This is a genomic window from Luteitalea sp., from assembly GCF_022842525.1.
Taxonomy (GTDB): Bacteria; Acidobacteriota; Vicinamibacteria; order Vicinamibacterales; family Vicinamibacteraceae; genus Luteitalea.
In genome coordinates this window covers 1-44,430 of the sequence record NZ_JALHPM010000027.1, presented here as the reverse complement: position 1 = coordinate 44,430, position 44,430 = coordinate 1, and the positions used below count along the sequence as shown (strand labels likewise).

At 69.7% G+C, this 44,430-nt stretch carries 40 protein-coding genes and 1 pseudogene; 8 read left to right on the top strand and 33 right to left on the bottom strand.

What is annotated here, in order from left to right:
- The 5 genes and pseudogenes from Q0C41_RS08025 to Q0C41_RS08005 form a co-directional block, all read right to left on the bottom strand.
- Positions 1–470: pseudogene (locus Q0C41_RS08025) on the bottom strand (hypothetical protein); the annotation flags it as partial.
- Positions 470–916, bottom strand: a complete 447-nt coding sequence (locus Q0C41_RS08020) for a hypothetical protein (protein WP_291982619.1) — start codon at positions 914–916, stop codon at positions 470–472. The pseudogene Q0C41_RS08025 and the gene Q0C41_RS08020, both read right to left, overlap by 1 nt.
- An 81-nt stretch (positions 917–997) precedes the next feature.
- On the bottom strand, positions 998–1,429 hold the full coding sequence (locus Q0C41_RS08015) for a M67 family metallopeptidase (RefSeq protein ID WP_291982617.1): 432 nt from the start codon (positions 1,427–1,429) through the stop codon (positions 998–1,000).
- Positions 1,426–2,349, bottom strand: a complete 924-nt coding sequence (locus Q0C41_RS08010; protein ID WP_291982616.1) for a PLP-dependent cysteine synthase family protein — start codon at positions 2,347–2,349, stop codon at positions 1,426–1,428. The genes Q0C41_RS08015 and Q0C41_RS08010 overlap by 4 nt, the downstream gene beginning before the upstream one ends.
- On the bottom strand, positions 2,346–3,590 hold the full coding sequence (locus Q0C41_RS08005; protein WP_291982614.1) for a TlpA disulfide reductase family protein: 1,245 nt from the start codon (positions 3,588–3,590) through the stop codon (positions 2,346–2,348). Before Q0C41_RS08005 ends, Q0C41_RS08010 begins: the two co-directional genes overlap by 4 nt.
- A 523-nt stretch (positions 3,591–4,113) precedes the next feature.
- Between Q0C41_RS08005 and Q0C41_RS08000 the strand changes: the two genes are divergently transcribed.
- Positions 4,114–5,592 carry a Gfo/Idh/MocA family oxidoreductase gene (locus Q0C41_RS08000; RefSeq protein ID WP_291982612.1) on the top strand — a complete coding sequence of 493 codons (1,479 nt, stop codon included), beginning with the start codon at positions 4,114–4,116 and terminating at the stop codon, positions 5,590–5,592.
- Positions 5,593–5,672: 80 nt separating this feature from the next.
- Positions 5,673–6,767 carry an NUDIX domain-containing protein gene (locus Q0C41_RS07995; RefSeq protein WP_291982611.1) on the top strand — a complete coding sequence of 365 codons (1,095 nt, stop codon included), beginning with the start codon at positions 5,673–5,675 and terminating at the stop codon, positions 6,765–6,767.
- 644 nt (positions 6,768–7,411) lie between these two features.
- Here the strand turns inward: Q0C41_RS07995 and Q0C41_RS07990 are convergent.
- The 15 genes from Q0C41_RS07990 to Q0C41_RS07920 all read right to left on the bottom strand — a co-directional run bounded on the left by Q0C41_RS07990 (position 7,412) and on the right by Q0C41_RS07920 (position 23,019).
- Complete coding sequence (locus Q0C41_RS07990) at positions 7,412–7,819, bottom strand: DUF302 domain-containing protein (RefSeq protein WP_291982609.1); 408 nt, start codon at positions 7,817–7,819, stop codon at positions 7,412–7,414.
- Positions 7,820–7,982: 163 nt separating this feature from the next.
- On the bottom strand, positions 7,983–9,014 hold the full coding sequence (locus Q0C41_RS07985; protein WP_291982607.1) for a methyltransferase: 1,032 nt from the start codon (positions 9,012–9,014) through the stop codon (positions 7,983–7,985).
- A gap of 6 nt (positions 9,015–9,020) precedes the next feature.
- A complete protein-coding gene (locus tag Q0C41_RS07980; protein WP_291982605.1) occupies positions 9,021–10,460 on the bottom strand; it encodes an amidohydrolase family protein in 1,440 nt (479 codons plus the stop codon).
- A gap of 3 nt (positions 10,461–10,463) precedes the next feature.
- Positions 10,464–10,868, bottom strand: coding sequence for a PIN domain-containing protein (locus Q0C41_RS07975; protein WP_291982602.1), 405 nt, complete (start codon positions 10,866–10,868; stop codon positions 10,464–10,466).
- Positions 10,865–11,110: an AbrB/MazE/SpoVT family DNA-binding domain-containing protein gene (locus Q0C41_RS07970; protein WP_291982600.1), complete on the bottom strand. Its 246-nt coding sequence runs from the start codon at positions 11,108–11,110 to the stop codon at positions 10,865–10,867. Before Q0C41_RS07970 ends, Q0C41_RS07975 begins: the two co-directional genes overlap by 4 nt.
- Positions 11,111–11,145: 35 nt before the next feature.
- Positions 11,146–12,663 (bottom strand): DASS family sodium-coupled anion symporter, encoded by a 1,518-nt coding sequence (locus Q0C41_RS07965; RefSeq protein WP_291982598.1) that lies wholly within the window; start codon positions 12,661–12,663, stop codon positions 11,146–11,148.
- Positions 12,660–13,826, bottom strand: a complete 1,167-nt coding sequence (locus Q0C41_RS07960) for a mandelate racemase/muconate lactonizing enzyme family protein (RefSeq protein WP_291982597.1) — start codon at positions 13,824–13,826, stop codon at positions 12,660–12,662. The genes Q0C41_RS07965 and Q0C41_RS07960 overlap by 4 nt, the downstream gene beginning before the upstream one ends.
- 141 nt (positions 13,827–13,967) lie before the next feature.
- Positions 13,968–14,633, bottom strand: coding sequence for a Crp/Fnr family transcriptional regulator (locus tag Q0C41_RS07955; RefSeq protein WP_291982595.1), 666 nt, complete (start codon positions 14,631–14,633; stop codon positions 13,968–13,970).
- Positions 14,634–14,692: 59 nt separating this feature from the next.
- Positions 14,693–16,525 carry a fibronectin type III domain-containing protein gene (locus Q0C41_RS07950; RefSeq protein WP_291982593.1) on the bottom strand — a complete coding sequence of 611 codons (1,833 nt, stop codon included), beginning with the start codon at positions 16,523–16,525 and terminating at the stop codon, positions 14,693–14,695.
- Positions 16,526–16,773: 248 nt separating this feature from the next.
- Complete coding sequence (locus tag Q0C41_RS07945) at positions 16,774–17,433, bottom strand: nucleotidyl transferase AbiEii/AbiGii toxin family protein (protein ID WP_291982591.1); 660 nt, start codon at positions 17,431–17,433, stop codon at positions 16,774–16,776.
- Complete coding sequence (locus Q0C41_RS07940) at positions 17,409–17,720, bottom strand: hypothetical protein (protein ID WP_291982589.1); 312 nt, start codon at positions 17,718–17,720, stop codon at positions 17,409–17,411. Before Q0C41_RS07940 ends, Q0C41_RS07945 begins: the two co-directional genes overlap by 25 nt.
- Positions 17,721–17,755: 35 nt before the next feature.
- The gene (locus tag Q0C41_RS07935) at positions 17,756–19,189 is read right to left on the bottom strand and encodes a M20/M25/M40 family metallo-hydrolase (protein ID WP_291982587.1); all 1,434 of its coding nucleotides are present in this window, start codon (positions 19,187–19,189) and stop codon (positions 17,756–17,758) included.
- A 27-nt stretch (positions 19,190–19,216) separates the two neighbouring features.
- Positions 19,217–20,425, bottom strand: coding sequence for a heterodisulfide reductase-related iron-sulfur binding cluster (locus Q0C41_RS07930; RefSeq protein ID WP_291982584.1), 1,209 nt, complete (start codon positions 20,423–20,425; stop codon positions 19,217–19,219).
- Between the two features lie 51 nt (positions 20,426–20,476).
- Complete coding sequence (locus tag Q0C41_RS07925) at positions 20,477–21,577, bottom strand: FAD-binding protein (protein WP_291982582.1); 1,101 nt, start codon at positions 21,575–21,577, stop codon at positions 20,477–20,479.
- Positions 21,574–23,019 carry an FAD-linked oxidase C-terminal domain-containing protein gene (locus Q0C41_RS07920; protein ID WP_291982580.1) on the bottom strand — a complete coding sequence of 482 codons (1,446 nt, stop codon included), beginning with the start codon at positions 23,017–23,019 and terminating at the stop codon, positions 21,574–21,576. Before Q0C41_RS07920 ends, Q0C41_RS07925 begins: the two co-directional genes overlap by 4 nt.
- A gap of 23 nt (positions 23,020–23,042) precedes the next feature.
- Between Q0C41_RS07920 and Q0C41_RS07915 the strand changes: the two genes are divergently transcribed.
- Complete coding sequence (locus tag Q0C41_RS07915) at positions 23,043–24,677, top strand: L-lactate permease (protein WP_291982578.1); 1,635 nt, start codon at positions 23,043–23,045, stop codon at positions 24,675–24,677.
- Positions 24,678–24,851: 174 nt separating this feature from the next.
- Positions 24,852–25,943: an alanine--glyoxylate aminotransferase family protein gene (locus Q0C41_RS07910; protein ID WP_291982576.1), complete on the top strand. Its 1,092-nt coding sequence runs from the start codon at positions 24,852–24,854 to the stop codon at positions 25,941–25,943.
- Here Q0C41_RS07910 and Q0C41_RS07905 read toward each other — a convergent pair.
- Together Q0C41_RS07905 and Q0C41_RS07900 are read right to left on the bottom strand one after the other, a co-directional pair.
- The gene (locus tag Q0C41_RS07905) at positions 25,940–27,175 is read right to left on the bottom strand and encodes a hypothetical protein (protein ID WP_291982574.1); all 1,236 of its coding nucleotides are present in this window, start codon (positions 27,173–27,175) and stop codon (positions 25,940–25,942) included. The genes Q0C41_RS07910 and Q0C41_RS07905 overlap by 4 nt on opposite strands.
- Positions 27,172–28,305, bottom strand: a complete 1,134-nt coding sequence (locus Q0C41_RS07900; protein ID WP_291982573.1) for a hypothetical protein — start codon at positions 28,303–28,305, stop codon at positions 27,172–27,174. Before Q0C41_RS07900 ends, Q0C41_RS07905 begins: the two co-directional genes overlap by 4 nt.
- A 39-nt stretch (positions 28,306–28,344) precedes the next feature.
- Here Q0C41_RS07900 and Q0C41_RS07895 point away from each other — a divergent pair, with 39 nt between their 5' ends.
- The 3 genes from Q0C41_RS07895 (at position 28,345) to Q0C41_RS07885 (ending at position 31,968) form a co-directional block, all read left to right on the top strand.
- Complete coding sequence (locus tag Q0C41_RS07895) at positions 28,345–29,226, top strand: NAD(P)-dependent oxidoreductase (RefSeq protein ID WP_291982572.1); 882 nt, start codon at positions 28,345–28,347, stop codon at positions 29,224–29,226.
- Complete coding sequence (locus tag Q0C41_RS07890; RefSeq protein WP_291982571.1) at positions 29,223–30,308, top strand: sugar phosphate isomerase/epimerase; 1,086 nt, start codon at positions 29,223–29,225, stop codon at positions 30,306–30,308. Before Q0C41_RS07895 ends, Q0C41_RS07890 begins: the two co-directional genes overlap by 4 nt.
- A gap of 61 nt (positions 30,309–30,369) precedes the next feature.
- Entirely contained in the window at positions 30,370–31,968 is a 1,599-nt protein-coding gene (locus Q0C41_RS07885; protein WP_291982570.1) for a Gfo/Idh/MocA family oxidoreductase, read from the top strand.
- Positions 31,969–32,189: 221 nt separating this feature from the next.
- Here the strand turns inward: Q0C41_RS07885 and Q0C41_RS07880 are convergent, their stop codons facing one another.
- The 11 genes from Q0C41_RS07880 to Q0C41_RS07830 form a co-directional block, all read right to left on the bottom strand.
- Positions 32,190–32,876: a LamG domain-containing protein gene (locus Q0C41_RS07880; protein ID WP_291982568.1), complete on the bottom strand. Its 687-nt coding sequence runs from the start codon at positions 32,874–32,876 to the stop codon at positions 32,190–32,192.
- On the bottom strand, positions 32,857–33,879 hold the full coding sequence (locus Q0C41_RS07875) for a Gfo/Idh/MocA family oxidoreductase (RefSeq protein ID WP_291982566.1): 1,023 nt from the start codon (positions 33,877–33,879) through the stop codon (positions 32,857–32,859). Before Q0C41_RS07875 ends, Q0C41_RS07880 begins: the two co-directional genes overlap by 20 nt.
- A 158-nt stretch (positions 33,880–34,037) precedes the next feature.
- A complete protein-coding gene (cobA, locus tag Q0C41_RS07870; protein WP_291982564.1) occupies positions 34,038–34,868 on the bottom strand; it encodes a uroporphyrinogen-III C-methyltransferase in 831 nt (276 codons plus the stop codon).
- Positions 34,869–34,870: 2 nt separating this feature from the next.
- Entirely contained in the window at positions 34,871–35,581 is a 711-nt protein-coding gene (locus tag Q0C41_RS07865; protein WP_291982562.1) for a bifunctional precorrin-2 dehydrogenase/sirohydrochlorin ferrochelatase, read from the bottom strand.
- A gap of 1 nt (position 35,582) precedes the next feature.
- Positions 35,583–37,259 (bottom strand): NADPH-dependent assimilatory sulfite reductase hemoprotein subunit, encoded by a 1,677-nt coding sequence (locus Q0C41_RS07860; RefSeq protein WP_291982560.1) that lies wholly within the window; start codon positions 37,257–37,259, stop codon positions 35,583–35,585.
- A 9-nt stretch (positions 37,260–37,268) separates the two neighbouring features.
- The gene (locus tag Q0C41_RS07855; protein ID WP_291982558.1) at positions 37,269–38,555 is read right to left on the bottom strand and encodes a GTP-binding protein; all 1,287 of its coding nucleotides are present in this window, start codon (positions 38,553–38,555) and stop codon (positions 37,269–37,271) included.
- Positions 38,556–39,449 (bottom strand): sulfate adenylyltransferase subunit CysD, encoded by an 894-nt coding sequence (gene cysD / locus Q0C41_RS07850; RefSeq protein WP_291982556.1) that lies wholly within the window; start codon positions 39,447–39,449, stop codon positions 38,556–38,558. It abuts the gene before it with no gap.
- A complete protein-coding gene (locus tag Q0C41_RS07845) occupies positions 39,446–40,153 on the bottom strand; it encodes a phosphoadenylyl-sulfate reductase (protein ID WP_291982554.1) in 708 nt (235 codons plus the stop codon). Before Q0C41_RS07845 ends, cysD begins: the two co-directional genes overlap by 4 nt.
- 4 nt (positions 40,154–40,157) lie before the next feature.
- The gene (locus Q0C41_RS07840) at positions 40,158–41,012 is read right to left on the bottom strand and encodes an ABC transporter permease (protein ID WP_291982552.1); all 855 of its coding nucleotides are present in this window, start codon (positions 41,010–41,012) and stop codon (positions 40,158–40,160) included.
- A gap of 2 nt (positions 41,013–41,014) precedes the next feature.
- Entirely contained in the window at positions 41,015–41,806 is a 792-nt protein-coding gene (locus Q0C41_RS07835) for an ABC transporter ATP-binding protein (protein ID WP_291982551.1), read from the bottom strand.
- Positions 41,803–42,843 carry an ABC transporter substrate-binding protein gene (locus Q0C41_RS07830; protein ID WP_291982549.1) on the bottom strand — a complete coding sequence of 347 codons (1,041 nt, stop codon included), beginning with the start codon at positions 42,841–42,843 and terminating at the stop codon, positions 41,803–41,805. Before Q0C41_RS07830 ends, Q0C41_RS07835 begins: the two co-directional genes overlap by 4 nt.
- 437 nt (positions 42,844–43,280) lie before the next feature.
- On the opposite strand from Q0C41_RS07830, the gene Q0C41_RS07825 reads away from it, so the two are divergent.
- Positions 43,281–44,300: a D-cysteine desulfhydrase gene (locus tag Q0C41_RS07825; RefSeq protein WP_291982547.1), complete on the top strand. Its 1,020-nt coding sequence runs from the start codon at positions 43,281–43,283 to the stop codon at positions 44,298–44,300.
- The last annotated feature ends 130 nt before the right edge of the window (positions 44,301–44,430 follow it).

Here is a 44,430-nt window from a genome sequence, read left to right as displayed (position 1 = left end):
AGCGGGACCGCCTGCGTCAGTGACTCGACGCGATCGAGGGCGATCAGGCAGGCCGCCATCAGCGCGAACCCGATCAGCATCGCCGTCCGTCGACCGAACCTGACGCCGATCACGCCGGCGGGCAGCGCGCCGGCGACCCCGCCCAGGGCCCAGGCGACGAAGCCCAGGGTCACGTCCTCGGGACGGACGCCGAACCGCGCCGTGCCGTGCAGGGCGAACCACGTGGTGAACGTCTGGAACGTCAGCTGCAACAGCAGCGCGGCGACGAAGATGGCGCGCAGGCCGGGGATGCGGCCACGCAACCCCTCGCGCAGCGCGGCGGTGAACGACGCGCCGGATGCGCTCGCCGCTGGCGCGTCGGCGGCCGCCGGCGTACCCCGCAGCCCCAGCGCGAAGGCCACCGCGATCAGCACCACGGTCGCCGAGGCCACGAGGAATGCGCGCGACATCCCGAGCGTGCGCCCCAGCATCAGGAAGACGATCGCGCCGACGGCACCAGGTCGGCCATCAGCGCCTGGAACGGCGACCGTTGGACGTTGATGCCCGTGTAGAGCACCACCATCGCGGCGACCACGCCGCCGAGGCCCAGTGCCGCAGAAGACGGGAACACGGCCATACCGACCGCGGAGAGCACGAGCCCGCCGATCACGATCGGCAGCCGGCTGGCGCCGCGGGCGACGGCACGATCGGACGACGCGCCCGCCAGCGGCACGAGCAGCAGCAGGAGGACGTTGTCGAGGGCCATGACCAGGCCGATCAGCGTGCGGCGGTCTCCGAGCGCATCCTGGACGAGCACAGGGACGAACGTGCTGAGCAGGGGACCGGTGACGCCACTGAACAGGCCGCCGAGCCCGATGAGCAGGCAGGTGATGTACGGGACGCGCAAGGGTTGTGCCGAGATGGACTCCGTCTGCACGCCTGCACCACGGGCACGGCGATGACGGCGTGTGGCGAGATGATCGGCGAGCCGAAGGCGAGACTCAATACCTGAAAGGCACTAGGCCGAGGCTCGGCCGGTCGGTTCCTCGTCGAAGCCCGACCGGTCCTCCCGCAACACCCACGATCGCAGCTCGCCAGGCGTCGTCGCGGTCGACGTGACGATCACGTACGAATACACCGGCCACGCATGGTCGAGGTCGAACTGCGACGGCACCGCCGGCACATCCGGATGCGAGTGATAGATGCCGACGATGTCGAGGCCGCGCGTGCGGGCGTGGCGCTCGCCCCGCAGCATCTCGGTCGGCCCGATGAGGAAGCGGTTGCGCCGCGCATCGGGCTCGCGCTCGTTGGAGATGGGCAGCAACTCGCGGACGATCTTCCGTCCGGTGTCGTCGAGCACGCCCAGCATCAGGCCGCAACACTCGTTCGGATGCTCGGCTTGCGCATGGGTGGCGATGGCGGCGCGGTGCGCGGGAGCGAGGTCGATCATGCAGGGGTTCCGTTCCAGAACTCGTCCGTGAGGTAGCGGGCGCCGGCATCGCAGAGCACGGTGACCACCACCGATCCCGGCGGCAGCGTCCTTGCGAGACGGACGGCGGCGTGGACATTCGCGCCCGCGCTGACGCCCACGAAGAGACCTTCCTCGCGGGCAAGGCTCCGCGCCATGGCCTGCGCGTCTTCGGTGTCCACCGTCACTTCCGCATCGGCGATCGTGGGGTCGTAGATCCCGGGCACGACCGCCGTCGGCATGTGCTTCATGCCTTCGATGCCGTGCAGGGGCAAGTCCGGTTGCATCGAGATGCAGCGTACCTCGGGCGCATACGCCTTGAGGCGCCGGGCGGTGCCGACGAACGTGCCGGACGTGCCCAGGCCCGCCAGGAAGTGGGTGACCCGACCCGAGGTCTGGTCCCAGATTTCCACGCCCGTGTGCTCGTAGTGCGCGCGCCAGTTGGCGGCGTTGTTGTACTGGTCGACGTAGAAGTACCGCCCGGGATCCGTGGCCAGCAAACGCCGCGCCTCGTGCTGCGCCCCGTCGGTGCCCGCCAGCGGGTCGGTCTCGATGACCTCCGCGCCGTAGATGCGCAACATGCGCTTGCGCTCGGGGCTCGCGTTGGACGGCAGGCACACCGTCACGGGATGTCCCAGCGCCGCCCCGATCATCGCGTAGGCGATGCCCGTGTTGCCGCTCGTGGCATCGAGGATCGTCTTGCCGGGGACGAGGGCCCCTGCCTGCAGGCCCTCGATCAGCATCGCCAGGGCCGCGCGGTCCTTGACCGATCCGCTCGGGTTGAGGTGCTCGGCCTTGGCATGGACCTCGACTCCCTCGGGGACACCGGCCGCCGGTCCCGCGACCCGCCGCAGGCGCACGAGCGGCGTCCGGCCGATCTGGCCGACGATGCCGTGCCTCACTCCGTGGCTCCTTCGAGCAGCAGCCGCTCCACGGTCGCGGTCATCTGCTCGCGAGCGCGCACGTAGAACTCGCCACTGGCGGCACTCGGGAACCCGGTGTGCGTGGCCCGCACGCGGCCATCGCGGCCGAGGAACAGCGTGGTCGGGAACGCGTCCAGGTGCGCGACCTGGGGCAGCAGCGACGGCGCGTCGCTGGGCAGGCCCGCGAGCAGCACCGGGTACTCGATGCCGTACTGCGCCACGAAGGCGCGCAGGCGTGACGGATCGGCGAGCTGCTCGGCTTCCTCGAAGGAGAACGCCACGACCTCGAGCCCCTGCGCGTGGTAGGCCCGACGCAACTCGACGAGGAACGGCGCCTCGTCGTGGCAGTTCGGGCACCAGCTGCCCGTCAGGCTGATGACGACGACCCTGCCCCTGAGGCGCGGGTCCTGATCGGTGACGACCCGCCCGTCGAGGTCGGTGAAGCTGAAGCGCAGCGGTGTGGAACGGTCCGTGATGATGGTGTGCTGGGCCGAGTCGGTCGGCACGGGCAGCCCGGCGGTGCCGGCCTCGATGGCCGTGAGCGTCTTGCTGCGGTTCTGCACGAGCGTCAGCGTGCCGTCGGCGTTGGGGGACACGTCCAGCCGGAGTGGACGAGCGCCCGAGAAATGGCTGAGGACGAATCGCGTGCCGTCGAAGCGACCGGTGAGCGCCCCGGTGTCGCCGTCCACGCGCAGGATCGACGCCGTCACGTCAGCCCCCTGCTGTCGCACGATGAACCGCCAGGCGGTCTCTCCCTTCGGACTCTGCACCGGGATGACGTACAGCCCTGCGATCGACGGCACGGTCGCCGCATCGATCACTTTCGCGGCGGGCTCCGCCGTGCGTGTCGCGCGGAAGGGCAGCGGTGGCCGCGTGCCACGCGCGTACTGCCCCTCGAGACGGCCCTCGACCACGCGGGCGGTGAGCGTGGCGGCGTACGACGGATAGGTGAACACGACCGTCGTGCCGTCGCGCGTGCCTGGTGCCGACGGGATGCGTCGGTCGCCATCGAAGAACGAGGCGACGAGCGCGCCGTCGCGCTCGCCGATCTCGAAGCGGAACGGCACCTCGACCGTGTCGACGAGGACGATGCCGTGCCAGGCGCCGTCGAGGGGCGTGCGGTCGTGCACGCTCCAGCCGATGGCGGCTGCGGCGGGAAGGGCGATCAGGGCGAGCGCGGCCAGCGTGGTGCGGGCGCGGCGCGTCGGTATGGAAGGCATGGTGGTCGTACTCCCTCGAACTCTCGGGAGACCAGCCGCCGGACGGGATGGAGAAGCACCTGACGTTGCCGTCAACGACAAAGGCCACCATCCGCTCCGGATGATGGCCTCGCTGGTGGTGCCGTGTCGTGCCTACTGCTGCCAGGGTCTCATCCGCACACGAAGTCCGTCCTGCAACAGCAGGCCAGGCAACAGAGCGGACAGGTGCGGGACGGGGCAGTCATCGGCGATGGCAGTCGGAGACTGCTTCAGCAAGCCTGAGGCCATGCTGGCGTGTCGACAAGGCGCAGGTCTGTCATACGGTGGCAGCTCTAGGGCGCCTGGCGCTTGGCGGAGATCCATCCGCCCTGCTCCGTCCCGTTCCCGTCTGCGCTGAGTGCGACCGTCCACCCGCCGACAGTCTGCTGTTGCTGTCTGCCCGGATCCGCTACAGAATGCGCGCATCGGTTCCGGAAATGGTCGCCACGCTCCGTTTCCTCCACACGGGGCGCCCGGCCAGCCGATTCGGGTCAGGAGCAACGACGTGAAGAAGACGACGACGTGGTCCGGTGTGCGGCAGGTGACGCGCCGGGAGTTTGTCGGCGGTGCGATCGCCACCGGCGCGCTGTTTGCGCAGGCCCCGGCGCTGCTGCGCGGCCAGAACCTGAACAGCAAGCTGAACATCGCGGTGATCGGCGCCGGCGGGCGCGGTCGTGCCAGCATCAACGAGCTGACGCTCAACCCGGCCGAGCCGCCCAAGCGCACCGACGGCAGCGGTCCCCTCGAGAAGCATCCCGACGAGAACATCGTCGCGCTCTGCGACATCAACCAGGAGTCGCTCGATTCGGCCGGCGTACGCTTCCCGCAGGCGAAGAAGTTCACCGACCTGCGCAAGGTGTTCGACGACCCGAAGGCGTTCGACTCGGTCGTGGTGGCCACGGCCGAGCACACGCATGTCTTTGCCACGTACCTGGCGCTGACGCACGGCAAGCACGTCTACTGCGAGAAGCCGCTCGCCTACAACATCTGGGAGACGCGCCTCATCCGCGAGACGGCGCGCAAGAACCCCAGGTTGTCGACCCAGATGGGCAATCAGGGGCATGCCTCGCCGCAGCGCCGGATGATCAAGGAGATCCTCGACACCGGCGTCATCGGCAAGGTCAACGAAGTCCACGTGTGGGCCAGCCGGGCGTGGGGGCTGCAGGATGCCGCCTCGGCCGAGAAGTTCGACAAGCCGCACGGCTTCTACAACGGCATCCAGATCGTCGATCGGTTCCCGGAGGAGATGCCGGTACCGCCGAGCATCCACTTCGACCTGTGGATTGGCCCGGCGCCCGTGCGTCCCTTCCACGCGACGTACTTCCCGGGGCCGCGCTGGTACCGCTGGTGGGACTTCGGCAACGGGACGATGAGCGATCTCGGCAGCCACGACAACGACGTGCCGTACACGGTGCTCGATCTGTGGCGGCAGGATGCGACCGCAGGCCGCTACCTCGCGCCGCTGTCGGTGGAGGCCGTGTCGCCGATGGGCAAGGCGCACAAGGAACTCGCCCCAGCCACGCTCAAGGCGACCTACGAGTACGCGGCGGTCGGCAATCAGCCGGCGCTGAAGCTCGTGTGGCACCAGGGCGACAGCAAGCCACCCGGGTGGACCGAGGCCTGGGGCGCGCGCTCCTGCATCTTCCTGGGCGAGAAGGGCATGCTGCTCGGCAACGGCAAGCTGCTGCCCGAGGATCGGTTCGTCGACTTCACGATGCCGGCCGAGACCCTGCCGCGCTCGCCGGGGCACTGGGTGGAGTGGGTGGATCACATCAAGGGCAACGGGCCCGTCCCCGGCTCCAACTTCCAGTACGCCGCGTGGACGACCGAGGCCAATCATCTCGGCAACGTCGCCTACCGCACCGGCAAGAAGATCGAGTGGGACTGGAAGACGATGCGGGCGAAGAATGCGCCCGAGGGCGCGCCGTACATCCGGCGTCCCGAGTTCCGCAAGGGCTGGGACAGCATCCTGAAGGCCACGTAGAACGGCGAACGTAGAACGCCGACGCCAGCAGGCGGAATGCCGAACGGGGGCGTCCTCTCATCAGGGGACGCCCCTGTGTCGTGAAACGTGTCTGTGCCCGGTGGTCGCGCGATCGTGACAAGAACACCGCCCGGGAGGCGCCACTGATGCCGGAAGACACGCGAGTCGAGCAGGCCGGAGCCATCGTCTATCGCCGACACGAGGCCACGGTGCGCATCCTGGTCGTCGAGGCACGGCAATCACCAGGCCAGTGGGTGTTTCCCAAGGGCCACGTCGAGCCGGGCGAGACCGTCGAGGTCGCGGCCCTGCGCGAGGTGCGGGAGGAAGCCGGGGTGGAGGCCTCCGTGGTGATGCCGCTGGCGTCACTGGACTTCCGCTCGGGGAGCGAGGACGTCCGGGTGCAGTACGTCCTCGCCCGTCACGTGGCCGACACGCACGCCGCCGAGCCGCGCGCGGTGCACTGGTGGACTGTCGGGCACGCCCTCACCGCGCTGACTCACGACGATGCCCGGCACCTTCTGCGCGGGGCGCTCGCCTTCATCGCCGACGACACCGCCCGCCAGGACCTGCAGTCGTCTGCGTCACAGACCGGAGACGACCGCTTTGTCGACCTGCTGTTGGCCGAGTACGGTCACACGGCGGACTCACTGCTGAGCAATGAGCAGGACGGTGAGAAGCGCGCCAGCTTCTTCGTGGCGATTGCCGCGGGTGCCGGTGGCGTGCTGACCTTCGCCCTCGGCGGGCGCGCCCAGCTCGGCCCGGCAGACGTCAATCCGCTGGTCGTGCTGATGCTGTTGGTGGTGGTGGTGCTGGGCTTCTTCACGCTGGTGCGACTGGCGCACCGCAATCGGGTCACCGACGGCTACAAGCAGGGGTTGCATCGGGTCCGGCGATATCTCCTGACTGGTCCGGCCGATGCGCGCAGAGCCTTCCTCGCCTTCGACCCGTACCAGAGTCCGCGGCGCAGACGGCCGTCCTGGCGTGCCATCGGGCGGGGCGGCTGGCTCGAGACCGTTGCTGCCGTCGAGTCCCTCCTCGCCGGCGCGCTGGCAGCGATGCTCGTGCCCACCCGGTCCTGGTGGGCCGATGCAGGCATCGGCGCCGTGGCGGCCGTCCTGGTCTGGATCCTGCTGATGCGGCGCGCCCGTGCCGCCAGCGCCGATGAGGGCACGTAGAACCCGGAACAGCATCCAGCACGTCGGAGGCAGAAGCGCCGCTGAGGTAGTATCGGCGGCGTAGCCGAGACGGTCGTGTTCTCCTCGCGTCGGGTGCGGCGCGTGCAGCGCGTGCAGGGCGCGCGGCATCTGATCATCGGTCTGACGCTCGCCACGGCGGGCGCTCAGGGCATTGCCGCCGGCCACCATGTCAGCTGGATCGACTACGTGGCCGTGGTGTCTGGCGCGTTGCTGATGGTGGCATTCGTCCGGGACCTGCGGGCGGCGGGTCACGCGCCCGCAGCTCACGCACACCACGGCATCAACTGGGTCGACGTGTTCGCCGCCGTCGTGACGTTGGTCGAGGCGGCGCATCTGCAGCACCTCGGCAAGGTCCGCCTTCCCATCGCCTACGCGTTGCTGGCCGTCTTCCTGCTCGCCATCGGCCTCTTCCATGGTCGCCTGGCCCAGGTTCGACGGCTCATCGTGGACGAGGACGGGTTCGACATCCGGCTCCACCCCTGGCGGCGCGTCCGGCACGCCTGGCGCGACCTCGCGGCCGCCTCGGCTGACGGCTCCGTGCTGACGCTCACCGGCCTCGATGGGCGCGTGACCCGGCTCAACCTGGCCGACGCGCCGGAACGTGCCGCCGTCATCGATGCCTTTCAGCGACCGATGGCAACGAGCGCCCGCTGCAGGCGGGCGTCCGCGTCGGCGGCGACGTCGGTCAGGGCCTCGACCTGCACGAGGTCGAACATGACGGCCGGCTTCGCGATCGACACCACGGATCCGCCGTCCTCCTCCCACACAGCGACATTGCAGGGCAGCAGCAGACCCATGCCGATCTCGTGCGTGAGCGCCTGGTACGCCAGGTGCGGATTGCAGGCGCCCAGGATGACGTAGCGGCGGAAATCCTTGTCGAGCTTGGTCTTCAGCGTCGCCGTGACGTCGATCTCGGTCAGCACGCCGAAGCCCTCCCCCTTGAGTGCCTCGACGGTTCTGGCGCGGGCGTCGTCGAACGCCACGCCGGCCAGATGGGTCGTGTAGCCATACGCCGGGTCTGAGGTGGTCATGTGGTCAGGATGCCGATCGCGGCGCCAACGTGACACGCAGCGCGCGCCACCTGGGCTGTGGCGCAGGGCGCGGTGACGGCCCGCTCGGAGAGCGGGCCCTACCCGGTTCCCGGTTCCCGGTTCCCGGTTCCCGATTCCCGATTCCCGGTTTCCCGACTCCCGCCTACGGACGTCGCGCCGTCATGACGCCGCGGTCGGCGACGGTCTCCTGGAACACGGGGTCCGTGAAGCCGGCGTCGCGCAACATGCGGTCGTACTCGGTGGTGGCGTAGCACTTGCCCTGCGAGGCGTGCATCAGCAGCACCGAGTACTCCGCCACGGCGATGGGCCCCGTCTTGTCGGCATCGATGAACGCGTCGTGGATGACGACCAGTCCACCGGGGGCCAGGCTCGCGAAGGAGGCGGCGAGCAGGTGACGCACCTGTGGCTCATCCCAGTCGTGGAGCACGTTGGAGAACAGGTGCACGTCGTGATCGGGCGGCAGCGGGTGCGAGAAGAAGTCGACCGTCACGACGTCGATGCGGTCGGCGAAGCCGCGCTCGGCCACCAGCGCCGTCGAGACGTGCTGGACGGGGGCCTGATCGAGCACGGTCGCCCGCAGCGCGGGGTGTCGTGCCGCGAGCATGCACGCGTAGACGCCCGACCCGCCGCCGATGTCGAGCAGTCGTGAACGTCCCTCGAGGTCCAGCACGGCGGCCAGGGCTTCACCCAGGTAGAGTCCGCGGCAATCCATCGCCGCCGTGAAGCGCCGCGCGAAGGCCTCGTCGTGCATCGCCACGTGCCAATCTCGCCCGTCCCTCGCCCCGCCCCAGCTGGCCGGTTGCCCGGAGGTCAGGATGTGGACGAAATCCTGGACGAAGGGACGTTCCTTCAGCGCCGCGAAGTACGGCGCCAGATACCAGGGTGACCCGGCCACGAGGTGCTCGCGTCCGGTGGGGGTGACGTGGAAGACCTCACCGTCGCGGCGGACGTAGTCACGGGCGGTGAACAGCGTCAGCATCACGTCGGCCGGTCGCGCGGCGAAGCCGAAGTGCGCGCAGATGCCGACCAGGCTGGCCGGATGCGCCGCGAGCCAGGTGAAGAAGTCGAACTCCACCAGGGCCGCGGTGACCAGGTCGGCGGCGTAGAGGCCGTCGCGGTACCGGTAGAGCGAGAGCGGCGACGTCGTGGGGGCAGCGAGCAGGTCAGGGGACATGGTGGTCTATGGTCGCCCGGTTGGGGCCCGCACCGGGCGGCCGGGGCGAGCGCTGGTGATCTGGCCCTTGTCGACGACCACCACGCCATTCACGATCACGTACGGGATGCCGGCTGAGGGAATGGTGGCGTCCTCGTACGTGGCGCGATCGATCACGGTCGCGGCATCGAAGACGGTCAGGTCGGCATCGGCGCCGACGCGGATGCGGCCCTTGTTCGCCATCGCCGGCACCCGTGGCTCCAGCCGTCGGGCTGGCGCCAGCGTCATCCGTCGCACGGCGTCCATCAGATCGATCGCGCGCTCGTCCCGCACGTACCGTCCGAGCACTCTGGCGTAGGTTCCCGACGTGCGCGGGTGGCCGCGGCCCTTTTCGATGAAGCCATCGCTCGCAATCATGGCGAGCGGACTGACGATGGCGGCGCGCGTCTGTGCGTCGCTGCGGTTGTGGATGATGATGGTGCCGCCGGTCTGGCGCGCCTGCGCGAAGGTCGCGCGCGTCAGGCGTTCGCCCGTGGCGACGAGCTGGTGCTGGCCGAAGCGCTCGTCGGGCCACGAGGGCCAGTCGTCGAAGAGCGCCGACTGGATCTCGGTCATGCCGGCACCGTACGGGTAGGCCTCCGTGGTGACGTCCTGCCCGGCGTCGCGCGCGGCCTGGATGGCGCTGAGGAAGGTCGCGATGTCGTCGCCGGCCACCGAATTGACGTGGACGATCTGCAGGGGGGCGCCTGCGGCCTTCGCGGCGGCGATGGTCTCGTGCAGGCCAGGTACGCCGCCGCGCATGTGGATGTGCGCCGAGGCCCCGCCCCGGGCCGCCACGCGGAACATGCGCTCGATCTCGGCCATGGGCGCGCCCGGGGTGTACGCGCTCCCGAACCCGACGGCCACGGCACCCTCGGCGAGTCCCTTGCGCAGCAGGACCTCCATCTCGGCCATCTGCGCCTCGCTGGCGCTCCCGCTGCCACCGATGCCGGCAGGCAGCAGGCCGGTGCCGGGGTCACCGAGCACGCGCATGCGCACGGGAATGTGGCCGATCGAGACGCCATGATTGACGATCTGCCCGCCGTCGCGCGCCGCGTACCACGCCGCCACGTCGGCCGTGCCCACCTCCAGCTCGAAGGCCGACGTGACGCCGTCGCGCACCATCATCCGGTACGACTCGTCCTGTTGCCCGTGCTCGTGCAGGTCGATGAAGCCAGGCGTCACGACATGTCCGGCCGCGTCGATCGTGCGGGTGCCCGGGAGCGGCACCTCGGAGACAACCGCGATCGTGCCGTTGCGGACGCCGAGGTGCCGCACCGCATCGAGGCCGGACTCCGGATCGAGCACCCGCCCGTTGGCGATGACCAGATCGTGCGGCGGTTCGGGCGCGGGCGCGGGCGCGCAGGCCCAGACGCCGATGGCGGCCGCGTACGCGAGGACGACGAGGAGGTGATGGCGACTTGGCATCGATCAGTCCAGGAGCTCGTAGGGCACGCGCACGCAGTCGTAGACGCGTCGCGCTCGTTGATCCCGTGTCACCAGGGTGGCGCCCGCATGGAGCACGGTGGCGGCGATGAGCGCGTCGTACACGGCCCCGCCAGTCAGGCCCTCGCGGCTGGCCATCTCGATGAGACCCAGGTGGCTCCGCGCCGGCAGCACGAGGGGCGCCTCGCCGAGGCAATGGGCGAGGAACGCCTCCACGACGTCCGCCGGCGCTCGATGAGGGGGCGGCAGGCGCGTCAGGACCGAGAAGGTCTCGATGACCACGTGCGCGGGGATCCTCGGCCTTCCGGCCACAACCGCCGCCGCCGCCGTGTGCCCCTCGTGCCAACTGGCAAACGCCGCCACCATCACGCTCGTGTCCACGGCGATCACCGGCGTGTCCCCTCCAGTGTGGCGCGGACAATCTCGTCGGTCAGTGGCGGCAGGTCGCTGGCCGGAACCGCCACGAGGGCGCCGGCGCGTCGCCGCAGCGACATCGCGGCAGCCACGGGGGTGATCTCCAGCAGGCCGTCACGTTCACGGATCTCGACCACCTCGCCCGCCTCGAGACCGAGCCTGGTGCGGATGGCCTTCGGGATGACAATTCGGCCGGCACCGTCGATGGTAGTCTGCATGGCAGAATCCTACCATCCGGGTGCGTGCGGTGTCCCTACTTCACCCATGCCGGGATGACACCCATGTGGATGTCGAACACCCACGGGCCGAGGAGGACGAGCAGGCCCACCACGATGGGCACGAGCAGGACGTTCAGCAGGAACCCGGCCCTGACCATCGCCAAGAGTGGCAGCACGCCACCGCCATAGACGATGGCGTTGGGCGGCGTGCCGACAGGCAGCATGTACGAGCAGTTGGCCGCCAGAGCGGTAGGCACGAGAAACAGCATGGGGTTCTCGCCGAGGCTCAGCGCGAGCGCGCCGGCGATGGGCAGGAACGTCGCGGCGGTCGCCGTGTTGCTGGTGAGTTCGGTGAGCAGCAGGATGCCGAACGCGACGATGCTGAGCACGGCCATCGTGGGCAGGTGATTGAGCTCACGCGCCAGGCTGCCGAGCCAGGTGGCGAGTCCGTGGGCCTCGATGTTCCCGGCCAGGCTCAGGCCGCCGCCGAACAGCAGCAGCACGCCCCAGGGAAGGCCTTTCGTGGCGTCCCACGTCATGACGAACTCGCCGCGCTTCAGGTTGACCGGAATCATGAACAGCAGCAGGGCGCCGGCAATGGCGATGGTGGTGTCGGAGACCAGCGGCACCACCCGCGCGATCAGCGGCTGGGCCACCCAGCACCCGGCAGTCAAGAGGAAGACCGCACCCGAGGCGAACTCGCCCCAACTGACCGGTCCCAGGCGATCGCGCTGTTCCTCGATGAGGGCCTCGAGTCCCGGCAGCGGCGTCGTCCCCAGTGTGAACATGACTCGCGTGAGCACGAGGTACACCGCCGCGAGCGCGACCAGCGCTACCGGGACGCCGACCAGCATCCACTCCCCGAAGCCGATCGTGATCTGGTAGACCTCACTCATGTACGCCGCCAGCAGCGCATTCGGTGGCGTCCCGATGAGCGTGGCCATGCCGCCGCTGGTCGCGCCGTAGGCGATCGACAGCAGCAGCGCGGTGCGGAAGTCGCTGGATTCTCGGGAGAGGCGTCCCCCCGTCGTCGGCACCAGGTGGGCCACCGACATCGCGATGGGCAGCATCATCAGCGTCGTCGCCGTGTTGCTGACCCACATGCTCGTCAGCCCGGAGGACAGCAGGAACCCCGCGATGATCGCCTTCGGCCTGGTGCCGAGGCGGCGCACCAGGCCAATCGCGATGCGCCGGTGCAACTGCCAGCGCTCCATGGCGAGCGCGATGATGAAGCCGCCGAGGAAGAGGTAGATGATCGGGTTGGCATACGGCGCGGCCGTGGCGCGGATGTCGCCCAGGCCGAGGGCCGGAAAGAGCACGAGCGGCAACAGGGCCGTGACGGGGATCGGGATCGGCTCGGTGATCCAGAAGATCGCCATCAGCATCCCGGCGCCGGCGGTGCGCCAGCCTTCAGGGCTCAGTCCCTCGGGCGGCGCCAGCAGCACCGTGGCCGCCAGCGCCAGCACGCCGAGCAATCCGCCCAGCAGCTGGCGACGTCCGTGCCCGTGCGTGTGCTGGTCGTCGTGGTGGTCGACAGGCGTGGCGTGGGTCACGAGTGCAGGCTCCTGAGCACGGCATGGAGCCGCGGCTTGGCTTCGATGCCGATGCCCGGGACCTGCGGCAGGCCGACGAATCCGTCGACCACGGGCGTGTCGTCGGCGAAGCCGCCGAAGGGCTGGAAGACGTCGGGATACGACTCGTTGCCACCCAGCCCGAGTCCGGCCGCGATGTTGAGCGACATCTGGTGGCCGCCATGCGGGATGCAGCGGCGCGCCGACCAGCCATGCGCGCGCAGCATGTCGAGCGTCCGCAGGTACTCCACCAGGCCATACGACAGCGCGCAATCGAACTGCAGCCAGTCGCGGTCGGAGCGCATGCCACCGTGCCGGATCAGGTTGCGGGCATCCTGCATGGAGAACAGGTTCTCGCCCGTCGCCATCGGTCCGGCATAGTGCTCGGCCAACTCGGCCTGCAGCGCATAGTCGAGCGGGTCGCCTGCTTCCTCGTACCAGAACAGGCCGTAGGGCTCGAGCGCCTTGGCATAGGCGATGGCGGTGGGCAGGTCGAAGCGGCCGTTGGCATCCACCGCCAGCCGGTCCCCGGCGCCGACCACCGCCAGCACGGCCTCGATGCGCGCCAGATCCTCGTCCAGTGACGCGCCGCCGATCTTCATCTTCACCACGGTGTAGCCGCGGTCGAGATACGACCGCATCTCGTCCTGCAGCGCCGTCAGGTCCTTGCCCGGGTAGTAGTACCCACCGGCGGCATAGACGAACACGCGGTCGTCGACCTGCCCTGCGTGGTACCGGTCCGCCAGCAGGCGAGACAGCGGCTGCTCCGCGATCTTCGCCACCGCGTCCCACACCGCCATGTCGACGGTGCCGATGGCCACCGATCGCTCGCCGTGTCCACCGGGCTTCTCGTTGGCGAACATCGTCGCCCAGATGCGATGCGGATCGAGGTTGTCGCCGGCCTCGTTCACCAGCGACGCCGGATCGGCCTCCCGCAGGCGCGGCAGGAACCGCTCCGCCAGCAGGCCCTGCTGCGCGTATCGCCCGTTCGAGTTGAACCCGTAGCCGACGACAGGCGCGCCGTCGCGGATCTCGTCGGTGACCACTGCAACGACGCTGACGTTCATCTTCGAGAAGTCGATGTACGCGTTGCGGATCGGCGACGAGATCGGGACGACGGCGGAGTGGATGGCGGTGATGCGCATGGGCAGTGGGCGGGAACCGGGAACCGGCAACCGGGACGGACGCCCTACTCTAGACGGAACGCGCCCGGTTCGCGAGGCCGGCAGCTCGAGATGTGGAGCGCCGGCCGAGGCCATCGTGCTCGCCACGGGGAGCGAAGACTGCTACCGGTTGGCGAGCTCGGCCAGCACCGTCGGGTTGCTGACCTCGATGCGAGCGCGATGCAGGCGGACGTCCCCGTGGTCCTCGAAGCTCTCCAGCAGGCGGCTGACGACCTCGCGTGTGCTCACGAGTTCGTCGGCCAGCTGCTGGTGCGTGGCATGGAGCTGGGGGCCGCGGTCGATGAGGAGCGCCGCCAGGCGACGGTCGAGTCGCCGGCTCACCAGTGCCTCGAGCAGCGTCAGCAGACCGGCCAGCCGCCCCGCGAAGGCCCCGAACAGCGCTTCCCGAAACGCCGGGGCCTCGACGAGGACGTCCTGGACGACGGCGCCCGACAGAATGACGCCATGCATCTGCTGCTCGACGACGCCACGGACGGGGTACGTCGCGTGTCCGAGGAAGCACGCCGTGGACATGACGCACGGCTCGCCCGGCAGCAACCGGTAGAGCAGCACGTCGTGTCCATTGGCCAGAGGCTTCGAGACGCGAATCACGCCGTCGGACGTCAGGGCGAGGTCCCGGCAGGCATCGCCCACATCGAAGACGACGGTGCCCGGCTGGGCGCGCCATTCCTTCGCCGAGGCTGCGAGCCGGGCGTGGGAGGCCGGCGGCAGGTCGCGCAGCAGGGGCATGGCGTCGAACAGGCGGCTGACGTCCTGGGCTCGTGTCACGGCGACTCAGGCTAGCAGAGGCCGGTGACCCGTGCCACGGGGCGCACCGGCCCTGGGCGTCACGGCGTGTTGACCGTCACGACGTTCGAATACTCGGAGCTGGCTCCGCTGCCGCTGGCCTTCACGCGATACCGATACGCCGTGTTGCGCGCGAGCGCGGCGTCCTTGTAAGCGGCAGCATTGGCAGGCAGTGTCGCGACCGTCGAGAAATTCACGCAGGCGGCTCCGCTGCAGCGTTCGACGATGTACCCGGTCTCCGTCGTCGCGTTGTCCATCCAGGCCAGTTGGACCTCGGCCCGGGTTTTCACACGCCTGGCCCGCGCCGTCAGGCCGGTCGGAGCTGCAGGGGCCGCGGGCTCGCCCGGCGTGGTCAACGACAGGGTGTTGGTGTAGGGCGACGTGCCGAAGGCATTGAAGGCGCTCACTCGCCAGCTGTAGGCCGTCGCCGGGACGAGGCTGGTGTCGTTGAACGTAGAGACGCCGATGCCAGTGACGGCTCGTGTCGCCCAGGCTCCTGGAGTGCTGGCGCAGAACAGCGGCGATCCGGTGCAGCGCTCGAGCGTGAATCCGGTTTCGTTCGACGAGTTGTCGCTCCAGCCCAGGTAGGCGCTGGTGGACGTCAGGTCGAAGTACGACAGCACTGTCGGCTGCGTCGGAATCGTGGGCGCGCCCTGCCCCAGCCGCGCCGTCGTGCCGCCAACGACATAGACCCCGGTGTCGACGTTCGAGAGGGCAATGGCCTGGGCGTAGCCGAACGCGACCGTCTTGGTCCAGCCCGAGGTGCCGTCGCTGTTCACCTTGGATACGGCCATTTCGGACATGGTGCCGGCCGCGAGGTAGGCATTGTCGTTCGCGTCGAGCAGCATGTGCGCGTGCGCGAGGAGGGCCAGCGGACCGTCGGCATCGAGGTTCGACCAGACCAGGGCTCCGCTGGGGTCCACCTTGATGAACGCGGCCCCTGGACTGCCACTGTTCGGGAAGCCGCTGACGACCGGATGGCCGTCGGCGCCGACCTCGATCCGGAACCCGGCGAGCCCGTAGACCCGCCGCCAGACGACGACGCCCGACGGGTTCAGCTTCTCGACGACGGTGCCGCCGTTGGCTACGGACGCGCCGTGCACCAGGTACGCATTGCCCAATGCATCCCCGGCGCTGTCACCCGCCGTCAGGCTCGGCACGCCCGCGTACGCCCAGATCAGGTGGCCGTCCAGGTCAATCTTGGTGTAGCCGGCAAGACTCCCCGTGATCGACTTGCCGGTGATCAGGATGTTCCCGTCGGGCGTCAGCTTGAAATTAAGCGCCGCGCCGATGCCGGCCGCGTCGAAGAACGACCACACAGTCGTCCCGTTCGGCGCAAACTTCTTGACCTTGGTCACGCGGCCCGCCGGGCCGTTGCCCATCCCGAGCGCGTACACGTTGTCGTTGGCATCCACGAGGCACTTCTTCACGGAAGAGCCGTCGAAGCTGCTCTCGTACACCCGCCGCCAGAGCAACTGCCCGGTCGGGGCGAACTTCATCACGATGCTCGCCGCCTCGACCGGATTGGAGTAGCCCGACATCAACGTGCCGCAGACGATGGCGTTCCCGAGACTGTCGGTGGCCACCCAGCTCGCTCGTTCCCACGCCGTGGTGGACTGCTGGTCGAACATCGCCGTCCAGATCAGCAGACCCCGTGCGTCGCGCCTGGTGAGGACCATCTCGGCGCCAAGGGCCTGCTCGTAGTCCACCGTGTAGACGTTATCTGCGTCGTCCAGGGCAATCGAGACGCCGCGCGTCTGCTGGATCCAGTCGAGGGACACCTGGGCCGACGCGTGCGCCTGGCACAGCATGCCGAGTGCAATCGCCACGGCGGCGCTGCGCCGCGCCACCCCACTGATTCGTTGACCGTTCATGTCTCCGCCCTCCGGCTCGTACACCGTTGGCCCAGACAGTGGGTCGCCGATGCAGATCCAGTGTGGCCAGAGAGGTCCCAAACGTCAGTGACCCCGGTCACCAAGGGGGCGACACCAAGCCCACGACTCACTCGAGTTGAGCACGTCGTGGGCGAGCGGCTCAGGGCTCAGGACTCAGGTCCGCCGGAACGATCTCAGAGCCTTGAGCCATGAGCCATGAGCCTGAAGCCACACAAGTGAGCCAGAGGTTAGTCCTGGGCATCCGGTACCGCCAGTCGCCGCAGCCGTTCGGCCAGTGTGTCCCGAAACATCTCCAGCTCTCCGGACGGCAGCGGTTCGAGCATCTGCGGCAGCGGCTCGACAGGGAACTGGCCGAGCAGCCACGCCAGCACGCCGGGATCGATGCTGCCGTCCTTGCTCAGGGCCAGGGAGAGATCCGCCTCCGGCGGGTAGCCGGCGCGGTCCAGGAACAGCAGGTCCACCAGGTCCCGCGGCTCTGAACGGGACAGCACGCACGTCAGCTTGTTGGCGCGCAGATCGGCCAGCGACTCGACTTGCACGCCCTCGACGCAGTCCGGTCCGCCGACGTCGGCCACCGCGTCGAAGACCAGATCGATGTCCACCTCACCGTCGACGCCAGCCAGGACACCGCGCACGAAGGTGCCGGCATCGCGGACGACTCGGACCGTGGCGCCCGCCTCGGCGGCAGCCTCTGGCAGCAATGCCACGGCGTCGCGGTGCACCTGTCGATCGTGAAAGAAGAGATCGGCGTCGCGCGACAGACGATGGCGCAGGTGTACCCCGGCCAGCGCCGCGCCTCCAGCCAGATGAAATGGGGTGCGTACGTGGCAGGCCTGCAGGAAGCGCAGTGTCGAGGGCTGGACTATGCGACGGTCGAAGGTGGCCACGCCTGATCCTCAGGATCGATCCGAAGCAACCAGGCCCACATCGCACGCGTGCGGCCGAGGTGTCGAACCACGTGCGGCCAGTGGGCGCGGATGGTCGCAGGTGTGGTGTAGCGCCAGACATCCCGCGTGTTCGCCTCGCGCAGCAACGCGCCGAGCCAATAGGCGCGGACGGTGATGTCTGGATCGCTCAGGCGTTGCGAGAAGGCGGCCTCGGACAGATCCGTCCACCAGAGGAAGTACGGCCGACCTGTCGCCGGCGCATGCTCCACACGCTGTGACGTGACCATTGGACAATCTTAGCCCGACCAGGTGTCGGAACCTCTCACCGCGCGCCAGCCAGCTTCACCACGATGTCCCAATGGAACTTCACGAACGTGTGCAGGGACGACTCGAGGATGCGTTCCTGGTCGCTGTGGGCGCCGAAGCCCTTCGGGCCGTCTTCGCTGTCGGTGAGCGGGCCGACGCCATAGCACTGCATGCCTTTCGCGCGCAGGAAGGCCATGTCGGTCGCCCCCGTGCTCATCGTCGGCAGCGTGGTCACGTCAGCGCCGTAGTGGGCCTTCACGGCGGCTTCCACGGCGGTGAACGCCTCGGAGTCGATGCGCGAGGGCGGCGCGCCAGGACGCGTGTTACGGAGGTTGCGGGCGACCTCGACCGCCGGGTCGTCGACGACCGTGCGCAAGGCCTCGACCAACCGATCCATGTCTTCGTCGGGCAGCGCGCGGACGTCCAGGGTGGCCGTCGCTTCCGACGGGATGACGTTGACCTGATAGCCGCCCGCGACCATGTTGGGCGAGACCGACGTGCGCAGCATCGAGTTGTGTCGCGGCTCGTTGACGGCGAAGTGCTCCTGGATGGCCGCCGACTGCGCCGGGCTCGTCAGGTGGCGGTAACGCGCGGCCTCCTCGGGACCACTGATGGTCGCGAGGCGCTCGAAGTAGGTCTTCGTGGTCTCGTTCAGGCGCATCGGCGCCTGCCAGTCACCGATGCGGGCGATCGCCTTCGAGAGGTGGACCACGGCATTGGTCCGCAGCGGCACCGATCCGTGCCCCGCCGGTCCACGTGCGGTGAGCGTGACGCCGTAGGGAATCTTCTCGGAGGACTGCACGGAGGCAAAGCGCACCTGTCCGCCGGTGCGCGTCACGCCACCGCCCTCGGCAAAGCAGTACTCGGCGTCGATCTCGGGCCAGTGCTCGTCGACCATGAACTTGATGCCGACCTGGGTGCTCGCTTCCTCGCCGGCTTCGGCCAGGAAGATGACGTCACGATCGAGCGGCACGTTCAGCCGCTTCAACTGCAGCATCACCATCAGCGCCGCGACCACGTTGTCCTTGTCGTCGACGGTGCCCCGGCCGTAGACATAGCCGCCGTCGCGCGTGGCCGAGAACGGCGGGTGTGTCCACTTCGCCGGGTCCACCTTGACGACGTCGGTGTGGCCCATGATGAGCAGCGGCCGCTTCCTGCCGTTGCCTTTCAGGCGGGCCACCAGATTGGGCCGTGCCGGGTCGTTGGCGAAGCGCTTCGTCTCGATGCCCGCCTTCTTCAGCACGCCATCGAGATAGTCCACCACCAGGCCCTCCTTGCCAGGCGGGTTGCTGGTGTCCAGCCGAAGGATGGCCTGGAAGTGTTCCATCGCCTCGGCCTCGAGCCGTGACCAGTCTGGCTGGCCGCCCTGCGCCGCGACGGCAGTTGGCCGGAGTGCGGCGGTGACGAGGAGGGAGACAGCGAGGATGAGGTGTCGGAGGTCTGGGCGCATGTGTCGCATGTCGATGGGGACGCCTCGTCAGGGTGGGCCGTAGGCAGCGTCGAGCACCTGCATGGTATGGCGCACGGGCAGCGAGACACCAGCGCGGGCCAGGCCCGTGGCCATCTGCACGAGGCAGCCGATGTTACCGGCGGCGACGGCCTGCGCCCCGGTCGCGCGGATGGCCTCGGCCTTGCGTGCCCCGAGTGCGGCCGCGATGTCCGGATGCTCGACGTTGTACAGGCCCGCCGACCCGCAGCAGGTGTCTCCCCCCGGAATCTCCACGATCGTCAGGTTCGGGATCGCGCCCAGCAGCGCCCGCGGCGCCCGACGAATGCCCTGGGCATGCGCGAGGTGACAGGCGTCGTGGTAGGCGACGATGACCGGCGACGGCAGGGGCGGCGGCGTGATCAGCCCGAGGGCGTCCAGGTACTCCGAGACATCCTGCACGCGGGCCGAGAACGCGCCCAGCGCCGACGCCTGGGCGCGATCCTCGAACGCGTGGCCGTACTCCTTCATCGCCGAGCCGCAACCGGCGGCGTTGGTGACGATGGCATCGACGTCGACCGGGAAGGCGCGGCTGAGAGCGGTGGCGCGCGCATAGGCTCTGTCGGCCTCGCCACAGTGGAGCGCAAGGGCGCCGCAGCAACCCTGATCCGGTGGCACCACCACCTCGACGCCGTTGGCGGCGAGCACTCGCAGCGTCGCCAGCGAGATCTCCGGATCGAGGGCCTGCTGCACGCAGCCGGCCAGCAGCGCGACCCGACCACGCCGCGGCCCGCGCGCGGGCGTCAGTGCCGGCAGGGTGATCGGTGGCGGCAACTGGTCGGGCAGCAGGGCCACCATCGGCTTCACCCGCGCCGGCAGCATGCGCTCGACGCGTTTGGCCACCTGGCCGAGACGCGCCGCCGCGCGGAACAGGGTGGGCGACTCCAGCGTGTCCAGCAGGACCTGTCGCTGCAGACGATCGAGCAGCGGTTGCGCGCCAGTCTCGGGGCCGGATCGGAACGGCACGATCAGGTCACCGTACGGTACGCCGGAGGGACAGGCCGTGACGCAGCCAAGGCAGCCGAGACACCGGTCGATGTGCGGTTGGGCATCGGCGAGCGTCAGCGTCCCCTCGAGCACCTGCTTCATGAGGACGATGCGGCCCCGGGGTGAGTCCATCTCCTCGCCGAGGACCTGATAGGTCGGGCAGGCCGGGAGGCAGAAGCCGCAATGCACACAGGTTTCCACCGCGCGGGCCATGGCGTCGCGACGGGGAGGCGAAGGGACGGCGGGAATGGAATGCTGCACGGGTCAGGACCAGGAGTGGGCGAGCGCGGCATCGCCGGGAGCAAACCGTCCGCACGGGTCCATCACCGCACGCAGCCGCGATTCGAAAGGGTTGGCGGCTACGGCACCGAGAGCCGGCGCACGGACGGGGCCAGTCACCACGCGTCCTTCGAGCCCCTGACCTCGCAGGATCTCGGCCAGGTCGTCGAGGCTGCCGTCCCACGAGATCCAGGCGAGGTTGCCCGCCACCGTGTAGCGCCGCGCGCCGTCGTAGCCCGTCAGCACGTGATCTAGGGATCGCACCTGCGGCAGAGTCACGGGCACACGCACCAGCGGCACGTCGGGCCGCGCCCAGCTGAACTCGCGCGCCTCACGCCACACCGCCACGTCGTCGTCGCCGCGCAGCACGGTGGCGCGTCCGCCGACGGCGGTCACGAGCGCCGAGACTCGCGCATCGATCGCTTCGGCCGCACCGCCGATCCGCAGCACGAGGTGGCCTGGCGGCGTGATGTCGACGGCTTCGAGGTCGAAGCGTGCCCGCTGCACCCGTGTCATGAGCGTCAGGGCGGTGGCCAGATCACCGGCGGCCGCGCGCACGGTGGCGTGGACCTCAGGCGCCGGGAAGACCTTGAAGGTCACCTCCGCGATCACGCCGAGCGTGCCACCACTGCCGACCATCGCCTGGTGCAGCAGGAAGCCGGCCGCGTTCTTCACGACGGTGCCGCCGCTGTGGATCACGCGTCCCTCGCCGTCCGCGATCCGGGCGCCGATGATGAAGTCGCGGATGCCGCCGAAGCGGTAGCGGCACGACCCGTTGATCCCGGCCGCCACGGTGCCGCCGATCGTCGCGCCGGCCGCGACCAGCGGCGGATCGAACGGCAGGTACTGGCCGTGCGCGGCGAGCGTCTGCTCGAGCACGGCGAGGCGCGTGCCACCGAGCGCCGTGAACGTGCACTCCTCGGGGGTGTACGCGACGATGCCGGCGAGGCCGGAAAGGTCGAGGATCGGGCCATCCGGACGGGCCGCCAGCGCCGACTTGGTGCCGCCGCCGCGCACGACCCACCGTGGCTGCTGCGGGATCGCTGCCGCGAGGTCGTCGATGGAGGTGGGGCGCATCGTCGTCATGCGCGCGAGATCACGCCGGCGCGTTCGAGCGGGTGCAGGCCGTGCGAGGCCGGCGTCTCGAACGACGGATCGAGCTTCTTGCCGGGATTGGCCACGCGATGCGGATCCATCGCGTCGCGCAGGCGCCGCATGCACGCCAGGTCGGTTTCGCTGTACATCTCGCCGAGGAAGGCGCGCTTCTCGAGCCCGACGCCGTGTTCGCCGGTGATCGACCCTCCCAGGCGGATGCACAGCCGGAGAATCTCGGCGGCCAGCACTTCGGCGCGATCGTGGGCACCCGCCTCGCGTCCGTCGTAGAGGATGAGCGGGTGGAGGTTGCCGTCGCCGGCGTGGAAGACGTTGGCGACGCGGATGCCGTGGGCGCGCGACAGCGCCTCGATGGTGGCCAGCGCCTCGCCGAGGCGCGCGCGGGGCACCACCCCGTCCTGGACGATGAAGTCGGGACTCAGGCGACCGACCGCGGAGAAGGCGCTCTTGCGGCCCTTCCAGATTCGCGCGCGCTCGTCTTCATCGGCGGCCACGCGCGTGTGCGTGGCGCCAGACACCGTGATGATGCGCATGAGGCGGTCGAACTCGGCGGCCACCTGCGCCTCCTCGCCCTCGCACTCGACAATCAGCAGGGCCGCGGCGTCGGCCGGGTAGCCCGCGTGCACGGCCGCTTCGGCCGCGTCCATCGCGAGGCGATCCATGATCTCCATCGCGCCGGGCAGCAGCCCCGACTCGATGATCCGCGACACCGCGTCACCCGCGCGCTGCAGGCTGTCATAGGCGGCGAGCAGGGTGCGATACACCGCCGGCCGCGTCACCAGCCGGAGCGTGATCTCGAGGGCGACGCCGAACAGCCCCTCTGATCCGACGAACAGTCCCGTCAGGTCGGGGCCGCTCTGCTCGAGGCTGTCGCCCCCGAGCATGGCCACCGTGCCATCCCCCAGCACGACCTTCAGCCCAAGCACATGGTTGGCCGTCATGCCGTGACGGAAGCAGTGCGCCCCGCCGGAGTTGAAGGCGACGTTGCCGCCGATCGTGCACACCGACTGGCTCGACGGATCGGGCGCGTAGTAGAGCCCGTGCGGCGCCGCGAGGGCCGTGACCGCGAGGTTGACGACCCCGGGTTCGACGACGGCGAGCCTGGCGTCGGGATCGAACCGCAGGACGCGATTCATGCGGTTGAGGGCGATGACGACCCCATCCTCGATCGGCACCGCGCCGCCCGACAGGCTCGTGCCGCTGCCGCGCGCCATGAAGGGCACACGGGCCTGGTGACACAGACGGACGGTCGCGATGACCTCCTCGGCCGATTCGGCCAGGACCACGGCACAGGGCCGGGCCCGGTAGGCGGTGAGGCCATCGAACTCGTAGGGCGCCAGGGCGCCGGGTCGGGTCAGCAACCGGTCGGCAGGGATCAGGCGGCCGAGCGCCGGCAGCAGGTCCGCGCGGAGCATCCCTGCAGTCTATACTGCGCCCCGTGTGGAGCCAGACGTATGACCCGTTCGGACAGCCGTGGCTGTCGACCCTCTGCGCCGCGTTGCCCGTCGTGGCCCTGCTCGGGTCGCTGGCCTTCCTCAAACTGCAGGCGCACGTCGCGGCGCTGATCGGCCTGGTCACGTCCCTGGTGGTCGCCATCCTGCTGTTCGGCATGCCGACGTCGATGGCCCTGGCGAGCGCGGGCTACGGCCTGGCGTATGGCGTGCTGCCGATCGGCTGGATCGTCCTCAACGTCATCTTTCTCTATCGCCTCACCGAGCAGCGCGGCCTCTTCGGCACGCTGCGACAGAGCATCACGCACGTCACCACCGATGCGCGGCTGCAACTGCTGCTGGTGGCGTTCGCGTTCGGGGCCTTCTTCGAGGGCGCGGCCGGGTTCGGCACGCCGGTGGCCGTGACCGGTGCCCTGCTGATGGGGCTGGGGTTCGCGCCGCTGGCGGCCTCCGGCCTGTCGCTCATCGCCAACACGGCGCCCGTGGCATTCGGGGCGCTCGGCACGCCGATCATCGCGCTCAGCGCGGTGAGCGGACTCGACCTGCTCGCCCTGAGCGGCATGGTCGGCCGTCAGTTGCCGCTGTTCTCGGTCATCGTCCCGTTCTGGTTGATCGCCGCCTTCGCGGGCTGGCGCGGCATGGTCGGCATCTGGCCGGCCATCCTCGCGGCCGGCCTGCCGTTCGCCATCCTTCAGGGACTGGTGTCCAATCTGCACGGGCCGTGGCTCGTCGACGTCGTGGCATCGATCGCCTCGATGGGGACGCTGGTGCTGTTCCTCCGCGTGTGGCATCCCTCCGACGGCTGGACACCCGGCGATCGGCTCGGGGCTCGCAAGGACGAGGGCGTGGCCATGCCGGCGCGGGCCGAGGTCGTGCGCGCCTGGGTGCCGTGGGCGATTCTCAGCGTCCTCGTCTTCGTGTGGGGGCTGCCCCCCGTCAAGACGGCCCTCGATGCGTGGACGACGATTCGCGTGCCGGTGCCGGGGCTGCACAATTTGATCGAGCGCGTCCCGCCCGTGGTCGCCGCCGCCGCGCAGGAGCCGGCGCTGTTCGCCGTGTCGTGGCTGTCGGCCACCGGGACGGGCATCTTCATCGCCGCCATCCTCGCGGGGCTCGTGATGGGATGCTCCGTCGTCGAGCTGGCCACCACCTACTGGCGCACGCTCCGGCTCGTGCGCACGTCGCTGGTCACCATCTCCGTGATGATGGCCATCGGGTTCACGACCCGCTACTCGGGCCTCGATGCGACGCTGGGCCTGGCGTTTGCCGGCACCGGCGTGCTGTATCCCTTCTTCGGCACGATGCTCGGCTGGCTGGGGGTGGCGCTCACCGGCTCGGACACCTCGTCCAACGTCCTGTTCGGCAGCCTGCAGCGCATCACGGCCGAGCAACTCGGTCTCAACCCGGTGCTGATGGCGGCCTCCAACAGTTCCGGCGGCGTTATGGGCAAGATGATCGACGCCCAGAGCATCGTCGTCGCGAGCACGGCGACGCAGTGGTACGGGCACGAGGGCGACATCCTGCGCTACGTCTTCTGGCACAGCCTGGTGCTGGCGTCGCTGGTGGGCGGCCTCGTGCTGCTGCAGGCCTACGTGTGGCCGTTCACGCAGCTCGTCTGGTAGCGCTGACGGTGATGGCCCGTTCCCGTCGTTGGGTAGGGCCCGTTCTCCGAACGGGCCGTCATGAACCCGATCTCGTGGTGACAGGGGATCTGACGATGACGGCCGGCTCGGAGAGCCGGCCCTACCCACGACTGCCGTCACGTCAGACCACCCCGACGCGATAGAATCCGGGCCGTGAGCCTCATCCCCACCACCGACCGTCTGTTGCTCGGCCCCGGTCCGAGCCCCGTCCTGCCCCGCGTCCTCCAGGCGATGACCGCGCCGCAGCGCAGCCATCTCGATCCGGACATGCTCGCCCTGCTCGACGACCTGCGTCGGCGCCTGCACGGGCTCTTCAACGTCAACGCCGAGGGCATCGCGTTCGCGGTGTCGGGGACGGGGTCGTCCGGGCTGGAGACGGCCGTCGCCAATGTCGTCGCGCCAGGCGACCGCGTGCTCTGCATCGTGACCGGGTACTTCGGGGATCGGCTCGCCCAGGTGTGCGAGCGGTATGGCGCCGAGGTCACGCGCCTCACGGGTGAGTGGGGCCGGGCGATCGACCCCGAGCAGGTGCGCGTGGCGATGGAGCACGCGCCGTTCAGGGCGGTCACGGTGGTGCACGCCGAGACGTCGACCGGCGTGCTGCAGCCGGTGCAGGCCATCGCCGCGATCGCCCGCGAGCACGGCGTCACCAGCATCGTCGACGCCGTGACGTCGCTCGGCGCGCATCCGGTGGACGTCGACGGCTGGGGCCTCGACGTCGTCTACAGCTGCAGCCAGAAGGGCGTCGGTGCGCCGTCCGGCTTCGCCCCGATTGCCTTCAACGCCGCCACACGGGCCGCGGCGAAGAGCCGCAGCTTCTATCTCGACCTGCCGCTGCTCGAAGGCTACTGGATCAAGCGCGGCTATCACCACACCATCTCGACGCCGCTCGTCTATGCGCTGCACGAGGCGCTGGCGGTGATCGACGAAGAGACCATGCCGGCGCGGTCGGCGCGGCACGCGCGGGTGCACGGCGAGTTCGTCGGCGCGCTGGCCGAGATGGGCCTGTCGGTGCTGCCGCCCGAGGGCGAGCGGCTGTGGACCCTCAACGCGGTGCGCATCCCCGAGCGCGTGACCGACGAAGCCAAGGTGCGCGTCGCCCTGCGCGACACGCATGGCATCGAGATCGGCGCCGGCCTCGGCCCGCTGGCGGGCAAGGTCTGGCGCGTCGGCCTGATGGGTGCCGGTGCGACCAGCGAGAACGTGCAGCGCCTCGTCGCGGCGTTGAAGACGGAGATCGGCTAGGCCGGCCCCGGCAGCTGGCCGCCCCAGACTCCGGGGCCGAAGTACCGCAGCGTGACCAGCGGCTCGGTGTGTGACGTGTTGGTGAACGTCACCCCGTGCCGCGCCCCCGGCTCGCTGCAGAACCACTCGTCGTCGGTCAACTCGCCGAACCGGATGAGTGTCGGACTGGCGAGTGGCTCGCCGTTGATGGTGCCCATCCCCTGCACGCAGGTCAGGCCGAACGCGCCCGCGTCACCGATCGTGCACGTCGCGCCGGGGGCGAGCGTCAGTTCCTTGGCCGAGAACAGGTCGTCGCCTCCGATGCGGCCGTAGACCACCCACCGATCGACGAAGCCCTGGCCGGCCGACGCTTCGCGCGGCCGCAGCAGGTGCGTCTCGCGGAACGACGGATCGAGATTGGCCTCCCAGTCCAGCTGCTCGACCAGGTAGTCGAGATCCTGGTGGTGCTGGGCGGGCACGTCCTGCACCAGCAGATCCCATGGGATGGCGTGGCCATCCACGAGCGACTGGTACATCGCCAGCACATCCGACGCCCACTGCGGCTCGTACGTGCAGAGCGAACCCGGCGCGTGCAGCAGGCGCGGCGGCACCAGCCAGCCGGTGCCGAGCTCCAGGCGCGAGGCCTGCGAGAGGTCCAGGATGCCGTTGTCGCCGGCGCGCCAGCGCTCGAGACAGCGACGCACCTCGGCCTTCGTCGTGCCCGGCGCCAGGCCGAAGAAGGTGAAGGGGAAATCGTTGCCGCGCGGGTTCATCTGCGGCGGGAAGTAGTACCCCTCGGGTTTGGCCTCGCGTCCGACGAGCGCGGCCTGGGCCGCATCCTGGTGCATGTGGTGGGGAATCGGCCCGCGGTTGTCGAAGAACTTGGCAAAGACCGGCCAGCGCTGGTACCGGCTCCAGATGGGCTCACCCACGAGGCTCGCGCCACACTCGGCGACGGCATCGCGCAGCAGGACGCGATCGTCGCCGATCACCGCATACGACAGTCCCTCGTCGGGCACGCGGCCGGCATTGGTGGCCTCGATGGTCGACGCGAACCAGCGCTCGTCGATGCCGCCGCGCTCGAGACCGAACGCATACAGGTCGTCGGGATGCAGCTTCAGGCGTCGCCCGGGCTGCACGAAGGCTCGCGGCACCCAGCAGGGCGAGAGCCGCAGCAGACCTTGCGTGCGGGCGAGCTCCCGCTCGACGAGTGGGCCGATGTCACCTGTGCGAGTCGTCAGCGTGTCAGTCATGGCGTACGGGTGGGGAGGGCGCGGAACGTGCGACCGATGGCGTCGATCTTGTCGGGGTTGGTGCGCAGCCCGCCCCAGTTGAACACCATCACGCCCGTGGAGGGACGCCGCGCGCCTTCGGTGAGGACCGTGTCGATCTGCGCGACCGGCACGGGGGTGCCCCAGTCCGCGATCTGCACGATCGGCCAGATGCGATGACGCTCGCCGGGACGTCCCTCGACGCCGAGATGGCGGCCGAGCCACTGCACCTGCCGCGAGATCCAGGCCGGGTCGTCGGCATGACCGAAGCGGGCGTGGTACGGCATGGGGCTGAAGACGTCGATGTAGGCCGCCTGGGCCCGCAGGTCGATGGCCAGCTTCTGCAGGCGCGCGCCCTGCTGGTCCTCGTCACTCCACGCGTTGTGAAAGGTGCCGAGCAGGGCAGTCGGCCGCACCTCGTCGCGGATGGCATCGAACTCGCGCACCCAGTCCGTGAAGACGCCGAGGCGCCAGCGCACCCAGGCGTCACGGTGCGTCGACAGCAGCCGCGTGGCGCGCTCGCGTGTCGACGCCGCAGGCAGCGTGATGCCGGTGGCCTGCTGGAAGCGCTGCAGGCAGCGCGTGCAGAAGCACGTGTCGGGCATCTCCGGCACGGCCTGCTCCCAGCTGGCGTGGGCGTGGTGGTAGTCGAGCCACACACCGTCGATGGCGAATCGCGTCAGCAACTCCCGGAACGCCGCCATCCGCGACTGTCGATAGCCCTCGTGCGTCGGGCACACCCCCTGCCAGCCATTCGGCGGCGGGCTGACCTGGCCGTCGCTGCCCACCGGCGCCGCGTCGGGGTGGGCCTTGACGTAGTCGGCGACGTGCATCGTGTTGAACTCCGCGTACACCTGCACCTGCTGCTGGCGCAGCAGCGCGAGCCGCTCGTCGGTGATGCTGCCCGAGCCCAACCACACCGCATCGACGCCGAACGCCCGCAGCGAACTCCCGGAGTCGAGAATCTCCTGCGGCACGCCTCCGTAGATACCGCGGACGACCCCGGCCGGCGCGGCGGGCGCGAGCGGCTGGTCGGCGGCGACGACAGCGAGGCCGGTCGCGACGAGCCACGGCAGGACGACAAGGGCGACACGTGGGGGCGTGAGGTGCATGCGCCCATGCTAGCCCGGCGTGGCCTATGATGGGCCCGCATGCCCCAACACCGCATCGTCGTCACCGGAGGCAGCGGCAAGCTTGGCCGCGTGGTCGTGCAGGACCTCGTCGATCACGGGTACGACGTCATCAACGTCGATCTCGCGCCGCCCGCCCACGCCGTCTGCCCGTTCCTGCGGGCTGACCTCGCCGACTACGGGCAGGTGGTCGATGCCATCTCGTCGCACCCGTCGGTCGGGGCCGGCGAGAGCGCCGAGCTGGTGGTGCCGCATGCGGTCGTGCACCTCGCGGCGGTGCCGGCGCCGCGGCTCAAGCCGAACGCCGAGACCTTCCGCAACAACACCGTCAGCGACTACAACGTCTTCGAGGCCAGTCGGCGCCTGGGCGTCAAGAAGGTCGTCTACGCCAGCAGCGAGACGGTGCTCGGCCTGCCGTTCGCCGACCCGCCGCCGTACGCGCCGATCGACGAAGCGGCGCCGCCCTGCCCCAACAGCGCCTATTCCCTGGCCAAGCTGCTGATGGAGACCTCGGCCGCGCAGATGTGCCGCTGGGATCCGGCCCTGTCGATGATCGGGTTGCGCTTCTCGAACGTGATGGAGCCGCACGACTACGCCCGCTTCCCGGCCTACGAGGCCGATCCCGCGAGTCGTCTGTGGAACCTGTGGGGGTACATCGATGCGCGCGACGGTGCGCAGGCCGTCCGGCTGGCCATCGAGCGCGGCCAGCCAGGCGCCCACGTCTACATCATCGCGAACGCCGACACGGTCGTCAGCCAGCCCAGTGCCTCGCTGATACAGACGTACTTTCCGGGCGTACCCATGCGGCCGCTCTCGGACGACCACGCCACACTCCTGTCCATCGACAAGGCCCGACGCGACCTCGGGTACGCCCCGCAGTACAGCTGGAGACACGCCTCGTGAATCGCCGACACTTCCTCACCTCATCGGCTGGCCTCGCGGCCGGCGTTGGCCTTGGCGCCGACCTCGCGTCGGCTGCGCAGACGCCTGCGCCGACACCCGCCGCTCCCGCGCCGCCGGGGGCGCGCCGGCAGGAACCCGCGCCACCCGTGTCGTCGCTCGACTTCCGGACGACCCTGCGGAAGGCCCTGATCGCGGCGCCGACCGAGGACGACCTGAAGCGGATGAAGGACGCCGGCTTCGATGGCGTCGAGGGTCGAGTGATGCCGGTGCCGCAGGCGGCGCAGATGCGCGAGGCCGCCGAGAAGCTCGGGATGCGCATCCACTCGGTCCTCTACGGCTGGGCAGAGTTCAACAGCCCGGACCGTGCCGACGTCGATCGCACCTTCACCGAGAGCCAGGCGGCGTTGCAGACGGCGCAGGCGTTCGGCGCCGAGACCGTGCTGCTCGTGCCGTGTCGCATCGGCGGGCAGGGCGCGGGGCCACGGCGACCCGGCACGTTCGCCGGCGGGCCACCGTTGCGCATTCCCCGCCCCTGGGAGTTCCAGCCCACGTTCGACCCGGCCACGGGCCATCTCTCGAAGATCGTCTACGGCGACAACGCGCCCTACGCTGATTACATCAAGGCACACAACCACGCCACCGACGCCTCGCGCGAGTGGGTCACGCGGCTGATTCCGACGGCGGAGAAGACCGGCGTGGTCATCGCCCTCGAGAACGTCAGCAACAACCTGTGGGTGACGCCGGAGCTGTTCCGGCACTTCGTGGCGTCGTTCAGGAGTCCGTGGGTCAAGGCCTACTACGACATCGGCAACCACGTGCGCTTCGCGCCACCCGAGCAGTGGATTCTCACGCTCGGCGATCTGATCGCGAAGATCCACGTCAAGGACTACCTCCTCGATCCGGCCGACCCGGACGGCCGCGGCCGCTCGGTCAACATCCGCGAGGGCAGCGTGCGCTGGCCGGTGTTGCGGCAGGCGCTCGAGTCCATCAGCTACACCGGCTGGATGACCATCGAGAGCAACGGCGACATCCCGTTCGAGGAGCGCAACCGCCGCCTCGACCTGATTCTCGCGGGCAAATGAGGCCCACCGTCCCCCTGTCGGCCCGTTCGGAGAACGGGCCCTACCCCCGCGAAGAGCACCCATGAGCACGCACGACGAGTCCCGTCCAGTCACGACGCCGGTCCGCGACATCTCGAGGCGCCAGTTCCTCACGCAGGCGGCCAGCACGGGCGCCGCGGTCACGATCGTGCCGAGGCACGTGCTCGGGCGCGGCCTGCAGGCGCCGAGCGACACGGTCAACGTCGCCGTCGTCGGCGTCAGCGGCATGGGCGCGAGCAACACGCGCGCGGTGATGAGCCAGAACATCGTCGCCTTCTGCGACGTGGACATGGCGCTGCTCGATGCCCGCATCGCGCGCTGGGGGCAGGAGGCGGCGCCTGGCGCGCCGAGCCGGCCGGTTGCTCGCCCGGCCACGCCGGGCTGGGCGGCGTGGCAGGACTGGGGCAGCACGAAGGCACAAGCGGAGGCCAACGCGCGCGTGCCCGCCGAAGACGCCGCCGCCAACCTCCAGAAGTTCGTCGCGTCGTCGTCGCGCATCCGCAAGTACGCCGACTATCGCGAGATGCTGGCGCAACAGAAGGATATCGACGCGGTCATCATCGCCACTCCCGACCACATGCATGCGGTGATCGCATCCGCGGCGATGGACCTCGGCAAGCACGTCTACGTGCAGAAGCCGATGGCGTGGTGCGTGTCGGAGTCGCGGCATCTGGCGCGCCGTGCCGCCGAGACGAAGGTGCAGGCCCAGTGCGGCAACCAGCGGCATTCGGCCGACGAGAATCGCCGCGGCGTCGACTACATCACGTCCGGCGTCATCGGTGACGTCACCCAGGTGCACGTCTGGACGAACCGGCCGATCTGGCCCCAGGGCATCCCGCGCCCGTCCGCGACAGCGGCCGAGGGGCGCGGCGGGCGCCTCAGCCAGCAGTCACTGATGCAGGCCGCCGTCAACACGACGGCTGGGACGCCGCCGCCACCGTCCACGCTGTCCTGGGACCTGTTCCTCGGCGTGGCGCCGGCGGTGGAGTACAGCCCGCTCTACCACCCGTTCAACTGGCGCGGCTGGGTGGACTGGGGGCAGGGCGCACTCGGCGACATGGGCGCCCATCTGATCGACTTCCCGGTCTGGGCCCTCGACCTCGACCTGCCGACGACGGTGGAGACGACGTCCACGCCGTTCAACGACGTGACGTTCCCGCTGGCGACGATGACGCACTACGACTTCCCGGCCAAGGGGACTCGCCCTGCGGTGCGGCTGACGTGGTACGACGGCGGCTTCATGCCGCCCACGCCGGAGGAACTCGAGGGTGACGCCCGGCTCGTGGCGTCCGGCGGCATCCTCTACGTCGGCACGAAGGGGAAGCTGCTCTGCAACGAAGGCATGCCGACACGCCTGCTGCCCGCCAGCCTGCACAACACCACCGGCGCCCCGCGGGAGCGGCTGGCCCGCGTGCCGCACCAGGGCCACGAGATGAACTGGATCCGGGCGATCAAGGGCCAGGACACGCTGTCGAGCCCGTTCTCGTACGCAGCGCACCTGCACGAGATCATGCTCCTCGGGCTGGTGTCGCTGCGGGCGCGGTCGAAGATCCACTACGACGCGGCGAACATGCGCGTCACCCACAACGCCAACGCCAACCAGTTCCTGACGCGGGAGTATCGGACGGGGTGGGCTCTGTGAATGCCGAATGCTGGATGCTGAACGGTCGACCTGAAGGTCGACCGCTACAGTCGACGGCGGAGCCGTCGATCACTGCCACGCGTCGCGGGTGCACGGTGACTGGAAGCAGTCACGAGCGGCGACAGGCGTGTCGAACCCTCCGGGTGCGGCTGTAGGCGTCGACCTTCAGGTCGACGCATACACCTCGACGTACGACGCACGCCCCGCCCCGCGCACCCGAATCACCGCACGCCGGTGAACTCGGCGGGGGTGAGGGCGCGGCGCGTGAAGCGCGACGAGTGGATGGCGCCCTTGAAGTAGTCCACCAGCGTGACCCGGACGCCCACCGAGGTGCGGCCGGCCTTCTGCGGCGCCAGCGCGATCGGGAAGTCGAGCTGCTTCACACCGTCGACGTAGTTGCTGTACGTGGTGCCGTCGTAGACGGCGGCCACGTGGTGCCACTGTCCGAGGGGGTGCAGGGCGTCCTTGTTGATGAGCGCCTTCTCCTGGCCGTTGCTGTAGGCGAACGCGTCGAGGAACCACTGCGCGCCGGCGACGCGGATCTCGAACAGCATGCGGTTGTCCGAGCCGTCCTCCTGCAGGTGGAACCAGCGCTGGGCGCGGGCACCGCCATCGGGACGGAACACCGCCTCCCACGTGAACGTCGCCGCTCCGGCCAGCGGATGCACGCCCACCAGCAGCGCATCGTCCACGCCATCGAACTCGATGGCCTTGCCGAGCGGGGTGTCGATCACCCGTGGGCTGCCGAGCACGGTCGTCGGATGCCCCCCGAGGCTGTCGAGGCGATCGAAGGTCCATACCTCGGCGAGGTCCTGCGCCATCGGTCCGCTCCCGGTCATCGTCATCACTCCCGCTACCAGCGCGATCACGCTGCCGACCCGACGCAGGTCAGCGCGACGGCAGGACATCGGTGATCCGGATGGGCCGCTTCTCGGCCAGCGACTGCAGCGTCGCGGCAATCATCGCCGTCACGATCAGGCCATCGCGGCCGGTGCTCTCTGGCGCCACGCCCTTCGCCACGCAGTCGACGAAGTAGCGGATGGGCTCGTACTGATAGCCCCACGCCTTGCCGTACCGCGTCACGGCGGTGGAGGAGAACGGCGTGTGGTAGCGGTCCGTGAAGGCCCACAACGAGGGCTCGTTCTTGATCTCGAGGCCCCCGCGCTCGCCGTACACCGTGATCCGGTTGTCGACGACGTTGGTGAAGCTGTCGGGGACGATCCAGGACGTCTCGAACGTGCAGATGGCGCCTCCCTCGAACTCGACCAGCGCCTGGATCGTGTCCCAGCAGGGAATACCGCGACCCTCGAGCACGCCGCGCGTGCCCTTGGCGTAGACCTCGACCGGCTCGCGCTGGAACAGCCAGCGGATCAGGTCCATCGTGTGCGGATAGAGGAACCACTCGGGGCCGCTCTGGCCACCCCACGACAGCATGGAGGTCGGCACGTGGATGGTGTCGCTGAGTCGGGCGTACGCCATCACCGGCGCGCCGAGCTCACCGCGCTCGACGTAGGCCTTGGCGCCCATGTAGAGCGGATGCCAGCGTGCGTGGAAGTCCACCATCAGGAAGCGGCCCGCGGCGTCGGCGGCCTCGACCATGGCCTGCGCTTCGGCGACCGTCGTGGCGAGCGGCTTCTCCACGAGCACGTGCTTGCCGGCCGCCAGCATCGTGAGCACTGGCTCGGCATGCAGGTGGTCGGGGGTCGCGACGGTCACGGCATCGACGTCACTGGCCGCCACCTCCGCGAGGTCGGTCGTCCAGGCGCAGCCGCAGCGCTCGGCCAGCACCTGGGCCCGATGGGCGTCGCGATCGCAGACGACCGCCACCGTGCATCCGGGGTGATCCGTCAGCGCGACGGCATGGTTGCCGCCCCACAGGCCCGCTCCGACAATCCCGACTCTCACCGCCATGTGCGTTCCGCTCCTGGGTAGACAGGTGGATCGTCGGTGACGGCCGGCTCGGAGAGCCGGCCCTACCCTCGTCCCGCGACGGCCGGCTCAGAGAGCCGGCCCTACCCTCGCGGGCCCGCCCACCGACGTCGCCAACGTCGTGGTGCAGTCTATCCGAGTCAGGCGTGACGACGGGTGCGCGTGGTGAGGCGCGTCGGTGCCACCTCACGCGGGGCGAGCGTGGCAGCGACCTGCCAGGCCGGCTGACCCGACTGCAGGGCCAGCACCGTCTCGCGCACCGTCACGACGTCGCCGACGACGATCGTGGCGGGCGGGCGGACGTCCTTGGCGCGGGCGAGGATGGTGCCGAGCGTGCCGATCGTGATGCGCTGATCCTCGAACGTCCCGCGCTCGATCACCGCCACCGGCGTGTCGGCGCGACGGCCGTGTGCGGTCAATCGGGCGACGATCGTCGGCAGGCGTTCCACCCCCATCAGGAAGACGGCGGTGGGGATGCGCGCCGCAACGTGCCAGTCGACGGCGGGCCCCGGCGCATCGTCGGCTTCATGCGCCGCGAACACGGCGAAGGCGGCCGACACGCCGCGATGCGTCACCGGGATGCCAGCGGTGCCCGGAACGCCGATCGAGGACGTCACGCCGGGCACGACCTCGAAGGCCACGCCAGCTTCGGCCAGCGCGATCATCTCCTCGCCGCCGCGGCCGAACACGAACGGGTCGCCGCCCTTCAGGCGCACCACCACCCGACCGGCGCGGGCGTGCCGCACCATCAGGTCGTGGATGCTCTCCTGCCGGTCGTCGCCCGGCGCACCCGGCGCGCGACCGCAGTAGACGCGCTCGGCGTGGGCGGGCGCGTGCTCGAGCAGCGCGGGGTGGGTCAGGCGGTCGTAGAGCAGCACATCGGCGCGGCGCAGGGCCTCGACGCCGCGCAGCGTGATCAGATCCGGGGCCCCGGGGCCGGCACCGACGAGGATGACCTTGCCGTCGTTCACGTTCAGACTCCCTTGCAGGCCCGGCACACGTCGGGCCGATCGTCATGCACGACGCAGCGCGCGTGCGGGTCGTGCGGTGCGGCCGCCCGACGAAGGTATTCGCGCATGGCGAGGTCGGCCTGTGCCGTGTCGCCGGCCACCAGCAGCGACGGCACGCAGCCTTCGAGCACGCCTTCCCACAGGGTCTGGCGTCGCGCGTAGGTGTCGATGTGGCGCTTCACTTCCGGCCGCCAGCTCCCGAGGTAGTCGGCCAGCACCCCGGTCTCAGGCGTCAGCACCTCGTGCTGCACCCGATCGCGAATCTGCTTGGCGAGCGCCGGGCTGGTGCCCGCCGTCGAGATCGCCACCTGCACGACGCCCTGCCGGGCGACCGCCGGCGCGATGAAGTTGCAGTGATCGAGATCGTCGACGGCATTGGCGACGCGATTGGCCTGGTCCGCCAGGCGGTAGATGCGCGCATTGACCTCGCGGTCGTCGGTGGCGGCATAGACGAGGAACTGCCCGTCGAGGTCGTCCGGCACGAAGGTCCGCGGGTGCCACACCAGCACCCGGGCGTCGCTCCACGCCACGACGTCGGCGCTGACCTCTGGAGCGACCACCGTCACGAGCGCTCCGGCCTCGACCAGGCCGCGCACCTTGCCCGTCGCAATCGGCCCACCGCCGACCACGAGACAGGGGCGTCCGTGCAGATCGAGGTAGATGGGGTAGAACATGTCACCCCACCGGCTGCGCGTCGGTTGCCGCCGCCACCAGTCCCTTGAGGGCGTCGAAGCCGAGGCGGTCGCAGAAGTCGCCGAAGCCCTCGCCCTCGCGCCGGTCGTCGCGGAACGCCGCCAGCAACGGCGTGAGCGTGGCCGCCACGCGACCGATCGGGACGAGGTCGAGGAACGGCCGCGCCAGGCGCGAGCCAGCGACATCGCCGCCCAGATAGAGCAGGTACTTGTCCAGTGATCGACCGACCAGCGCCACCTCGGCGACGTACGGCCGCGCACAGCCGTTCGGGCAGCCGGTCATGCGGAAGACGATGGGCAGCCCCGGCAGACCGACCTGGTCGAGCGCCTGATCGATGTCGGCCATCACGCGCGGCAGCACCCGCTCGGCCTCGCTGATGGCCAGGCCGCAGGTCGGCAGTGCCGGGCAGGCCAGACTGTTGCGGCGCACGCCGCTGATCTGCCCGACCGTCACCACCTGGTGCGCCTCGAGGACAGCCTCGACGGCCTCACGATCGGCGGTGCGAATCCCCGACAGCAGGATGTTCTGCTGGGCGGTGAGCTGGACATCCGTCCCGAACTGCTGCACCACCGCGCGAATACCGGTGCGCAGGCGCTCGTCGCCCACATCGCCGATGCGCCCGCTGTCCACCGGGATGCCGATCGACCAGAGGTCCGGCCCCTGCCTATTCCAGCCGAGATGGTCGTGCACGACGAAGGCGGGCATCGGGCGCGGCGGCTCGATCGTGAACGGCACGCGAGCACGAAGCTCCTCGCGAAACTTCTCGATGCCCCACTCCTCCAGCACGTACTTCAGGCGGGCGTGTTTGCGGTTGGTGCGATCGCCGAAGTCGCGATGGACGGTGACGATGGCCGTGATGACGTCGACGGCATGCTCCGGCGCGACGAAGCCGACCACGTCCGCCAGCCGCGCGAACGTCGCCTCCTTGTTGTGGGTCACGCCCATGCCGCCGCCCGCCACGACGTTGAACCCGGCCAGCGTCCCATCGTCATCGAACAACGCGATGAGGCCGGCGTCGTTGGTGAAGATGTCCATGCAGTTGTCGCCGGCGAAAGCGATCGCCGCCTTGAACTTGCGCGGCAGGTACGTCGTGCCGTAGAGCGGGTCGTCCTCGTCGGCCACGATGGCCTCGCCGTCCACCCAGATCTGGTGGTAAGCCTTCGTTCTGGGCAGCGTCGCGGCACTGAGCGCATCGGCGATCTGCTGGACGACGACCCGCTGCGGGTCGTCGCTCGGCGCGGGGCAGCACATGACGTTGCGGACGACGTCGCCGCAGGCCCCGAAGGTCGTGACCAGCGCGTGATTGAGGTCGCGGATGGTGTCGCGCAGGTGGCCCTTCACCACGCCGTGGAACTGGATGCCCTGCCGCGTGGTGATGCGCAGCGTGCCGTTGCCGTAGCGGGTGGCGATGTCGTCGTGCGCGAGATACTGCTGCGCGGTGAGGCGGCCGCCCGGCAGCTTGCTGCGCACCATGAAGATGTACTCCTTGGCCGCCGCGCCACGCTTGTCCCGGTTCGTCTGCTCGTACGACCCGTGGAACTTGATGAGGACCTTGCCGGCTTCACTCAGGAAGGCGTCGGCACTCTCCAGATCGCTGGGCAGTGGCCCACGCAGCCCCTGGCTCTCGGCCTTCACTTGTTCGACGTTCAGCTTGCTCATGTCGAGCTCCTACAGCAGCGGATCGGCCGCCAGCGTCTCTGCCGCGGAGACGAAGCCGACGCCGGCCGTGCTGCTGGTGTCCGTATCGATGATCACGAAGGCGCCATTGGGCGGGTTGTCCGCGTAGGCGTCTGCGTGGATGGGTTCGCCGAGCCGCACCGCCACCGTCGCGAGCTGGTTCAGCCGGAGTTCGGTCGGGCCCGGCACGGTCGTGGTCGCCTGCAGTGTCGTCACGTCGATCAGCCCGGAGATGGCGGTGATCTTCGCACGCACACGGTGAACGCCGTGCTGAAGCAGGTACACGCGGTCGGGGCGCAGCGGCTGTTCGTCGAGCCAGCACACGGTGGCGTCGAAGGCACGCCTCGGCTCGGGGGGCCGGTCGGGCGAGGCCAGCACGCTGCCTCGGCCGACATCGATGTCGTCGGTCAGTTCGAGGCTGACGGAGTCGCCGGCTTCGGCCCGGGTGATCACGCGCCCGTGCCGGGTCAGGCTGGCAATCCGGCTCCGCCGGGCGCCCGGCTGGACCACGACGTCGTCGCCGACGGCGAAGGTGCCGCTCGCGACGCGACCGGCGTAGGCGCGCACGTCGATGGCGCCCTCGTGGCGTGGACGCAGCACGCGCTGCACCTGGAGCCGCGCCGGCAGCGTGGCGCGCTGATGCGTGTCGGCCGTCTCGAGCAGCTCGAGCAGGGTCGGCCCGGTGTACCAGGCCAGGTGTGGCGACGGCGTGGTGACGTTCTCGCCGTGCAGCGACGACACCGGCAGGATGTGCAGCACCTGCCCGGCGGATTGCACCGGCGCGGCCATCGCGCGGAAGGCCGCGGCGATGGCGTCGAATCGGGCCTGGCTGTAGTCCACCAGGTCCATCTTGTTGACGCAGACGACGACGGTGGGAATACGCAGCAGCGCCGCGATGAAATGGTGCCGGTGTGTCTGCTCGACCAGCCCGTTGCGTGCGTCGATCAGGATCACCGAGACCGAGGCCGTCGAGGCGCCCGTGACCATGTTCCGCGTGTACTCGACGTGGCCCGGCGTGTCCGCGATGATGAAACGGCGCCGCGGCGTGGCGAAATACACGTGCGCGACGTCGATCGTGATGCCCTGCTCGCGTTCGGCGATGAGGCCGTCGGTCAGCAGCGACAGATCAAGACCCTCGGCGCCGCGACGCCGGCTGGCCGCTTCGATCGCCTGGAGTCGGTCCTTCATCACCGACCCGGTCTCGTAGAGCAGTCGTCCGATCAACGTGCTCTTGCCATCATCCACGGACCCGGCCGTGGCGAGACGGAGGAGATCCATCTAGAAGTACCCTTCCCGCTTGCGTTGTTCCATGGCTGCTTCCGACCGCTTGTCGTCGATGCGAGCCCCGCGTTCCGATTCCTTCGAGGAGGCGATCTCGGCGATGACCGAGTCGAGGGTCACCGCGCTGGAGGCCACCGCGGCGGTGCACGTCATGTCACCGACCGTGCGGAACCGGACCAGAGCGCGATACGGCTGTTCGTCGGGCCCCTTGTTGATGTACGGCGAATCGGCCCACAGCAGGCCGTCGCGGTCGAAGACCTGGCGCTCGTGAGCGAAGTAGAGCGACGGCAGGGGGATGTCCTCGGCGCGGATGTACTCCCACACGTCGAGCTCGGTCCAGTTCGAGATGGGGAAGACGCGGACGTTCTGCCCCGGGGCGATGCGGCCGTTGAGCATGTCGAACAATTCGGGGCGCTGGCGCCGGGCGTCCCACTGCCCGAACTCGTCGCGCACCGAGAAGATGCGCTCCTTGGCGCGGGCCTTCTCCTCGTCGCGCCGCCCGCCGCCGATGCAGGCGTCCAGCTTGAGCTCCTCGATGGCATCGAGCAGCGTCACCGTCTGCAGCACGTTGCGGCTCGCGTATCGACCACGTTCCTCGGTGACCCGACCCCGGTCGATCGAATCCTGCACGGACCGGACGATCAATTGCAGGCCGAGCGTGGCGGCGAGCTGGTCCCGATGGACCAGCGTCTCCTCGAAATTGTGGCCGGTGTCGACATGCAACAGAGGAAAGGGGACCGGCGCCGGCGCGAAGGCGCGCACGGCCAGATGCGTGACGACGATCGAGTCCTTGCCGCCCGAGAACAGGATCACCGGTCGCTCGAACTGCGCGGCGGTCTCGCGGAGGATGTAGATGGCCTCGTCGGCCAGTTCCAGGGGGAACGTACTCATCGGTGCAGCCCGCACTCCTTCTTCGAGGTCTCCCACCACCAGCGGCCGTCGCGGGGATCCTCACCGGCGGCGATGGCACGGGTGCAGGGGGCGCAGCCGATGCTGACGAAGCCGCGCGCGTGCAGGGGATTCTGCGGCACGTCGTGGGCCGTCAGGTAGCGGAGCATGGCGTCGGTGTCCCAGTCGATGAGCGGGTTGCACTTGAGCAGCTCGTAGCCCTCATCCCACTCGATCACCCGCATCGTCTGGCGATTGGCCGACTGCTCGCGGCGAAGGCCCGTGATCCAGACCTCGGCGCCCTGCAGGGCCCGCTGGAGGGGCCGGACCTTGCGGATGTGGCAGCACTCCTTCCGAAACTCGACCGACTCGCGGAAGCTGTGATGGCCTCGCGCGCCAGTCAGCGCTTCGACCTCCGGCGTGTCCGGGAAGAACACCTCGATGGGGCGGCCGTGCCGGGCGCGGGTGGCGTCGATCAGGGCGTAGGTCTCCTCGAACAGGCGGCCCGTATCCAGTGTGAAGACGCGGATGGGCAGGTCGGCGCGCCAGATGGCGTCGGTGATGACCTGATCCTCCTGACCGAGCGAGGTCGAGAAGACGACCCGCCCGGGGAAGCGCTCGGCAACGCGACGCAGGCGTCCCGTCAGGTCCAGGGTGTCGAGGTCGGCCGCGAGGGCATCGATGTCGTGCACGGTGGGCATGGGCATGATCTCAGGCTCGGGTGGTGCCGAAGCCCCAGCGCTCGGCGACGCGTCGCTCGAGCGGGGCGAAGAGCAGCTGGTTGAAGGTGACGCCGACGAGGATGATCAGCGTCATGACGGCCATCACCTGCGCGGCGTCGTTGAGATCGCGACCGGTCTGCAGGAGATTGCCGAGCGAGAGCGAGAAGTAGAGCAGCTCGGCGGCCATCAGCGATCGCCACGCGAACGCCCAGCCCTGCTTGAGCCCGGCCAGGATGGTCGGGAACGCTGCCGGCAGCACCACCTCGGTGTACAGTCGGACGCCGGTCGCGCCGAGATTGCGCGCCGCCTTGACGAAGATCGGTGGCGTGTTGGCGATGCCGTCACGCACGCCGAGCACGACGGAGAACAGCGAGCCCATGACGACGACGAAGATGATGGCGCGCTCGTTCAACCCGAACCACAGGATGGCCAGCGGCAGCCAGCACACGCTCGGCAGCGCCTGCAGCCCGACAATCAGCGTGCCGACCGTGTTGCGCAGGGCCGTGTAGCGCACCAGCAGGGTGCCGAGCACCACGCCGCCGACCAGCGAGAGGCCGTAGCCGATCAGCAGGCGCACCAGGCTGACCGACGCGCCGTGCACGAAGAGGCCGTTGCGCAGCCCGGCGACGAGGGCGCGGCCGACGGCGAGCGGGCCGGGCATCAGGTAGTCGGGCCAGGGACCGACACGCGAGACCAACTCCCAGGCGCAGAGCAGCACCGTGAAGAAGACGATGCGGTGCGCGAGCACCGAGCGGCGCAGGCGGGTCAGGCGGCGGTCGCGGGCGCGCGGCGGTGCCGTGTCGAGGGTCGTGGGCGCCGGGAGCGTGTGGGTGTGGATGTCCATGGTCAGGCCTCGATCCGCGAGTCATCGGTGGTGGCGTCCAGGGCGCGCCGCAGGACCTTCATCAGGTCGGCGGCCTGCTGCATCACGGCGACGTCTTCGAGCGAGCGCGGTCTGGGCAGCGTGACGCGCACGTCGGCGACGATGCGGCCTGGGCGTGGCGAGAAGACCAGGACGCGGTCGCCCAGGGCCACGGCCTCGCGGACGTTGTGGGTGACGAAGAGCACGGTCTTGCGGGTCGCCGCCCACAGCGACTCGAGTTCCTCGTGCAGGCGGTCGCGCGTGAGCGCATCGAGGGCGCCGAAGGGTTCGTCCATGAGCAGCATCGACGGATCGGTGGCGAGGGCCCGCGCGAGGGCGACGCGCTGTCGCATGCCCCCGGACAACTGGTGGACGTACGCCCCCTCGAACCCGCGCAGGTGGACGCGGGCGATCCAGTCACGCGCGACCTGTCGCTGGTCGTCCACCGGCCGCGTCGAGTGCTTCAGGCCGAAGGCGACGTTGTCTTCGACCGTGAGCCACGGGAACAGCGCCGCATCCTGAAAGAGCAGGACGCGGTCCGAGGAGGGACCCGCCACCGGTGTGTCGTCCACGGTGATGGTGCCGCTCGTGGCCGGCTCCAGCCCGGCCACCAGTTGCAGCAGCGTCGACTTGCCGCACCCACTGGCACCGAGCAGGCAGACGAACTCGCCTGGCTCGACGTCGAGATCCGTCGGTGCGAGCGCGTCGACCGTCCGGTCGCCGCTCACGTACGTCTTCTGGACCCCGCGCAGGTGCAGGGCGCGCCCGGTACTCATCGCGGGCCTCCGGCGCCAATGGGCGGCAGGCCCTTCTCGCGCAGCACGTCGTTCAGCGGGTCGAGGGCGTACAGCTGCTGCAGGTCGGGCGCGGCGTCGCCGAGGAACCCGAGCTGATGGGCATGGTCGGCCATCACGGCCACCGTGTCGGCCAGCGGATCCCAGGTGAAGTCCACGTGCCGGAACGCCGTCTCGAGCACCCGCGCCGGCAACGCCGCGGTGGTGATCCGCTTGATCTCGGCGTTGACGACGCGCTGCGCGTCCGCCGGATGATCGACGACGAACTGTGTCGCCTCCACATGGGCCCGGAGGAACGCGCGGACGATGTCGGGGTGGCGCTCGAGGAAGGGCGTGGCGACGATCACGTGCGTGGTGGCGAAGCGCCCCTCCGGCCACCGGGTGCGTTCGTCGAACCACACCGTGGCGCCGGCCTCCTGCATCAGGCGCGTGCACCACGGTTCGGCCGTCCAGGCGCCATCGATCTGGCCGCGCTGGAACACGGTGAGGATGTCGGCCGGCTGCATCGGCACCACGGCGACCGTGCCGCCCTCATCAGAGGTCCGCAGGCCAGCACCCTTCACGAGGAAGCGCAGGGCGATGTCCTGCGTGCCGCCTCGCTGTGGCGTCGCGATGCGCTTGCCGGCGAGATCGGCCGGTGTGCGAATCCCCGCCTCCGGGCGGACGACGAAGAGGGAGCCTCCACTCGATGCGCCGGCGATGACGCGCAGGGCGGCACCGCGGCTCTTCACGAAGCCGTTCAGGGCCGGGCTCGGGCCGACATAGGCGATGTCGACTTCACCGGCCAGCAGCGCTTCGATCAACTGCGGGCCGGCGCTGAAGGGCGTGACGTCGAGCGTGTGCGGGGCAAGTGCCGTGCGCAGGCGACCATCGGCTACGGCGACCAGGGCCGTGGCGTTGGTCAGGTTGGGCAGGTGTGCGACGGTCACCGTCACGGACCCATCGCTTGCGGGTGCAGACGACGAGCCGCACGCCACGACGGGCACGAGGGACAGAACCAGCAGCAGGCGCAGCAACACGTCGTGATCCTTGGGGTGCCCCGTCAGGCGAGGGCGAGGGCGCCAGCGGGGTGACCGCGCTCGAGGGCGTGGCCACACAAACAGAAAGGCCCGGAAGGGAGGCTTCCGGGCCGCGAATGCTCCGAGCAGGGTGGCGTGTCAGCGACAACAGGCCAGGCAGCGGGGGACATCGAGAGCGGAAGCCAGAGGCAGGGCGCGACAACAACAGGCGCACATACGACGCCCCCTGCTGATGCTCGACCCGGCAGTCACGTTCCGCTGCATGCGCTCATCCTGCGTCGGGCGGCAGCGAGGTGCAAGGGCGGCAGGTGTCATATGACGCAAGTCGGCGGGAAACGGGAAACCGGAAACGGGAAACCGGAAACCGGGAGTCGGGAGTCGGGAGTCGTGAGTCGGAAACCGTAGAGCCGGGTGTGCGCTGAGCGACAATGGCGCGCATGGATCTGTCGCGCTTCGCTCGCCGTCGGTACACCGTCGGTCCCTCTCCGATTGAACCACTGCCGAGGTTCACGGCTGCGTTGGCGGCCGAGTGTCCGGCCGGGCATCGCCCCGAGGTCTGGGTGAAGCGGGACGATCAGCTCGGCTTGTTCCCCGGTGGCAACAAGACGCGCAAGCTCGAGTTCCTCGTGGCCGATGCGCTCGCGCAGGGGGCGGACACGCTCATCACGTGTGGCGCGCCGCAGAGCAACCACTGCCGCATCACGCTGTCGGCGGCCGTCAAGGAGGGGCTGCGATGTCGCTTCGTCATCGAAGAGCGTGTGCCCGGGAGCTTTCGCGAGGACGGGAGCGGTAATCACTTCCTGTTCCGGTTGATGGGCGTCGAGTCGCTGCGGGTGGTGCCAGCGGGCACCGACATGGCGGCTGAGATGCAGCGTGAGGTCGAGGCGCTGGCGGCCGAGGGCAGGCGTGGCTACATCATCCCGGGCGGCGGCTCCAATGCCATCGGCGGGCTCGGGTATGTGGCGTGCGTGCAGGAACTGATGGCGCAGAGCTTCGAGACGGGCATGCACTTCGACCACGTAATCGTCGGGTCGGGCAGCTCCGGCACGCACGGGGGCATGCTCGCCGGCGTGCTCGGTCATCGCTACGACATCGCGCTGACCGGGATCGGCGTGAGCCGCGACCCGGACCTGCAGGTGCCGCTGGTGCAGCGTGAAGCGCAGGCCATCCACGATCTGCTCGGCACGGGAGTGACGGCGCCGGCGGAGGCCGTGCAGTGCGTCGGGGGCTACTGGCAGCCGAAGTACTCGGTACCCAATCGGCCGATGGTCGAGGCCGTGCAGTGGCTGGCGCGCAGCGAGGGACTGCTGCTGGATCCGGTCTACACCGGGAAGATCATGGCGGGCCTGATCGGCATGGCCCGCGCCGGCCAGTTCCGCGACAGCGAGCGCGTGCTCTTCATGCACACCGGCGGCTTGCCGGGCATGTTCGCGTACGAGCAGGTCCTGCTCGAATGATTCAGAATTCAGGTCCTTCCGGGAATAGCGTGGGCAGCTCGGGCCGGCTGCGCGGGCCACTCGGCGGGTGAGCGGCCTGCTCGCCGGCCTTGCGCCGGGCAAAACGGTGGCGTAGAACCGCCGGATGCAG

Bases quoted from the DNA above. Each gene is read 5' to 3' on its own strand.
- Q0C41_RS07825 (WP_291982547.1), top strand. From the start codon at position 43,281: ATGGATCTGTCGCGCTTCGCTCGCCGTCGGTACACCGTCGGTCCCTCT.
- Q0C41_RS07980 (WP_291982605.1), bottom strand. From the start codon at position 10,460: ATGCCAAGTCGCCATCACCTCCTCGTCGTCCTCGCGTACGCGGCCGCC.
- Q0C41_RS07970 (WP_291982600.1), bottom strand. From the start codon at position 11,110: ATGCAGACTACCATCGACGGTGCCGGCCGAATTGTCATCCCGAAGGCC.
- Q0C41_RS07875 (WP_291982566.1), bottom strand. From the start codon at position 33,879: ATGGCGGTGAGAGTCGGGATTGTCGGAGCGGGCCTGTGGGGCGGCAAC.
- Q0C41_RS07855 (WP_291982558.1), bottom strand. From the start codon at position 38,555: ATGGATCTCCTCCGTCTCGCCACGGCCGGGTCCGTGGATGATGGCAAG.
- Q0C41_RS07895 (WP_291982572.1), top strand. From the start codon at position 28,345: ATGCCCCAACACCGCATCGTCGTCACCGGAGGCAGCGGCAAGCTTGGC.
- Q0C41_RS07940 (WP_291982589.1), bottom strand. From the start codon at position 17,720: ATGGTCACGTCACAGCGTGTGGAGCATGCGCCGGCGACAGGTCGGCCG.
- Q0C41_RS07920 (WP_291982580.1), bottom strand. From the start codon at position 23,019: ATGCTCCGCGCGGACCTGCTGCCGGCGCTCGGCCGCCTGATCCCTGCC.
- Q0C41_RS08015 (WP_291982617.1), bottom strand. From the start codon at position 1,429: ATGATCGACCTCGCTCCCGCGCACCGCGCCGCCATCGCCACCCATGCG.
- Q0C41_RS08005 (WP_291982614.1), bottom strand. From the start codon at position 3,590: ATGCCTTCCATACCGACGCGCCGCGCCCGCACCACGCTGGCCGCGCTC.
- Q0C41_RS07935 (WP_291982587.1), bottom strand. From the start codon at position 19,189: ATGCGCCCAGACCTCCGACACCTCATCCTCGCTGTCTCCCTCCTCGTC.
- Q0C41_RS07905 (WP_291982574.1), bottom strand. From the start codon at position 27,175: ATGACTGACACGCTGACGACTCGCACAGGTGACATCGGCCCACTCGTC.
- Q0C41_RS07880 (WP_291982568.1), bottom strand. From the start codon at position 32,876: ATGTCCTGCCGTCGCGCTGACCTGCGTCGGGTCGGCAGCGTGATCGCG.
- Q0C41_RS07845 (WP_291982554.1), bottom strand. From the start codon at position 40,153: ATGCCCATGCCCACCGTGCACGACATCGATGCCCTCGCGGCCGACCTC.
- Q0C41_RS07885 (WP_291982570.1), top strand. From the start codon at position 30,370: ATGAGCACGCACGACGAGTCCCGTCCAGTCACGACGCCGGTCCGCGAC.
- Q0C41_RS07865 (WP_291982562.1), bottom strand. From the start codon at position 35,581: ATGTTCTACCCCATCTACCTCGATCTGCACGGACGCCCCTGTCTCGTG.
- Q0C41_RS07835 (WP_291982551.1), bottom strand. From the start codon at position 41,806: ATGAGTACCGGGCGCGCCCTGCACCTGCGCGGGGTCCAGAAGACGTAC.
- Q0C41_RS07960 (WP_291982597.1), bottom strand. From the start codon at position 13,826: ATGCGCATCACCGCCATCCACTCCGCCGTCGTCCCGATCTCGTCGCCG.
- Q0C41_RS07860 (WP_291982560.1), bottom strand. From the start codon at position 37,259: ATGAGCAAGCTGAACGTCGAACAAGTGAAGGCCGAGAGCCAGGGGCTG.
- Q0C41_RS07840 (WP_291982552.1), bottom strand. From the start codon at position 41,012: ATGGACATCCACACCCACACGCTCCCGGCGCCCACGACCCTCGACACG.
- cysD (WP_291982556.1), bottom strand. From the start codon at position 39,449: ATGAGTACGTTCCCCCTGGAACTGGCCGACGAGGCCATCTACATCCTC.
- Q0C41_RS07990 (WP_291982609.1), bottom strand. From the start codon at position 7,819: ATGACCACCTCAGACCCGGCGTATGGCTACACGACCCATCTGGCCGGC.
- Q0C41_RS07985 (WP_291982607.1), bottom strand. From the start codon at position 9,014: ATGTCCCCTGACCTGCTCGCTGCCCCCACGACGTCGCCGCTCTCGCTC.
- Q0C41_RS07950 (WP_291982593.1), bottom strand. From the start codon at position 16,525: ATGAACGGTCAACGAATCAGTGGGGTGGCGCGGCGCAGCGCCGCCGTG.
- Q0C41_RS07930 (WP_291982584.1), bottom strand. From the start codon at position 20,425: ATGGCCCGCGCGGTGGAAACCTGTGTGCATTGCGGCTTCTGCCTCCCG.
- Q0C41_RS07925 (WP_291982582.1), bottom strand. From the start codon at position 21,577: ATGACGACGATGCGCCCCACCTCCATCGACGACCTCGCGGCAGCGATC.
- Q0C41_RS07900 (WP_291982573.1), bottom strand. From the start codon at position 28,305: ATGCACCTCACGCCCCCACGTGTCGCCCTTGTCGTCCTGCCGTGGCTC.